General features: G+C 40.7%; 53 protein-coding genes and 1 riboswitch (1 of these 54 running past the window's edge). Of the genes, 44 read left to right on the plus strand and 9 right to left on the minus strand.

Going from position 1 to position 57,671, the window contains the following annotated elements; translation table 11 throughout:
* The first annotated feature begins 363 nt into the window (after nucleotides 1-363).
* The 14 genes from BDR01S_RS11145 (at nucleotide 364) to purD (ending at nucleotide 14,474) form a co-directional block, all read left to right on the plus strand.
* Entirely contained in the window at nucleotides 364-1,224 is an 861-nt protein-coding gene (locus BDR01S_RS11145) for a mechanosensitive ion channel family protein (protein ID WP_066249700.1), read from the plus strand.
* Between the two features lie 27 nt (nucleotides 1,225-1,251).
* Nucleotides 1,252-1,449 carry an NETI motif-containing protein gene (locus BDR01S_RS11150; RefSeq protein ID WP_066249702.1) on the plus strand — a complete coding sequence of 66 codons (198 nt, stop codon included), beginning with the start codon at nucleotides 1,252-1,254 and terminating at the stop codon, nucleotides 1,447-1,449.
* Between the two features lie 88 nt (nucleotides 1,450-1,537).
* Nucleotides 1,538-1,639, plus strand: a riboswitch (purine riboswitch).
* Between the two features lie 129 nt (nucleotides 1,640-1,768).
* A complete protein-coding gene (purE, locus tag BDR01S_RS11155; protein WP_066249705.1) occupies nucleotides 1,769-2,257 on the plus strand; it encodes a 5-(carboxyamino)imidazole ribonucleotide mutase in 489 nt (162 codons plus the stop codon).
* The gene (gene purK, locus BDR01S_RS11160) at nucleotides 2,250-3,398 is read left to right on the plus strand and encodes a 5-(carboxyamino)imidazole ribonucleotide synthase (protein ID WP_066249707.1); all 1,149 of its coding nucleotides are present in this window, start codon (nucleotides 2,250-2,252) and stop codon (nucleotides 3,396-3,398) included. The genes purE and purK overlap by 8 nt, the downstream gene beginning before the upstream one ends.
* Before the next feature lie 3 nt (nucleotides 3,399-3,401).
* Nucleotides 3,402-4,700 (plus strand): adenylosuccinate lyase, encoded by a 1,299-nt coding sequence (gene purB, locus BDR01S_RS11165; RefSeq protein WP_066249710.1) that lies wholly within the window; start codon nucleotides 3,402-3,404, stop codon nucleotides 4,698-4,700.
* An 82-nt stretch (nucleotides 4,701-4,782) separates the two neighbouring features.
* Entirely contained in the window at nucleotides 4,783-5,496 is a 714-nt protein-coding gene (gene purC / locus BDR01S_RS11170) for a phosphoribosylaminoimidazolesuccinocarboxamide synthase (RefSeq protein ID WP_066249713.1), read from the plus strand.
* Nucleotides 5,489-5,743: a phosphoribosylformylglycinamidine synthase subunit PurS gene (purS, locus tag BDR01S_RS11175; protein ID WP_066249716.1), complete on the plus strand. Its 255-nt coding sequence runs from the start codon at nucleotides 5,489-5,491 to the stop codon at nucleotides 5,741-5,743. The genes purC and purS overlap by 8 nt, the downstream gene beginning before the upstream one ends.
* A complete protein-coding gene (gene purQ / locus BDR01S_RS11180; RefSeq protein ID WP_066249722.1) occupies nucleotides 5,740-6,423 on the plus strand; it encodes a phosphoribosylformylglycinamidine synthase subunit PurQ in 684 nt (227 codons plus the stop codon). Before purS ends, purQ begins: the two co-directional genes overlap by 4 nt.
* Nucleotides 6,407-8,632: a phosphoribosylformylglycinamidine synthase subunit PurL gene (gene purL / locus BDR01S_RS11185; protein ID WP_066249724.1), complete on the plus strand. Its 2,226-nt coding sequence runs from the start codon at nucleotides 6,407-6,409 to the stop codon at nucleotides 8,630-8,632. The genes purQ and purL overlap by 17 nt, the downstream gene beginning before the upstream one ends.
* On the plus strand, nucleotides 8,608-10,020 hold the full coding sequence (gene purF, locus BDR01S_RS11190) for an amidophosphoribosyltransferase (protein WP_066249726.1): 1,413 nt from the start codon (nucleotides 8,608-8,610) through the stop codon (nucleotides 10,018-10,020). Before purL ends, purF begins: the two co-directional genes overlap by 25 nt.
* A 15-nt stretch (nucleotides 10,021-10,035) precedes the next feature.
* Complete coding sequence (purM, locus tag BDR01S_RS11195; RefSeq protein WP_066249729.1) at nucleotides 10,036-11,070, plus strand: phosphoribosylformylglycinamidine cyclo-ligase; 1,035 nt, start codon at nucleotides 10,036-10,038, stop codon at nucleotides 11,068-11,070.
* The gene (gene purN / locus BDR01S_RS11200) at nucleotides 11,067-11,669 is read left to right on the plus strand and encodes a phosphoribosylglycinamide formyltransferase (RefSeq protein ID WP_066249732.1); all 603 of its coding nucleotides are present in this window, start codon (nucleotides 11,067-11,069) and stop codon (nucleotides 11,667-11,669) included. The genes purM and purN overlap by 4 nt, the downstream gene beginning before the upstream one ends.
* Nucleotides 11,644-13,182 (plus strand): bifunctional phosphoribosylaminoimidazolecarboxamide formyltransferase/IMP cyclohydrolase, encoded by a 1,539-nt coding sequence (gene purH / locus BDR01S_RS11205; RefSeq protein WP_066249734.1) that lies wholly within the window; start codon nucleotides 11,644-11,646, stop codon nucleotides 13,180-13,182. Before purN ends, purH begins: the two co-directional genes overlap by 26 nt.
* 20 nt (nucleotides 13,183-13,202) lie before the next feature.
* Complete coding sequence (gene purD, locus BDR01S_RS11210) at nucleotides 13,203-14,474, plus strand: phosphoribosylamine--glycine ligase (protein ID WP_066249738.1); 1,272 nt, start codon at nucleotides 13,203-13,205, stop codon at nucleotides 14,472-14,474.
* Between the two features lie 118 nt (nucleotides 14,475-14,592).
* On the opposite strand, the gene BDR01S_RS11215 is transcribed toward purD, so the two are convergent.
* Nucleotides 14,593-14,898, minus strand: coding sequence for a YgaP family membrane protein (locus BDR01S_RS11215; protein ID WP_066249740.1), 306 nt, complete (start codon nucleotides 14,896-14,898; stop codon nucleotides 14,593-14,595).
* A 170-nt stretch (nucleotides 14,899-15,068) separates the two neighbouring features.
* On the opposite strand from BDR01S_RS11215, the gene BDR01S_RS11220 reads away from it, so the two are divergent.
* From BDR01S_RS11220 to pruA, 8 genes are all read left to right on the plus strand, one after another.
* A complete protein-coding gene (locus BDR01S_RS11220; RefSeq protein ID WP_066249743.1) occupies nucleotides 15,069-16,814 on the plus strand; it encodes an adenine deaminase C-terminal domain-containing protein in 1,746 nt (581 codons plus the stop codon).
* A 69-nt stretch (nucleotides 16,815-16,883) separates the two neighbouring features.
* The gene (locus BDR01S_RS11225; protein ID WP_335582563.1) at nucleotides 16,884-17,927 is read left to right on the plus strand and encodes a DUF3048 domain-containing protein; all 1,044 of its coding nucleotides are present in this window, start codon (nucleotides 16,884-16,886) and stop codon (nucleotides 17,925-17,927) included.
* A 22-nt stretch (nucleotides 17,928-17,949) separates the two neighbouring features.
* The gene (locus BDR01S_RS11230) at nucleotides 17,950-18,264 is read left to right on the plus strand and encodes a YerC/YecD family TrpR-related protein (RefSeq protein WP_066249744.1); all 315 of its coding nucleotides are present in this window, start codon (nucleotides 17,950-17,952) and stop codon (nucleotides 18,262-18,264) included.
* A gap of 150 nt (nucleotides 18,265-18,414) precedes the next feature.
* Complete coding sequence (pcrB, locus tag BDR01S_RS11235) at nucleotides 18,415-19,119, plus strand: heptaprenylglyceryl phosphate synthase (protein ID WP_066249746.1); 705 nt, start codon at nucleotides 18,415-18,417, stop codon at nucleotides 19,117-19,119.
* 47 nt (nucleotides 19,120-19,166) lie between these two features.
* Nucleotides 19,167-21,437 carry a DNA helicase PcrA gene (gene pcrA / locus BDR01S_RS11240; RefSeq protein WP_066249748.1) on the plus strand — a complete coding sequence of 757 codons (2,271 nt, stop codon included), beginning with the start codon at nucleotides 19,167-19,169 and terminating at the stop codon, nucleotides 21,435-21,437.
* A gap of 67 nt (nucleotides 21,438-21,504) precedes the next feature.
* Nucleotides 21,505-23,514 carry an NAD-dependent DNA ligase LigA gene (gene ligA, locus BDR01S_RS11245; protein ID WP_066259582.1) on the plus strand — a complete coding sequence of 670 codons (2,010 nt, stop codon included), beginning with the start codon at nucleotides 21,505-21,507 and terminating at the stop codon, nucleotides 23,512-23,514.
* A gap of 12 nt (nucleotides 23,515-23,526) precedes the next feature.
* Entirely contained in the window at nucleotides 23,527-24,699 is a 1,173-nt protein-coding gene (locus BDR01S_RS11250) for a CamS family sex pheromone protein (RefSeq protein WP_066249751.1), read from the plus strand.
* Nucleotides 24,700-25,097: 398 nt separating this feature from the next.
* Complete coding sequence (pruA, locus tag BDR01S_RS11255) at nucleotides 25,098-26,645, plus strand: L-glutamate gamma-semialdehyde dehydrogenase (protein ID WP_066249752.1); 1,548 nt, start codon at nucleotides 25,098-25,100, stop codon at nucleotides 26,643-26,645.
* A 48-nt stretch (nucleotides 26,646-26,693) separates the two neighbouring features.
* On the opposite strand, the gene BDR01S_RS11260 is transcribed toward pruA, so the two are convergent.
* Entirely contained in the window at nucleotides 26,694-27,485 is a 792-nt protein-coding gene (locus BDR01S_RS11260; protein ID WP_235846546.1) for a DUF8832 domain-containing protein, read from the minus strand.
* Nucleotides 27,486-27,667: 182 nt separating this feature from the next.
* On the opposite strand from BDR01S_RS11260, the gene BDR01S_RS11265 reads away from it, so the two are divergent.
* The 7 genes from BDR01S_RS11265 (at nucleotide 27,668) to BDR01S_RS11295 (ending at nucleotide 35,315) form a co-directional block, all read left to right on the plus strand.
* Entirely contained in the window at nucleotides 27,668-27,895 is a 228-nt protein-coding gene (locus tag BDR01S_RS11265) for a hypothetical protein (RefSeq protein WP_066249754.1), read from the plus strand.
* Between the two features lie 24 nt (nucleotides 27,896-27,919).
* Nucleotides 27,920-28,906, plus strand: a complete 987-nt coding sequence (locus BDR01S_RS11270) for a hypothetical protein (RefSeq protein ID WP_066249757.1) — start codon at nucleotides 27,920-27,922, stop codon at nucleotides 28,904-28,906.
* A 233-nt stretch (nucleotides 28,907-29,139) separates the two neighbouring features.
* Nucleotides 29,140-31,563, plus strand: coding sequence for a nitrite reductase large subunit NirB (gene nirB, locus BDR01S_RS11275; RefSeq protein ID WP_066249760.1), 2,424 nt, complete (start codon nucleotides 29,140-29,142; stop codon nucleotides 31,561-31,563).
* Nucleotides 31,564-31,568: 5 nt separating this feature from the next.
* The gene (gene nirD / locus BDR01S_RS11280; protein ID WP_066249762.1) at nucleotides 31,569-31,889 is read left to right on the plus strand and encodes a nitrite reductase small subunit NirD; all 321 of its coding nucleotides are present in this window, start codon (nucleotides 31,569-31,571) and stop codon (nucleotides 31,887-31,889) included.
* A 27-nt stretch (nucleotides 31,890-31,916) separates the two neighbouring features.
* Complete coding sequence (gene cobA, locus BDR01S_RS11285; RefSeq protein WP_066249766.1) at nucleotides 31,917-33,368, plus strand: uroporphyrinogen-III C-methyltransferase; 1,452 nt, start codon at nucleotides 31,917-31,919, stop codon at nucleotides 33,366-33,368.
* A gap of 3 nt (nucleotides 33,369-33,371) precedes the next feature.
* Nucleotides 33,372-34,007 carry a precorrin-2 dehydrogenase/sirohydrochlorin ferrochelatase family protein gene (locus tag BDR01S_RS11290; protein ID WP_066249769.1) on the plus strand — a complete coding sequence of 212 codons (636 nt, stop codon included), beginning with the start codon at nucleotides 33,372-33,374 and terminating at the stop codon, nucleotides 34,005-34,007.
* A gap of 315 nt (nucleotides 34,008-34,322) precedes the next feature.
* Nucleotides 34,323-35,315, plus strand: coding sequence for a LacI family DNA-binding transcriptional regulator (locus BDR01S_RS11295; protein WP_066249772.1), 993 nt, complete (start codon nucleotides 34,323-34,325; stop codon nucleotides 35,313-35,315).
* A 136-nt stretch (nucleotides 35,316-35,451) separates the two neighbouring features.
* On the opposite strand, the gene rbsK is transcribed toward BDR01S_RS11295, so the two are convergent.
* Both rbsK and rpe read right to left on the minus strand, forming a co-directional pair.
* Nucleotides 35,452-36,405 carry a ribokinase gene (gene rbsK / locus BDR01S_RS11300; RefSeq protein WP_066249774.1) on the minus strand — a complete coding sequence of 318 codons (954 nt, stop codon included), beginning with the start codon at nucleotides 36,403-36,405 and terminating at the stop codon, nucleotides 35,452-35,454.
* A 16-nt stretch (nucleotides 36,406-36,421) separates the two neighbouring features.
* Complete coding sequence (rpe, locus tag BDR01S_RS11305) at nucleotides 36,422-37,117, minus strand: ribulose-phosphate 3-epimerase (RefSeq protein ID WP_066363167.1); 696 nt, start codon at nucleotides 37,115-37,117, stop codon at nucleotides 36,422-36,424.
* A gap of 594 nt (nucleotides 37,118-37,711) precedes the next feature.
* Here rpe and BDR01S_RS11310 point away from each other — a divergent pair.
* The 8 genes from BDR01S_RS11310 to BDR01S_RS11345 all read left to right on the plus strand — a co-directional run bounded on the left by BDR01S_RS11310 (nucleotide 37,712) and on the right by BDR01S_RS11345 (nucleotide 47,469).
* The gene (locus BDR01S_RS11310; RefSeq protein WP_066249779.1) at nucleotides 37,712-39,007 is read left to right on the plus strand and encodes an MFS transporter; all 1,296 of its coding nucleotides are present in this window, start codon (nucleotides 37,712-37,714) and stop codon (nucleotides 39,005-39,007) included.
* Nucleotides 39,008-39,098: 91 nt separating this feature from the next.
* Nucleotides 39,099-40,664 (plus strand): sugar ABC transporter ATP-binding protein, encoded by a 1,566-nt coding sequence (locus BDR01S_RS11315; RefSeq protein WP_066249782.1) that lies wholly within the window; start codon nucleotides 39,099-39,101, stop codon nucleotides 40,662-40,664.
* Complete coding sequence (locus tag BDR01S_RS11320) at nucleotides 40,661-41,644, plus strand: ABC transporter permease (protein WP_082797396.1); 984 nt, start codon at nucleotides 40,661-40,663, stop codon at nucleotides 41,642-41,644. Before BDR01S_RS11315 ends, BDR01S_RS11320 begins: the two co-directional genes overlap by 4 nt.
* A 16-nt stretch (nucleotides 41,645-41,660) precedes the next feature.
* Nucleotides 41,661-42,632 carry an ABC transporter permease gene (locus tag BDR01S_RS11325; RefSeq protein ID WP_066363169.1) on the plus strand — a complete coding sequence of 324 codons (972 nt, stop codon included), beginning with the start codon at nucleotides 41,661-41,663 and terminating at the stop codon, nucleotides 42,630-42,632.
* A gap of 64 nt (nucleotides 42,633-42,696) precedes the next feature.
* Nucleotides 42,697-43,734 carry an autoinducer 2 ABC transporter substrate-binding protein gene (locus BDR01S_RS11330; RefSeq protein WP_066249788.1) on the plus strand — a complete coding sequence of 346 codons (1,038 nt, stop codon included), beginning with the start codon at nucleotides 42,697-42,699 and terminating at the stop codon, nucleotides 43,732-43,734.
* Nucleotides 43,735-44,003: 269 nt separating this feature from the next.
* The gene (aceB, locus tag BDR01S_RS11335) at nucleotides 44,004-45,596 is read left to right on the plus strand and encodes a malate synthase A (RefSeq protein ID WP_066249791.1); all 1,593 of its coding nucleotides are present in this window, start codon (nucleotides 44,004-44,006) and stop codon (nucleotides 45,594-45,596) included.
* 48 nt (nucleotides 45,597-45,644) lie between these two features.
* A complete protein-coding gene (aceA, locus tag BDR01S_RS11340; RefSeq protein WP_066249794.1) occupies nucleotides 45,645-46,928 on the plus strand; it encodes an isocitrate lyase in 1,284 nt (427 codons plus the stop codon).
* A gap of 103 nt (nucleotides 46,929-47,031) precedes the next feature.
* A complete protein-coding gene (locus BDR01S_RS11345) occupies nucleotides 47,032-47,469 on the plus strand; it encodes a YueI family protein (protein WP_066249798.1) in 438 nt (145 codons plus the stop codon).
* 145 nt (nucleotides 47,470-47,614) lie between these two features.
* Here BDR01S_RS11345 and BDR01S_RS11350 read toward each other — a convergent pair whose 3' ends face one another.
* On the minus strand, nucleotides 47,615-48,067 hold the full coding sequence (locus BDR01S_RS11350) for an OsmC family protein (protein ID WP_066249801.1): 453 nt from the start codon (nucleotides 48,065-48,067) through the stop codon (nucleotides 47,615-47,617).
* Nucleotides 48,068-48,157: 90 nt separating this feature from the next.
* On the opposite strand from BDR01S_RS11350, the gene BDR01S_RS11355 reads away from it, so the two are divergent.
* Nucleotides 48,158-48,646 carry a VanZ family protein gene (locus tag BDR01S_RS11355; protein ID WP_066249802.1) on the plus strand — a complete coding sequence of 163 codons (489 nt, stop codon included), beginning with the start codon at nucleotides 48,158-48,160 and terminating at the stop codon, nucleotides 48,644-48,646.
* Between the two features lie 17 nt (nucleotides 48,647-48,663).
* A complete protein-coding gene (locus tag BDR01S_RS11360; RefSeq protein WP_066249805.1) occupies nucleotides 48,664-48,921 on the plus strand; it encodes a zinc ribbon domain-containing protein in 258 nt (85 codons plus the stop codon).
* 36 nt (nucleotides 48,922-48,957) lie between these two features.
* On the opposite strand, the gene BDR01S_RS11365 is transcribed toward BDR01S_RS11360, so the two are convergent.
* Nucleotides 48,958-49,614 carry a lysozyme family protein gene (locus tag BDR01S_RS11365; protein ID WP_066249808.1) on the minus strand — a complete coding sequence of 219 codons (657 nt, stop codon included), beginning with the start codon at nucleotides 49,612-49,614 and terminating at the stop codon, nucleotides 48,958-48,960.
* 225 nt (nucleotides 49,615-49,839) lie between these two features.
* Between BDR01S_RS11365 and gatC the strand changes: the two genes are divergently transcribed.
* From gatC to gatB, 3 genes are read left to right on the plus strand one after another with little or no spacing between them, the layout of a single operon-like run.
* Nucleotides 49,840-50,139, plus strand: a complete 300-nt coding sequence (gatC, locus tag BDR01S_RS11370) for an Asp-tRNA(Asn)/Glu-tRNA(Gln) amidotransferase subunit GatC (protein ID WP_066249811.1) — start codon at nucleotides 49,840-49,842, stop codon at nucleotides 50,137-50,139.
* A gap of 2 nt (nucleotides 50,140-50,141) precedes the next feature.
* Nucleotides 50,142-51,599: an Asp-tRNA(Asn)/Glu-tRNA(Gln) amidotransferase subunit GatA gene (gene gatA, locus BDR01S_RS11375; protein WP_066249813.1), complete on the plus strand. Its 1,458-nt coding sequence runs from the start codon at nucleotides 50,142-50,144 to the stop codon at nucleotides 51,597-51,599.
* 12 nt (nucleotides 51,600-51,611) lie between these two features.
* A complete protein-coding gene (gene gatB, locus BDR01S_RS11380; RefSeq protein WP_066249816.1) occupies nucleotides 51,612-53,039 on the plus strand; it encodes an Asp-tRNA(Asn)/Glu-tRNA(Gln) amidotransferase subunit GatB in 1,428 nt (475 codons plus the stop codon).
* A gap of 1,083 nt (nucleotides 53,040-54,122) precedes the next feature.
* On the opposite strand, the gene BDR01S_RS11385 is transcribed toward gatB, so the two are convergent.
* Entirely contained in the window at nucleotides 54,123-54,554 is a 432-nt protein-coding gene (locus BDR01S_RS11385) for a VOC family protein (protein ID WP_066249820.1), read from the minus strand.
* Nucleotides 54,555-54,705: 151 nt separating this feature from the next.
* Here BDR01S_RS11385 and BDR01S_RS11390 point away from each other — a divergent pair, with 151 nt between their 5' ends.
* Nucleotides 54,706-55,248 (plus strand): DUF1697 domain-containing protein, encoded by a 543-nt coding sequence (locus BDR01S_RS11390; protein ID WP_066249823.1) that lies wholly within the window; start codon nucleotides 54,706-54,708, stop codon nucleotides 55,246-55,248.
* 41 nt (nucleotides 55,249-55,289) lie between these two features.
* On the opposite strand, the gene putP is transcribed toward BDR01S_RS11390, so the two are convergent.
* Nucleotides 55,290-56,768: a sodium/proline symporter PutP gene (putP, locus tag BDR01S_RS11395; RefSeq protein WP_066249826.1), complete on the minus strand. Its 1,479-nt coding sequence runs from the start codon at nucleotides 56,766-56,768 to the stop codon at nucleotides 55,290-55,292.
* 225 nt (nucleotides 56,769-56,993) lie between these two features.
* Between putP and BDR01S_RS11400 the strand changes: the two genes are divergently transcribed.
* The gene (locus tag BDR01S_RS11400) at nucleotides 56,994-57,548 is read left to right on the plus strand and encodes a thioredoxin family protein (protein WP_066249830.1); all 555 of its coding nucleotides are present in this window, start codon (nucleotides 56,994-56,996) and stop codon (nucleotides 57,546-57,548) included.
* A gap of 36 nt (nucleotides 57,549-57,584) precedes the next feature.
* Here BDR01S_RS11400 and plsY read toward each other — a convergent pair whose 3' ends face one another.
* A protein-coding gene (gene plsY / locus BDR01S_RS11405) for a glycerol-3-phosphate 1-O-acyltransferase PlsY (RefSeq protein WP_066249832.1) crosses the window boundary here: on the minus strand, nucleotides 57,585-57,671 show its 3' portion. The gene runs 534 nt beyond the window's last position; the window shows 87 of its 621 coding nt (coding positions 535-621); its start codon lies off the right edge, out of view; it ends in the stop codon at nucleotides 57,585-57,587.

Here is a 57,671-nt window from a genome sequence, read left to right on the forward strand (position 1 = left end):
TTGCCAGGCACATTTAAAAAACAACCAGAAATGGTTGTTTTTTTGCGTTTGTGCCCGTGGGGGAGGAAAAAAGCCATGGACGGTAACAAAGAAGGGTCTTAAGTTACCGTAGAGGACTAAAAAGGCCATGGACGGTAACAAAGAAGGGTCTTATGTTACCCGAGAGGACTAAAAAAGCCATCGACGGTAACAAAGAAGGGTCTTATGTTACCTGAGAGGACTAAAAAGTCCTTCAACGGTAACTAAAGAGTGCTCCAAGGTTATCGCAACATAAACTGATACCAATAAAATTACTTTCCCATCGATTGTTTTTAACATCAAATATTGCAAACACTAAGTATGATTGGAAAACAAGTAGGTGATATGATGGATTGGATGGAATTTCTGCATCACTATAAACTGATAAGCATCCTATTAGCAGCTATTATTGCAAGAGTCATTGTTTTTATCATAAATAAAACGGTTCATAACTTTTTTCTAAAAACCCATTTCATTGAGGAACGTAAAGAGCAAACGATCGAAAGCATGCTGCGCTCGTTAACAAAATACACAGTTACCATTAGTTTCATCTTTTTTGCCATATCCGAATATGTAAGTAATTTTGGAAGAATTCTTGCCGGGGCAGGAATTCTCGGGGTAATCCTTGGGTTTGGAGCTCAAAGCTTAATCAAAGATATTCTTTCGGGTATTTTTTTAATTTATGAAAAGCAGCTGCATAAGGGCGATTTTATAACAATTAATAATACATTTAATGGAACGGTTGTGGATATTGGATTAAGGTTCGTAAAAATTCGAGAATGGAGTGGAAAGGTTTTAACGATTAGCAATGGAGAAGTAAAGCAGATTCATAACTTTAATATCGATAAAATGCGGGTGATTGAAAGGGTAGTGGTAAGCTATCGTGAGAATCCTGAACGAGTGTTTGAAATTCTTGAGATTGCTTGTGAAAATATAAATGAAGTACACAAACCGTGTCTAAAATTAGACCACTCCAATTGTCCAATAGAGCCGTTTAAAGTATATGGAATAACCACCATAAATTCGGGCTATCGAGGGATAGAATACACAGTGACTGGTCTGGTTGATGATGCCTATTACTGGGATGCAGCCAAGGGTGCAAGAAGAATTATCGCTCAAACCCTTTTCAATTATCAAATAAAACTGGCGGAAGATACCATGTTAGTAAGACAATTCGAAAATGCCTTAGTAAGAGAGGAAAAATAATAGTGGAATCGGAGGTAAGTATTGTCAATGGGTAAAAAGAAAATGCAATTTGAGGTTCAGGAAAATGAAAGTATTGAGGACTGCTTGAATAGAATGAAAAAGTTGGGATATACTCCTGTACGCCGAACGGAAAAGCCCATTTTTCAAGAAATCAAAAAAGGCAGTGAAACTATTTATGAACCTGTAGCGCGACAAATTATCTTTGAAGGCACATTAATCGAGTAAAACACGAACATTATAGTGTTATTTGAAAATAACGTTCGATTTATCTGTTGACACCTTCATGAGTTGATTGTAAGATATAGGAGTGAATTAAACAATTAATCTTTACCCTCGTATATCCATGGGGATATGGCCCATAAGTTTCTACCCAATAACCGTAAATTATTGGACTATGAGGGAAAGTCAATAAGTCTGGCAAATAAGGGGCAGCCCCTTACTTTATGTTGTCTATCATCATGATGCCCGGACAAATGGCTTTCTCTTTCTAGAGATGCTATTTGTTTCGGGCATTTTATTTTGGTAATAAAAGGGGGATTTTTGGATGACGGTTCTTGTTGGAGTTATCATGGGAAGTAAATCAGACTGGGAAACAATGAAACATGCCTGTGAAGTACTTGACCAATTCGAAATTACTTATGAAAAAAAGGTCGTATCGGCTCATCGGACACCTGATTTGATGTTTACATATGCGAAGGAAGCCAGAGAAAGAGGCTTGAAGGTGATTATTGCCGGAGCTGGAGGTGCGGCCCATCTTCCTGGGATGGTAGCGGCCAAGACCACCCTGCCAGTAATCGGAGTGCCCGTACAAACACAGGCATTAAAGGGGTTAGATTCATTGCTGTCAATCGTCCAAATGCCTGGTGGTGTACCCGTAGCAACCGTTGCAATAGGAAAAGCTGGTGCGGTGAATGCCGGCTTACTGGCCGCACAAATTTTAGCAACTGTTGATGCTGAACTCGCTGACAAATTAGAGGCTAAAAGAGAAGCTACCAAACAAGCGGTACTAGAAAGTAGTGATCAACTTGTCTAATAGAACCATTTTACCAGGTGCGACAATTGGAATAATTGGCGGCGGCCAGCTTGGCAGAATGATGGCGCTAGCGGCAAAGGCTCAAGGCTTTCGAATTGCAGTTTTAGAACCGACGGCGGATTCACCGTGCGGACAAGTTGCTGATATTGAAGTGATTGGGGCTTATGATGACCGCGAAGCCATTGGTAAATTAGCGGAAGTTAGTGATGTAATAACCTATGAATTTGAAAACATTGATGCCGATACATTAATGTGGTTATGTAATCAAGCCTATGTCCCGCAAGGCCCGAGGTTGCTAACCATCACGCAGGACAGGATTAAGGAGAAAGCGGCGATCCAACAATCAGGTGTAGAAGTAGCACCCTATGAAGTAATTTACAGCTTAGAGGATTTATTTTTAAAAATAAATACAATCAGTTACCCGGCCGTCTTAAAAACGGCAAGAGGCGGTTATGACGGAAAGGGTCAACTGGTGATTAGGGAACCGCAGGATTTATCAAAGGGTGAGCCCCTTCTAAAACATGGTGCCTGTGTATTAGAGAAATGGATTCCTTTTGAAAAAGAACTATCGGTAATTGTGACAAGAAAGCTTGATGGGGAAACTTCTTTTCTCCCAGTGGCTGAAAACATACATGTAGAGAATATTTTAGATACGACGATTGTTCCTGCACGAATTTCAGAAGTTTTACAGAGTGAAGCTGTACTACTAGCAAAGAAGCTGGCCGATTCGTTACAATTAGTCGGGACGCTGGCTGTCGAAATGTTTTTGACGAGCGATGGAACGATTTATATAAATGAATTGGCACCACGGCCGCATAATTCCGGCCATTTCTCAATCGAAGCTTGCGAGACGTCACAGTTCGAACAGCATATCCGAGCGATTTGTAATTGGCCGCTAGGGAATACGGGGCTATTAAAACCGGCTGTTATGGTCAACCTATTAGGAGAGCATCTTGAAAATCTATATGAGGAAATTCCGACGATGAACGACTGGAAGATTCATTTATATGGAAAGAAAGAGGCGAAAACAAAACGGAAAATGGGCCATGTGACGATTTTGCGAGATAGTGTCGAAGTCGCGCTTGCAGAAATGAAAGAAAGCAGTATCTGGAAAAGAGCTAAAGAAAAGATCGGGGGATAAAACATGATTGATCGTTATACACGACCGGAAATGGGAGCAATTTGGACAGAGGAAAACCGCTTTAACGCCTGGCTTGAGGTGGAAATACTTGCATGTGAGGCATGGGCGGAACTAGGTGATATACCAAAGGAAGATGTCAAGAAGCTTCGTGAAAATGCCTCTTTTAATATTGACCGTATTAAAGAGATTGAAGAAGAAACTAGGCACGATGTGGTTGCATTTACCCGCGCAGTATCAGAAACACTTGGGGAAGAGAAGAAATGGGTTCATTACGGGTTAACGTCAACGGATGTCGTCGATACGGCCCTTTCTTATATCTTAAAGCAGGCCAATGCGATTTTACAAAAGGACTTAGAAAACTTTATTGAGATCTTAAAAAATAAAGCCATAGAACATAAGTTTACCGTTATGATGGGACGGACGCACGGTGTTCATGCGGAGCCAACTACATTTGGCTTAAAGCTTGCACTTTGGTATGAAGAAATGAAACGGAACCTGGAGCGCTTTAAGCAAGCGTCCGAGGGTATTGAGTTCGGAAAGATATCCGGTGCGGTTGGGACCTATGCAAATATTAATCCATTTGTAGAACAGTATGTGTGCGAAAAATTAGGACTCGGTCGAGCGCCAATTTCTACCCAGACTTTGCAGCGTGACCGTCATGCCCATTATATGTCAACGATTGCGTTGATTGCCACTTCGATTGAGAAGTTTGCTGTGGAGGTTCGAGGATTACAAAAGAGTGAAACACGTGAAGTCGAAGAGTTTTTTGCAAAAGGTCAGAAGGGATCGTCGGCAATGCCGCATAAACGAAATCCGATTGGTTCCGAAAATATGACGGGAATTGCACGTGTGATTCGTGGATATATGCTGACTGCCTATGAAAATGTACCGCTTTGGCATGAACGTGATATTTCTCATTCATCTGCAGAACGAATCATTTTACCAGATGCAACGATTGGTTTGAATTATATGCTGAATCGTTTCGGTAACATTGTGAAAAACTTGACGGTTTATCCGGAGAATATGAAGCGTAACATGGATAGGACGCTTGGCTTAATTTATTCCCAACGCGTGCTGCTTGCTTTAATTGATAAAGGCTTATCTCGTGAAGAATCGTATGATACCGTGCAGCCAAAAGCGATGGAGGCATGGGAGAAACAAGTTCCTTTCCGCGGTTTAATTGAGGCAGAGGAAAAAATTACATCGTTGTTATCGGCTGCTGAAATCGCTAATTGTTTTGATTATAGCTATCATCTGCAACATGTAGATACTATCTTTGATCGCTTAGGATTGAATGAGTAAAAGGAGGGCGTAGAAGGGGTCATTCGTGCCCCTCTCTTAGCTTAAAAATTCTCAATATTGCAAATTAGGAGGCGTTTCCCAAATGAAAAACCCTTTATACGAAGGAAAAGCAAAACGAATTTACGCCACAGACGATGAACAGATTGTTTTGGTTGAATATAAGGATTCAGCAACTGCTTATAACGGACAAAAGAAGGCTGACATTACAGGAAAAGGTCGTTTAAATAACGAGATTACTAGTTTGTTATTTTTAAAACTTAAAGAACAGGGAATTGAGTCCCATTTTATCAAGCGTATATCCGAAACGGAACAACTGGTGAAGAAAGTATCGATTATCCCGCTTGAGGTAGTTGTAAGAAATGTGGCCGCTGGCAGTTTTTCAAAAAGATTGGGAGTCGAAGAAGGACGCGACCTATCGGGGCCGATTGTAGAATATTACCTCAAAAACGATGAGCTCGGAGACCCGCTTGTCACCATCGATCACATTCTTGAACTTCAAGTGGCAACAGCTCAGGAGGCAGCAATTTTACGAGAAAAGGCACTCCAAATTAATACCGTTTTATCAAGCTTTTTCAATGACCTTGGTATACGTCTCATCGACTTCAAACTAGAGTTTGGCACTGACGCAGACGGAAATATTTTACTTGCTGATGAAATTTCCCCCGACACTTGCAGGCTTTGGGATAAAGAAACCAATGAAAAGCTCGATAAGGATGTATTTCGACGTGATTTAGGAAGCTTAACAGATGCCTATGAAAATATTTTAACCAGATTGGGAGGACATCAGCATGTATAAAGTAAAGGTATTTGTCACATTAAGAGAAAGTGTATTAGACCCACAGGGGAAAGCAGTTACCCATTCCTTACATTCATTAAATTACCAACAAGTAGCCGATGTCCGAATCGGTAAATATATGGAATTAACAATTGAAAAGTCAGAGCGGGATATAAATGAAGTCGTTAATGAAATCTGTTCAAACCTGTTAGCCAATCCGGTCATTGAAGATTACCGTTACGAAGTAGAGGAGTGTGTTACTCTGTGAAATTTGCAGTGATCGTCTTCCCTGGATCAAATTGTGACGTTGATATGTTCCATGCCATTCAAGACGAACTCGGAGAGCAAGTTGAATATGTCTGGCATGATTCTGAAAGCTTAGAAGAATTTGATGGAATTCTACTGCCGGGCGGCTTCTCATATGGAGACTATTTACGGACTGGCGCCATCGCTAGATTTAGTAATGTTATGAAGGAAGTTATAAAAGCGGCAGAAGCAGGAAAGCCAATTCTTGGAGTATGTAACGGATTCCAAATTCTCCTCGAAGCAGGGTTACTGCCGGGCGCTATGAGACGAAATGAGAGCCTCTCGTTTATTTGTAAGCCTGTCGAGTTAAAGGTAGAAAACAATCAGACGATGTTTACGAATGAATACAGCAATGGGGAAACGATCATCATCCCTGTCGCACACGGTGAAGGAAACTACTATTGTGACGAGGAAACACTCGCGAGACTGAAAGAAAATAATCAAATTGTCTTTACCTATAACCAGAATCCGAACGGAAGCCTTGCCGATATCGCTGGAATTACCAATGAAAAAGGAAACGTTCTTGGTATGATGCCTCACCCGGAAAGAGCAGTAGATGAACTTTTAGGCGGCGCCGATGGTTTAAAAATGTTCCAATCGATTGTAAAAGCTTGGAGGGAAGCACATGTTGTCAACGCTTGAACCAAATCCGAATCAGATTAAAGCAGAAAAAATTTATCAGCAAATGGGTTTATCCGACGAAGAATTTGCAATGATTGAAAACATTCTTGGACGCACACCGAATTATACCGAAACAGGCCTTTTCTCAGTTATGTGGTCAGAGCACTGCAGCTACAAAAATTCGAAGCCGATTCTAAAGAAATTCCCGATTACAGGCGAACGAGTCCTGCAAGGGCCCGGTGAAGGTGCGGGGATCGTCGACATCGGCGATGAACAGGCGGTTGTTTTTAAAATTGAAAGTCATAACCATCCATCAGCGATTGAGCCTTATCAAGGAGCAGCAACTGGTGTCGGCGGGATTATCCGCGATGTATTCTCAATGGGAGCAAGACCGATTGCAATGTTGAATTCACTTCGTTTTGGTGAACTGGATTCAGCAAGAGTTCGCTACTTATTTAAAGAGGTCGTTGCTGGGATTGCTGGTTATGGAAACTGTATCGGAATTCCGACGGTAGGCGGCGAAATTGGGTTCGATCCATGTTATGAGGGGAATCCGCTTGTTAATGCCATGTGTGTTGGCTTAATTGATCATAAGGACATCAAAAAAGGGCAGGCCCATGGTGAAGGCAATACCGTCATGTATGTTGGAGCAAAAACAGGCCGAGATGGAATCCATGGTGCGACCTTCGCCTCTGAAGAATTAACGGAACAATCGAGTGAGGACCGTCCAGCGGTTCAAGTCGGTGATCCATTCATGGAGAAGCTGTTGTTAGAGGCTTGCTTAGAGCTGATCCATTGTGATGCGCTTGTTGGCATTCAAGATATGGGTGCAGCGGGACTTATTAGTTCATCTGCGGAGATGGCCAGTAAGGCTGGAATGGGCATTGAAATGAATTTAGACATGGTGCCACAACGTGAAACAGGGATGACTGCTTACGAAATGATGTTGTCAGAATCTCAAGAGCGTATGTTGATTGTTGTTAAAAAGGGAAGAGAACAAGAAATCGTTGAGCTTTTTGAAAAATACGGTTTAGAAGCAGTAGCAATTGGAACGGTGACTAGCGATAAACAGATGCGACTTTTCCATAAAGGCGAAATCGTGGCGGATGTTCCAGCTGATGCACTTGCGGAAGAAGCACCGGTTTACCACAAGCCATCAAAAGAACCAGGTTATTTTGCAGAATTCCAAGCGATGGATAATGAAATTCCACAGGTGGATGATCTGAAAGAAACGTTAATCAATATTTTAAGTCAGCCGACTGTAGCAAGTAAGGAATGGGTCTATGAGCAGTACGATTACATGGTTCGAACCAATACTGTCGTATCACCAGGTTCGGACGCTGCAGTTGTAAGGATTCGTGGTACGCGTAAAGCATTAGCGATGACAACTGATTGTAATTCCCGCTATGTCTACTTAGATCCAGAAACAGGCGGAAAAATTGCTGTAGCTGAAGCTGCCCGCAACATCGTTTGCTCTGGTGCGGAACCACTAGCCATCACTGACAATCTAAACTTTGGAAACCCAGAAAAACCAGAAGTGTTCTGGCAGATTGAAAAAGCTGCTGACGGCATGAGTGAAGCCTGCTGCGTTCTAGAAACACCGGTTATCGGCGGCAACGTCTCTTTATATAACGAAACAAGCGGAACAGCAATCTATCCAACCCCAGTCGTTGGGATGGTTGGTTTAGTAACAGATATTGATCATATTACTACGCAAAACTTTAAAAATATCGGGGATCTCATTTATTTAGTCGGAGAAACAAAGGATGAATTTGGCGGCAGTGAGCTCCAAAAGCTTCTGAACGGGCGAGTATTCGGAAAAGCCCCTGAATTAAATGTAACGATTGAAAAGGAAAGACAAAATCAGGTTCTTGCAGCGATTCGTGCAGGATTGGTAGAGTCAGCTCATGATTTATCAGAAGGCGGGTTATCCGTAGCGTTAGCAGAATGTCTTTTCACAAATGAAAAGCTTGGAGCTGAAGTAAACATCGTTGGAAATCCCGTTTCAGCTTTATTTAGTGAAACACAATCCCGCTTCCTTTTATCTATCCAAAAAGAGCATCAACAGGAGTTTGAAAGTTTAGTAGACGCAGTCCAAATTGGAACTGTAAATGATTCTGCAAAACTAAACATCACAATTGGTGAGTCACCTGTACTTGAAGCGACAGTGGAAGAATTAAAAGATGCCTGGAAAGGGGCGATCCCATGTTACCTGAAATCAAGGGATTAAACGAAGAGTGCGGAATTTTTGGGGTTTGGGGACATGTTGATGCAGCGCAACTGACTTATTACGGACTTCACAGCCTGCAGCATCGCGGCCAGGAAGGAACCGGTATCGTGGTCTCTGATGGCAAACAGCTGAAAGGGGTAAAGGGCGAAGGACTAGTTGCTGAGATTTTTACCACTGAAGTGATGAAGGAATTGACAGGTACATCTGCGATTGGTCACGTTCGTTATGCAACGGCAGGAGGCGGCGGTTACGAAAACGTTCAGCCGCTCTTGTTTCATTCTCAAACCAGCAGTCTTGCACTTGCCCATAATGGCAACTTAGTGAATGTGAAATCATTAAAACATCAGCTGGAGGCACAAGGCAGTATCTTTCAAACAAGCTCTGATACTGAGGTGCTTGCTCACTTAATGAAAAGAAGCGGTTACTCTGATTCAAAGGATCGTGCCAAAAATGCACTTTCGATGTTAAAAGGGGCATATGCTTACCTAATCATGACAGAAACCGAATTAATGGTGGCACTAGATCCGCACGGCTTACGACCTTTATCACTTGGTTGTCTTGGGGATGCCTATGTTGTCGCATCGGAAACCTGTGCCTTTGATGTGGTGGGTGCGGAATATATTCGTGATATTCGGCCGGGAGAACTATTGATTATCAACGATCAGGGAATAGTATCTGAACAATTCGCTGTTAGTTCAACCAAAGCGATTTGTACGATGGAATATATTTATTTTTCAAGACCGGATAGTAATATTCAAGGAATCAACGTCCATACAGCCCGTAAGAACCTTGGGAAAAGAATGGCGGTCGAAGCGCCATTTGAAGCGGATGTTGTCACAGGAGTACCGGATTCCAGCATTTCTGCTGCGATTGGTTATGCGGAAGCAACGGGGATTCCCTATGAAATGGGGCTCATTAAAAACCGCTATGTCGGAAGAACGTTCATCCAGCCATCCCAATCGTTACGTGAGCAAGGGGTAAAAATGAAGCTCTCTCCTGTACGAGGTGTCGTTGAAGGCAAGCGGGTCGTAATGGTAGACGATTCAATTGTGCGTGGAACAACAAGCAGACGGATTGTGAAGATGCTAAAAGAGGCTGGCGCAACAGAGGTTCATGTGGTTATTACCTCTCCTCCAATTAAAAATCCTTGCTTCTATGGGATAGATACATCGACGAAAGAAGAATTAATTGCCTATGATAAATCAATTGAGGAAATGAGAGTGCTAATTGGTGCGGATACACTCACGTTTATAAGCGTTGAGGGGATGATCGAAGCGATTGGCAGAAAAGATGGGGACGGCACAAGCGGCTATTGCCTTGGCTGTTTCACAGGAAATTATCCAACCGAAATATACCCGGATACACTCCAATATTATTACCAAAAGTAGAAAGGAGCGAGCAGAGTGGCAAATGCGTATAAGCAAGCAGGCGTTAATATCGAAGCAGGATATGAAGCAGTAGAAAGAATGAAAAAGCATGTTCAAAAAACAGCCCGGGCTGGCGTCCTTGGCAGCTTGGGTGGATTTGGCGGCATGTTCGACCTATCGGCACTCCAGTTAAAAGAACCTGTTTTGGTGTCAGGCACCGATGGGGTGGGCACAAAGCTGATGATTGCTTTTTGGATGGATCAGCATGATACGATTGGTATTGATGCGGTCGCTATGTGTGTTAATGATATTGTCGTTCAAGGGGCAGAGCCTTTGTTCTTTCTAGATTATATTGCCTGCGGAAAAGCTCAGCCTGAAAAAATTGAGGCGATCGTTAAAGGGATTGCCGATGGTTGTGAGCAGGCTGGCTGTGCACTCATTGGCGGAGAAACGGCTGAAATGCCTGGCTTGTACAGTGAAAATGAGTATGATTTAGCCGGATTTACAGTAGGCGCTTGTGAGAAGTCACAGCTTATCACGGGCAAAACGATTCAAGCGGGAGATGTGCTGATTGGTTTAGCGTCGAGCGGTATTCACAGCAATGGTTATTCACTCGTTAGAAAAGTGTTTAATGACTGGCCGTTACTAGATTTTGTCGATGAACTCGGGTGTACATTAGGAGAAGAATTGCTTAAACCTACAAAAATCTATGTGAAACCGATTTTGTCTGCGTTGAAAAAGTTTCCTTTAAAAGGGATGGCTCATATAACGGGCGGTGGATTTATTGAAAATATTCCGCGCATGCTGCCACAGGGTCTTGGTGCTGAGCTGTATGAAAAGAACTGGGAGATCCCAGCTATTTTTAAATTGCTATCTTCGCATGGACAAATTAATTACTCAGAGATGTATAATATTTTTAACATGGGGATTGGAATGGTTATTGCTGTCGATCCGGAAAATGCAGCAGACCTGTTGGAGCATTTTAACCAATCTGGAGAAACCGCGTATGAAATTGGTGTAGTAACTGGGAATGAAGGAATTCACATCAAGGCGCAAGGTGGCCACCTATGAGGAAGATTGCTGTATTTGCATCAGGAAGCGGAAGTAATTTCCAAGCCCTAATTGATGTAATTCAATCGGGCCAACTGGATGCGGAGATTTCTCTACTAGTTTGCGATCAACCGGGGGCCTATGCGATTGAAAGAGCAAGAGCTGCGAAGATTCCAAGTTTTGTCTTTACCGCAAAGGACTATCCTGGTAAGGAACATTACGAAGAAGAAATTTTAGCCCAATTAAAGAAGTATGGGGTTGAGTTCATTGTCCTTGCTGGTTACATGCGTTTGATTGGTTCGAAATTATTAGCTGAATTTAAAGGAAGAATCGTCAATATCCACCCCTCATTGCTTCCAGCCTTTCCCGGCAAAGATGCGGTTGGGCAGGCGTTGGCTGCTAAAGTCAAATGGAGCGGTGTCACCATCCATTTTGTTGATGAGGGTATGGATACGGGTCCGATTATTATTCAGGAGCGGGTCCGACTTGACGAAAGTGAAACAAGAGAAAGCCTGCAGAAGAAAATCCAACAAAGAGAACACAAGCTTTATCCGTCTGTACTTCAAATGCTATTGACACAAGGAGATGTAGTAAATGACACAAAAGCGCGCACTCATTAGTGTTTCTGACAAAAATGGAATTACTGAATTTGCCAAAGAATTAGTCAGCCTCGGATATGAACTGATTTCTACAGGGGGAACAAAAAAAGCTCTTCAAGAGCAGGGAATTCCTGTTCTTGGCGTGAATGATGTCACAGGGTTTCCGGAAATTTTAGAAGGCCGTGTGAAAACATTAAATCCATTGATCCATGGTGGCTTGCTCGCGAAACAGGATGACGCTGCCCATCAACAACAGTTAGATGAGCATGGAATTCAGGCTATTCAATTGGTTTGTGTTAACTTGTATCCTTTCCAGCAAACCATTGCCAAACCAGATGTTACTGTTGCCGATGCGATTGAAAACATAGATATCGGCGGTCCAACCATGCTTCGTGCCTCTGCCAAAAACCACCAATATGTAACCGTGGTTGTTGATCCGGCAGATTATCAGACGGTTATCGACGAGTTAAAGGCTGAGGGTGCAACAAAGTTTGAAACAAGAAGAAAGCTTGCAGCGAAAGTATTCCGTCACACCGCGGCCTATGATGCCTTAATTGCGGAATACATGACCCAATTGGCCGAAGAAGAAAACCCTGAGCAATTAACGGTTACCTACGAATTAAAGCAAACCCTTCGTTACGGGGAGAATCCTCATCAACAGGCAGCTTTTTATAAAAAGCCACTTGGATCAACGTTCTCAATTGCTAATGCAGTGCAGCTTCATGGCAAAGAACTATCTTATAACAATATCAATGATGCGGATGCAGCCCTTCAGATTGTTAAAGAGTTTTCCGAACCTGCGGCTGTAGCCGTAAAACATATGAATCCATGTGGTGTCGGTACAGGTAAAACAGGTTATGAGGCATTCACAAAAGCATTTGCGGCGGATCCTGTTTCGATTTTTGGGGGAATCATTGCATTTAACCGCGAAGTGGATGCCGAAACAGCGGGCAAGCTTCATGAAATTTTCTTAGAAATTATTATTGCACCGTCCTATTCAGAGGAAGCGTTAGCTATATTAACAGGGAAAAAGAATCTGCGCCTGTTAACCATTCCTTTTAATGAGGCAAAAAAACTTGAGCGGAAAATGACAACGATTGAAGGCGGATTGCTTGTTCAGGATCAGGATCGGTACACATTGGAAGATGCCACTGTCACGATTGCAACAAAAAGACAACCAACAACTGGTGAATGGGAAGCCTTGAAGCTAGGCTGGAAGGTTGTTAAACATGTGAAATCCAACGCCATTGTTGTTACGGCAGAGGATATGACGATCGGAATTGGTGCCGGCCAGATGAACCGAGTAGGTGCAGCTGAAATTGCCCTAAAGCAAGCAGGTTCAAAAGCAGAGGGAGCAGCCCTTGCATCTGACGCCTTTTTCCCAATGGACGATACCGTAGAAGCAGCAGCGAAAGCAGGAATTACCGCCATTATTCAACCAGGCGGCTCAATCCGTGATGTAGATTCAATTAAAAAAGCAGATGAGTATGGGATAGCAATGGTATTTACTGGAGTAAGACATTTCAAACATTAATACGGGTGGAGGGCATTCGAATGAACGTACTGATAATTGGCCGCGGCGGTAGAGAACATGCGATTTGCCGAAAAGTAAGTGAAAGTTTGGATGTAGAAAAAGTATTTGTTGCACCGGGCAATCCCGGGATGGCTGATTTCGCAGAGCTTGTGTCGATCGCGGAATCGGAACATGAACAATTGCTTCAGTTTGCTAAAGAAAAGGGTGTAGGCCTGACCATTATTGGTCCAGAGGTTCCCCTGCTGGAAGGTCTTGCGGATAAATTTGAAGCAGCTGGTTTGGCTGTATTCGGTCCGCGTGCAGCAGCAGCGAAGATTGAAGGAAGCAAGTCATTCGCAAAGGAATTAATGAAAAAATACAATATTCCTACCGCTGACTATGCTGTGTTCACGAATTACGAGGATGCCCGGAACTATATAGAAGAAAAAGGTGCGCCGATTGTCATTAAAGCAGACGGATTAGCAGCAGGAAAAGGTGTTACCGTTGCGCTTACGAAAGACGAGGCACTCGCAAGCATAGAAGAAATGCTCATTGATGCGAAATTCGGGGCAGCGTCTTCACGTGTTGTTATTGAAGAGTTTTTAGCAGGTGAGGAATTTTCGTTGATGGCGTTTGTAAACGGTGAGGTTGTCGTGCCGCTTGAAATCGCTCAGGATCACAAACGTGCCTTTGATGGGGATCTTGGTCCAAATACAGGAGGAATGGGTGCCTATTCACCTGTACCACAAATTGGTGACGATACCGTTCAAACGGCTGTAGAAACTGTCCTTATTCCGGCAGCAAAAGCAATGGTCGAGGAAGGAAGAAGCTTCTGCGGTGTGTTATATGCAGGTTTGATCAAAACAACAGAGGGTCCAAAGGTAATTGAATTTAATGCCCGCTTTGGCGATCCTGAAACACAAGTGGTCTTGCCAAGGTTAAAATCAGATTTCGTTCAAGTCGTGATGGAGCTCTTAAATGGAGGGTGTCCCGCTCTTGAATGGGATGAACAGGCTATGATTGGTGCCGTAGTGGCTGCAAAAGGATACCCTGAAGCATATGAAAAGGGTGCAGTGCTAACTGGGTTAACCGATATTAGTGATGAAGTTTTCACTTTTCATGCAGGAACTGCGAAAAATGAAGAGGGCGAGTTTATCACGGCTGGCGGCAGGGTGCTCCTAGTAGGGGCTAAAGCCGGAAGTATCGTGGAAGCACAGGAAAAAGTGTATCGTGAACTCGAAAAGTTAACATGTGATGGTGTATTTTATCGAAAAGATATCGGTGCAAAGGCCATCTTACCCGTTACACGTTAAACGGAACATGAACCATCAATTCTTATTAAGGGCTGACCACTAAGGGTCAGCTCTTTTTTTTAGCTAGTTAAAGAGGGAATTTGATCAAATTTTTAAAAATTCGGATTTCAAATCCACCTTAAGTTGGATTATACGGTACCAGCTCATTACCATCCCCGTTCGTAAGTCCTTCCATTCCATCCATTGAATCCATCGCCCGGTCGTGATCCTCAATCATGCACTGACATTTTTCAAATAAAGCTGTCAGCGGACAGTAGCGGACAATACCCTCAGCCACCTTCATTGCTGCGCACATGGCGACAAACAAATAGGAATCTCTCCAAGGGTGTTTGACCAACTTAGAAGTTGTCCAGGAGAGAAGCGTTAATCCAATCGTAATCCGAATTAATGCATTGATCAAACTAATATTTGGTTTAACATTCATTTTGTGCACTCCTTCACAAATTGTTTACAATAATTATCAATTCTTTAATGCGTTAAACAATAAAATATGATAATATTGTATCTAAAGAATTTTTTGTAAGGGCTTTCTTTATTGCTAAATCAACTTATTATTATATAGATAGTATTTTTGAAAAAGGGGAGGGACGACGTATGCTAGAGCAACGCTACCGCTGGAAAAATAAACACTTACGCACGCATGTATCCGTTTTGGATGGAAAAACGTCTCCAACCATTTTATTGAAAAACGCCTTGTATTTAAATCAGACGTTTAAAAAGTGGTTAAGAGCAAATATTTGGATTTATGAAGATCGGATTGTTTATGTGGGTGAGAACTTACCAACACAGCTCGAAAACTGTGAAGTCATTGATTGTACCAATGAAATAATTGTTCCGGGATACATTGAACCACATGCCCATCCGTTTCAATTATATAATCCCCTAACGCTGGCTGCGTATGCATCTCAGTTTGGGACAACAACCTTAATTAATGACAATATGGCCTTGATTTTACATTTAGAAAAAAGGGAAGCGTTTACATTATTGAAGGATCTTCGATCGATTCCAACAACGATGTATTGGTGGAGCCGTTTTGATTCACAAACAGAAATTTTGAATGAAGAAGAAATTTTTTCACATAGTAATGTTAAATCCTGGCTTGAACATGATGCGGTTCTTCAGGGCGGAGAATTGACAGGGTGGCCAAAACTGCTTGATGGCGATGATATGATGCTCCATTGGATTCAAGAGGCAAAGCGGATGCGCAAGCAAATTGAAGGTCATTTCCCTGGTGCTTCGGAAAAAACCTTGGCAAAAATGATGCTGCTTGGTGCCGATTGTGACCATGAAGCAATGACCGGTGAAGAGGTTTATAACCGCTTAATGCAGGGGTATATGGTATCCTTAAGGCATTCATCAATTCGTCCGGATTTGCCAAATATACTGGATGATATGATGCGATTAGGTATAGATGCTTATGATCGAATAATGTTTAATACAGACGGCGCATCTTCAACCTTTTACGAGCAAGGAGTTACCAATGCGATGATTCGCATTGCGATTGAAAAAGGAGTACCGGCAATTGATGCGTATAATATGGCAACCGTCAATATTGCCCGTTATTACAATATTGACCATCTTCATGGTAATATAGCAACTGGCCGGGTAGCTAATCTTAACTTCTTATCGAGTATTGAAAACCCAACACCTGTGTCTGTCCTTGCAAAAGGGAAATGGGTAAAACGGGATGGACAACAAGTGACCGATGCTTATCCTCCGATTAGTTGGGAAGAATATGGTCTAAAGCCGATGGAGCTGGAGTGGGAATTGACTTTAGATGATATGCAATTTTCTATGCCATTTGGGATCAAGATGGAAAACGCTGTGATTACAAAGCCATATTCCATTGCCATTGATGCATCAGCAGATGACCTGCCAATGAATCACGATGAGTGCTTTTTCACATTAATCGACCGAAATGGGAAATGGAGGATAAATACGCTCTTAAAGGGATTTGCCACTACCTTATCCGCATTGGCTAGTTCTTATTCAAGTACAGGCGATATTATTTTAATAGGTAAAAACAAACAAGACATGCTTCATGCTTTTAATAGAATGCGAGAATTAGGCGGCGGGATTGTAATGGTTGAGGATAACCAGGTTGTTTGCGAACTGCCATTATCCTTACATGGAATCATGTCCAATCTCCCAATTGAGGAATTAATCAGCCAAGAAAAAAGACTGCTTATCGAGTTAAGAGATCGAGGTTATACATTCTCAGATCCTATTTACAGTCTGGCTTTCTTTTCTGCAACACATTTGCCTTACATTCGGATTACTCCAAGGGGAATGTACGATGTGATGAATAAAACAGTACTCTTTCCGTCAATAATGCGTTAAACTGTTAGTGAGTAAAGAGCTAAAGCGTGAAAGTGTTTTTCACTTTTGAAAGTAAATAGGGGTGTGTTCATGAAAATGAAAAAATGGGCTGTTTTTGTGATAGCTTTCCTGTTACTACTTTCTGGTTGTAGTGATAAGGAACAGGTTAAGAAGGTAAAGCCGGTAACCCAAACAGAACCGAAACAACCGGAAGAGCAGCAAGTCGACCTGCATTTTTATCCATTAACAGGGGTGGGCTCTAAGGTAAGCACGGATACAAGAGCAGTAGCCGTGATGATTAATAATCACCCAAAAGCAAGACCGCAATCGGGTCTGACTAAAGCGGACATCGTCTATGAGATTCTAGCAGAAGGTGATATCACACGCTTCTTGGCCGTATTTCAAAGTGAAAAGCCAGCAAATATAGGTCCTGTTAGGAGTGCAAGGGATTACTATATTTACTTGGCTAAAGGACTTAATGCCCTATATATTGCGCATGGTTATAGTCCGGAAGCAAAGGAAATCCTTAATGGTAACTATATTGATAATTTAAATGGAATGGTTTATGACGGGACGCTATTTAAACGTTCTAAGACTCGAAGAGCACCTCATAACTCCTATATTACGTATCAAAATATTTTAAAAGGTGCAAAGCAAAAGAAATATTCGATGGAAAAGGGTCCGGCCCCATTTAAGTTTTTCACAGAAGAAAAAAGTAAGAATATAACGGGGGCCGATGCAAGAACCGTCAAGATTACTTACTCAAAGGGTGGAATTTCTAATTCCATGTTTAAATTCGATGCAGCCACAGGCAAATATAAACGGTTCTCAGGCGATGCGCAAACGGTTGATTTAGATTCAAAAGATCCTGTGCTACTCGATAATATTTTTATTATCGAAGCTAAGCATCAGTTTATCGATTCTTATGGGCGCAGGGATATCGATTTAGAGTCTGGCGGCAAAGCGTATCTGCTGCAAAAAGGTAAGGTTAACCAAGTGGAATGGAAGAATAAGAGCGGTGAAATTGTTCCAGTCAAAGATGGCGAAGAAGTTCCGCTTGTTCAAGGAAAAACATGGGTCAATGTGGTTCCAACAAAACCTGGTCTTGAGAACATTGTCACGTTAACTAAATAGATAAATTAAAGGGGTAAAGCATATGCAGATTAATAAATTACGTGGTAAAGAACTCGATCAATTATTTCAAGCGGTTCTTTCATTAAACGATCTTGAAGAATGCTATCGCTTTTTTGACGATTTGTGCACAATAAATGAAATACAATCATTAGCACAGCGTCTTGATGTAGCAAGAATGCTTCGCGATGGCAATACGTATCATAAAATTGAAACGGAAACCGGAGCGAGTACTGCCACAATTTCACGGGTAAAACGTTGCTTGAACTATGGAAACGATACGTATGAAATGGTACTTGAACGACTTAAGGGCGAAACGACTACAGCTGAACAAGAATAAACAAACCGGAGACAACGCTCTTCGGTTTTTTCTATGACGAATTTAAATACTGGTTATGATTTCTATATTTAGATTTAGTGTTTTCTTTTTTTATCGAAACGGCTAATGCTATAATGGTGTAATGGATTAATGATATGGGAGGATCTTTTGATGTATGATTTTCGCGAGTGGCGGCATGTGTTCAAACTCGACCCTAATAAAGAACTATCGGATGAACGTTTAGAAACAATCTGTGAATCAGGAACCGATGCCATTATCGTTGGCGGTACAGACGGGATCACCTTAGAAAAGGTCCTCGATTTAATGGCAAGAATACGCCGCTTTTCGGTTCCATGTGTCCTTGAAGTATCGTCGATTGACACCGTTACCCCGGGATTTGACCTTTATTTTATTCCAACGATTTTAAATAGCAGTGATACTAAATGGATTACGGGACTTCACCACGAGGCTGTAAAGGAATTTGGTGATGTCATGGATTGGGAAGAAATTGTCATGGAGGGCTATTGCATTTTAAACGAAGACTGCAAAGCGGCAAAACTGACAAATGCAAATACAAGCCTTACGAAGGACGAGGTAATTGCCTACGCGGTAATGGCTGAAAAAATGTTTCAGCTGCCGATATTTTATCTAGAATATAGCGGTAAATATGGTGATGTGGAACTGGTTGCGAATGTTAAAAAGTCGCTTGAAAAGACCGTCCTTTTTTATGGCGGAGGAATATCAACCATTGAGCAGGCCAAAGAAATGACCAAGCATGCAGATGTCATTGTCGTCGGTAATGCTATTTATGAAAATTTTGAGCTTGCCTTGGAAACAGTAAAGATGGACCCGAGAATTGCTAAAATAGAAAAATAGAGTTATGATAAAAATAAGAACATACGTTTGTTATGGTGGTGGATGGTATGCAATATTTAACTGATAAGCTATTAAACGGACTGAATCCGGAGCAGCAAAGTGCTGTAAAAGCAACCGATGGACCGCTATTATTAATGGCTGGTGCCGGAAGTGGTAAGACAAGAGTGCTGACACATCGAATTGGCTATTTAATTGTAGAAAAACGAGTCAATCCTTACAATATTTTAGCAATTACGTTTACTAATAAAGCAGCAAGAGAAATGAGAGATCGGATCGGGAAAATGATGGGTGGGGCGGCCGAAGAAATTTGGATTTCCACCTTTCACTCGATGTGTGTAAGGATTTTACGCAGAGATATCGACCGTATCGGTTTTAATCGTAATTTTACAATTCTTGATTCGACTGATCAGCTATCGGTGGTCAAAGGAATTCTTAAGGATAAAAATATTGATCCCAAGAAATTTGATCCGCGTGCTATTTTAGGAGCGATTAGCTCATGCAAAAATGAGTTGATTGAACCGGAAGAGTACAAGAAAACAGGCGGTGGCTATTTCGAAGATGTCGTAGGGAATGTATACGAAGAATTCCAGAAACGATTACGAAAGAATCAGGCGCTCGACTTTGATGACCTCATTATGTTGACGATTCAATTATTTAATCGGGTTCCTGATGTGCTCGAATATTATCAACGCAAGTTTCAATATATTCATGTCGATGAGTATCAGGATACAAACAAAGCACAGTATCTGTTAGTCAAACTGCTTGCAAGCCGGTTTAGAAATCTGTGCGTGGTAGGGGATTCGGACCAATCGATTTATCGCTGGCGCGGAGCGGATATTGCGAATATCCTCTCTTTCGAAAAAGATTACCCGAACGCTACGGTTATATTATTAGAGCAAAACTACCGTTCAACCAAAAGGATTCTCCTAGCAGCGAATAAGGTCATCCAGAACAATCTTAACCGTAAAGCGAAGAATCTTTGGACTGAAAATCCTGAAGGGAACAAACTTGTTTATTACCGTGCTGACAGCGAGCAGAGTGAAGCGCAATTTGTTGCCGGGAAAATTAAAGAATTAACGCGGAATAGTGAGCAAAAATTAACCGACATCGCCATCCTATATCGCACGAACGCTCAGTCCCGTGTGATGGAGGAAGTGCTCCTTAAATCGAATATCGAATACTCCATCGTCGGCGGAACCAAGTTCTATGACAGGAAAGAAATTAAGGATATGTTAGCTTATTTACGGCTGATCTCCAATCCCGATGATGATATCAGCTTACGCCGTGTCATAAATGTGCCGAAGCGGGGGATCGGGGCAAGCTCCGTCGATAAAATCGCTGATTTTGCTGATATGCATGATATATCCCTTTTCCAAGCACTTGAGTCCGTGGAACTATTAGGATTAAGTCCGAAAATCACCAAAGCTGCACGAGAATTCCGTGATTTAATCGGAAATTATACTAATATGCAGGAGTTTCTGTCGGTTACTGAACTAGTGGAAGAAGTGTTAGAAAAATCCGGGTACCGTGAAATGCTCAAGGCGGAAAAATCACTCGAAGCCCAAAGCCGTCTTGAAAACCTTGAGGAATTATTATCTGTTACGAAAAGTTTTGAGGATTCCAGTGAAGATAAGAGCCTTGTTGCCTTTTTAACTGATTTAGCCCTTGTGGCCGATATAGATGCTCTCGAGGATGATGATGAAAAGAAGGCTGAGGCCATTACGCTCATGACCTTGCACTCAGCTAAAGGGCTGGAATTCCCAGTTGTCTTCTTAATTGGTATGGAAGAAGGCGTCTTCCCTCACAGTCGTTCGTTAATGGAAGAAGTAGAAATGGAAGAAGAGCGTCGTCTCGCCTATGTTGGAATTACAAGAGCGGAGCAAACGCTATTCCTTACAAATGCCCAAATGAGAACATTGTATGGTCGAACCAGTATGAATCCACCTTCTCGTTTTATAAAAGAAATCCCTGAGGACCTGATCGAAGGGGTAGAACCTCCAGAGAAAAAGATGAATTCACCGTTTGGTTCTTCTGGAAAATCGTTTGGTTCCGCACGAAGCGCATCGTTTGGAACGCCGAAAACGTCATTTGGCACACCGGCTGCAGCTAGAAAACCAGTTATGCGACCAGTTTCCGCTCCTTCCGGTGATGAGTCCGGTTGGAAGGTTGGCGATAAAGCCCAGCATGGGAAATGGGGAATCGGTACCGTTGTTAGCGTAAAAGGTCAAGGGGAAGGTACAGAGTTAGATATTGCTTTTCCTAGTCCGGTTGGAATCAAACGCCTGTTAGCCAAATTCGCTCCGATTACTAAAGCCTAAATAGAGAGGAATTTTCATGAGTGGCTTCGGGGCTACTCGTGAAAATTTTAATGAAAGGACTGGTTATATGGACCTTCATAGTGCAGAAAAAAGAATCCTTGAAATAAGCAGCCTATTAAATCACTATGGCTATGAATACTATGTTTTGGACAAACCTACGGTACCCGATGCCGAATATGACAAGTTAATGCAGGAATTGCTCGCGCTTGAAGAAAAATTCCCACAATTAAAAACAGCCGATACCCCGTCACTAAGAGTGGGCGGTGCCGTGCTCGATTTGTTTGAAAAGGTTGAACACCGTACCCCGATGCTGAGTCTCGGCAATGCGTTTAACGAACAAGATTTAAGAGATTTTGACCGTCGCATCCGTCAGGCTGTCGGTGAGGATATTTCTTATGTTTGTGAGTTGAAAATTGACGGACTGGCTGTTTCTTTACGATATGAAGAGGGGCTATTTGCGCAAGGGGCTACCCGGGGTGATGGAACGATTGGGGAAGATATTACCGCTAATGTAAAAACGATTAAATCTGTTCCGCTCCGTCTGCGTGAAACTGTTTCTTTGGAGGTCCGCGGCGAGGCGTACATGCCAAAACGTTCGTTTGAATCCTTGAATCAAGTGAGGAAAGAACGAGGCGAAGAGCTATTTGCTAACCCAAGAAATGCTGCGGCAGGGTCGCTCAGGCAGCTTGATCCGAAAATTGCTGCCTCTAGAAGGCTGGATGTCTTTTTATATGGCATTGGAAATATCAGTGAAAACAGCGGGATTGACTCTCATAGCGAAGGCCTTGATTATTTAGATCGTCTCGGTTTTAAAACGAATCAAGAGCGAAGCAAGTGTGCAACGATTGAAGAAGTAATCGAATATGTAAATAGCTGGGTCGAGAAGCGTCCACATCTTCCTTATGAGATTGACGGTATCGTCATTAAAGTAGATTCCTACGCCTATCAGGCAGCACTTGGAACAACGGCCAAAAGTCCGCGCTGGGCGATTGCCTACAAGTTCCCTGCCGAAGAAGTTGTCACCACTCTTTTAGATATTGAGTTAAGTGTCGGGAGAACAGGTGTGATTACCCCAACAGCGATTCTTGAGCCGGTCAAAGTGGCAGGTACAACTGTACAGCGTGCATCGTTACATAATGAGGATTTAATCCGGGAAAAGGATATCAAGCTTGGCGACAAAGTCGTTGTTAAAAAAGCAGGTGATATTATTCCTGAGGTTGTCAATGTACTCGCTGACCAGCGGACGGGGGAGGAAGTGGAATTCCACATGCCGACTCATTGTCCTGAGTGTGAAAGTGAGCTTGTCCGTTTAGAAGGAGAAGTCGCTTTACGCTGCATTAACCCAAAATGTCCTGCACAGCTCCGCGAAGGTCTGATTCATTTTGTATCAAGAGTCGCGATGAACATTGAGGGTCTGGGGGAAAAAGTCATCAGTCAGCTCTTTGCTGAAAAATTAATTGCGGATGTGGCCGATATTTATAAGCTGACACGTGAACAGCTTTTAGCCCTTGAAAGAATGGGAGAGAAATCCGCAACCAATCTCATCAAAGCAATCGAGATTTCGAAAGATAATTCTTTAGAAAAGCTATTATTTGGACTTGGGATTCGTCATGTAGGTGCCAAAGCTGCAAAAACATTGGCTCAGGCATTTGGTTCAATGGACAAACTTGCACAAGCTTCTAAGGAAGATTTACTGTCAATTAATGAAATTGGTGATAAAATGGCAGAATCCATCGTCGCCTATTTTGAAAAAGAAGAAGCAGTCGAGTTAATCAACGAATTAGTCGCGGCCGGTGTCAATATGGAATATAAGGGCGCCAGACCCGTTAGCCCAGAAGAATCAGATTCTATCTTTGCAGGAAAGACCGTTGTTCTTACTGGAAAGCTAGAACGTTTGTCCAGAAATGAAGCAAAGGATAAAATCGAAGCGCTTGGCGGCAATGTAGCTGGCAGTGTCAGCAAAAAAACACATCTTGTCATTGCCGGTGAAGAGGCAGGTTCAAAATTAACCAAAGCACAAGAACTGGGAATCGAAGTATGGGACGAGGAGAAACTCCTAGTTGAATTAAATAAATAAGAGGTGTATGACGTGAGAAAGTTCTCATTGCTCGCTCTCTCCCTTGTCTTTTTGCTAAGTGCCTGTGCACCCAATTTTCAGAAGCAAAATGAAGTGGTACAAACGAAGGAGAAAGTGAAAGGGAAGGCAATTATTCCAAAGTATAATATTTCCGACAGCTATTATCGGACGATTTTGCCGTTTGAACCAGGGGAAGCACGCGGGTTGGTGGTAAATAATATTAATACACGGTATGACTTAAACGAGTTTGAAATGGGTTTAATGCGAATTGCTCAAAATTCATTTGATACGGAGAAATATTTGTTCCGTGAAGGACAGGAAATCAAAGGAGATATAATCAGACTTTGGTTAAACCGTAAATACACAAAAGAGCAGTTTAACGTTTTACAAAAGGCTAATAAAGAACTAAAAGAATCGGAGAATATCGGACTAAACCCTGTTGATACGGGTAATAAGGGTGAGCCGAGTTCGCCAATCTATTTAGCGCATATTCTGGAACATGACTATTTAATAAAAAATGAGAACGATAAGGTAACGCTCGGCGGCGTTACAATTGGCCTTGCCTTAAATTCTATCTATTATTATAAAAAGACATCTGACGGTGATACCTTTGAGCAAAAAATTCCTCATTCTGAAATGGTACGGGAAGGCAAGAAAATTGCTGCAGAAGTCGTCAAGCGGATGAGGAACATGAACGCCCTAAAGGAGATTCCCATTACGATTGCCTTATTTGAACAGGCAAGTAAATCTTCTGTTGTTCCTGGAAATTTCATTACCTATTCTACTGTCGATAAAGGTAGTGCTACACTAAACAGTTGGGAAAATGTAAATGAAAAGTATTATCTTTTCCCTTCCAAGGACGCACAGGATGAACATCGTGATGATGTCACTGCGTTTTTAAATTTTAAGCAGGATGTGGAAGAGTATTTTCCTAATTATAATGGTGTAATTGGCAGAGCCTTTTATATGGGGGATCAGCTTCAGGATTTGAGTATTACCATTCCGATTCAATTCTACGGAAAAACAGAAGGAATTGGGTTCACACAGTATGTAACAGGACTTGTCATGGAACATTTTCCGAAGTATTTATCTGTTTCGGTCAGTGTTACGTCTGTAGACGGACCTGAGGCACTAATCGTCCGCAAGGCGAATGAAACCGAACCATTTGTTCATATATATCAATAAGATCCGGCATCATGCTGGGTCTTTTTTTCATTTCCAAACAGCTCAGGCCCGATTTTTGTATGAATTTAGGTCTTAATTACGATTCGCTGATAGAACATGGAAATTCGCTGATAGAACCCCATAATTCGCTGATAGAACAAAGGAATTCGCTGATAGAACCTAATAATTCGCCGATAGAATGTTTTCCTATCCGATTAAAGAGCATATAGAAGGATATATACAATGAAAAACAACAAAATTTAACGTATGAATCACTAAAAAAGAGGTATACACTACCTTTCATGGCGTAGAAGCCCTCTTTTTTAGTGGGTATCGACAATGATTGCGGCACTGAAATGAATCGTGTTAGAATGAACAGTGGAGTGAAAACGTTTTTATTACATAGGAGGGTTTAACAAATGGTACAACCTTACAAACACGAACCATTTACAGATTTTACGATTGAAGAAAACCGTCAGGCCTATCTAAAGGCGTTACAAACAGTAGAAGGATATTTAGGTCAGGATTATGACCTCGTAATTGGCGGAGAAAGAATTGCAACCGAAGATAAAATTGTTTCCTATAATCCATCTAATAAGGAAGAGGTCATTGGCCGAGTTTCAAAAGCAAGCCAAGATCTTGCTGAAAAAGCAATGCAAGCGGCTGTCGAAGCCTATAAAACTTGGAAAAAAGTAAAACCAGAAGTTCGCGCGGATGTTTTATTTAAAGCAGCAGCCATTATTCGCCGCCGCAAACACGAGTTTTCTGCACTAATGACAAAAGAAGCAGGGAAGCCATGGAGAGAAGCCGATGCAGATACGGCTGAAGGAATTGACTTCCTTGAATATTATGGACGTCAAATGCTCGCACTTAAAAATGGGGTACCCGTTCAAAGCCGTCCGAATGAATTTAATCGTTATGACTATATACCACTTGGCGTAGGTATCATTATTTCTCCATGGAATTTCCCATTTGCGATCATGGCAGGAACCACAGTTGCAGCGATTGTCTCCGGGAATACAGTGCTTCTAAAGCCAGCATCAACGACACCTGTAGTTGCAGCGAAGTTTGTTGAAGTCATGGAAGAAGCGGGTCTTCCTAAAGGTGTTCTAAATTTCGTACCAGGTAGCGGTTCGGAAGTGGGCGACTATTTAGTTGACCATAAAGATACACGCTTTATCAGTTTCACAGGTTCACGCGATGTCGGACTTCGTATTTTTGATCGTTCTTCTAAAGTAAACAAAGGTCAAATTTGGATGAAACGTTTGATCGCAGAAATGGGCGGTAAAGATACCATTGTCGTTGATAGTGAAGCAGACCTTGAGCTTGCTGCTCAATCGATTGTGGCAGGTGCATTCGGCTTCTCAGGTCAAAAATGTTCTGCTTGTTCACGCGCAATCATCGTCGAAGACGTATACGATCAAGTATTGAATCGTGTTGTTGAATTAACGAACCAATTAACCGTGGGTGATCCATCAGAGCAAGGAACATTCATGGGTCCAGTTAACGACAATAATGCCTTCAAAAAAATTATGGATTATATTGAAATCGGTAAGAACGAAGGCAAGTTATTGGCTGGCGGCGAAGGAGATAACTCGAAAGGTTACTTCATTAAACCAACAGTTATTGGAGATCTGGCTCCTAAAGCACGGATTATGCAGGAAGAAATTTTCGGGCCTGTGGTTGGTTTCACAAAGGCAAAGAACTTTGATGAGGCGATTGAAATTGCAAACAACACAGAGTACGGCTTAACCGGTGCAGTTATCACTAATAACCGTGCTCACATGGAACAAGCCCGTGAAGACTTCCATGTTGGTAACCTATACTTTAACCGTTCATGTACTGGCGCGATCGTTGGCTATCAACCATTTGGCGGCTTCAACATGTCCGGAACTGACTCTAAAGCAGGCGGTCCTGATTACTTGCTGCTTCATATGCAGGCAAAAACTACGTCTGAAATGTATTAATTTATAATGAAAGTAAACCCCCTTCTCAAGCTGAGAAGGGGGTTGTTTTTAATTTTCTACGTTTATTACAAACGGAACGGTAAATACTTGGCCCTCGTGTTGAAACTGACCCCACACCTTATAGATTCCTTTTTTAGGAAACACGGTCATAAAGGTTACCTTTGGACCATTTCCTTCTGTTGCCATCGGATGGATGTGTAAATACTTTTCCGCATCACCGCTCATGGCGACCGCGTGTCCCATGGCCCCTAAATATGGCTGCAGATTTTTTATCGGTTGATTGCTTGCTGCATCACGAATCGTAAAATTCATATGAACGGTCATTCCGGCCATAATATGGTCAAATGAGAGCGTCACTTTTTTTCCATTCACTACTTTGGTTAGTTTCTGGTCGAGGACGAGAGGTATTCCTTCAGCGGTTTCTCCATCAATATGCACCCATTGACTTTCTACACTAGGGTCACCACCGCCCTTGGGTGTAAATTCAGAGATGAGCTTATAATCACCGCCGGCAGGGAAACTCGTGGTAAAATCAAATTCGCCATTTCCCTTATATTTTGGATGGATGTGTGAAAAATAAGATAAATCCTTACTAACAATAAATAAATGCATTTTTTTCTCATGGATTGTTTCAAAGGTTTGGATAGGTTTACCCGATTTATCCTTGATTAGAATGGAGAATGGAATTTCCTCATTTGCATTTGGATGATTTGTGATCGTCCATTCAGATTTTGTTGGTATCACGTCAGTTGGAGTAGCACTCATAGTATGGTCCATGCTCGACTTAGGGACTTTTAGCGAATTACATCCGGATAATAGCAAAGTGTTGATAAGAAACATAGTGATTATCAATTTCTTCAGTGAGGATTCGCTCCTTTTAAAAACAAGATTATATCCTTTAAAATACATTACCTAAATCAACCAATGCAAGAATTTTATGTTAATAAAATAGTAACTATCTTAAATATGATGATAATATAGAGAAAAGGGAATTGAGGAAGTATAAGTATGGAGGAGTAAAGTTGATTCCATTTTATTTAATGCACGTCACAACAGTTGAACATAGTGAAAATTTACTTTGGACATTTTTGATCTGTAACGTCTTTGTTGTCAGCGCCGGTATTGTTTTTACCTATAAATTATTCCGTCAGAAAAACGTTCGGTTAGCGGGAATAACCTTTGCGATTGCTTTAGCCGTCAATTATATCCTTATCGCAATCTTTGGCGATATATTTGATTTACTGGGATAAACCAAAGTGGGGAGATGAGATCGTTTGAAATATTACCGTTTGTGGGTCCTTGCCTTTTTATTAAAATTTATTGGGTCTGCCTGGGATGCTTCTTATCATTTTAAATATTTATTTGAAGAATACTCAATTCCCCATATTGTTAATACGCTCGGTTTTGCCTTAGGGGCGGTTTTGTTAATACAAGAGTGGCGTCGCTCACATCATATGGAGCGATTTTCTAGAAATTTGATAACGATCGGCTACGTCATATTCCTAATTGGAATTCCCCTGGATTTTACCTACCATATTGCCTATGGAATTGATTTAACCACTTGGAGTCCAACTCATTTTATTTATTATATTGGAACCGCTATGATGATTTTTGGGGTTTGGCGCGGTTACTTTCTGTATACGAGAGAGATTCCACCGTCATGGAAGTCACTTCATACCTGGTTTGCGATGTTTCTCCTCGAATGCTTGATGTTTCCAAATATGCAGCAGGAAAACGGAGCGATTTCTTACCATCAGTACATTCAAGGAAAATCAATTGCCTCACAGGAAATTCTAGATTTAATTTCAAACCCTGCCTCGCAGATTTTTGGAGGGATTCCAGAATGGGTATATCCCATTTATTCCATCTTAATGGTTGCACTTTTTACGATTCTAATCATTCGATATTGTCGGGATTATACCATCCCTGTGATGGCAACAGCCCTATATATTCTGTTAAGGTTCGTTGGTAAAGCGACGTTTGCAGCAGTGGGTTATCCAACCTCGTATGTACCAATTACGCTAATATTGATTCCCTTACTATATTTATTATTTAAAAAAATCCACTGGATTGCTGGTTTAACGGGTAGTATAGCCTATTTTCTTACCTTGTTTGTAATCCATCAAACAAATATGCTCGTTACACCGCCTTTGAAATTATGGGAGCTCGGACCGGTTGCCATTATAGGGATTCTAGTCCCAGTGGTAAATTCATATGTAAAATCATTTATCTTCTGTAAAAGAGATAAACAACCTGCATGAGAAAAAGGGTGCCTGACACCCTTTTTTATTTTTGCATAATATTAATAGTGGTTTTCCATAAGACACGTGTTTAGAATTAGTTTATGACTATTTTGTGAAAGGTTTCACAAATATTATTTAGAATGTGATGAACTTCACAATTTTTATCAACACTAGCATTTACAATTTAGCTATAAAGAGAACCTTGTTAACGTACAAAATTCATGATGTAACCTATAAGGAGCGATCCGATAATGAAAAAACTAGTGATGATCGGTAACGGTATGGCAGGCGTAAGAACGATGGAGGAAATTCTTAAAGTAGCAACTGAACCATTTAAAATGACTATTTTTGGCCAAGAACCATATCCAAACTATAACCGGATAAAACTATCAAATATCCTGCAGGGCGATACAAACTTCGAAGATATTATTATCAATCCATTAGATTGGTATAAAGAAAATAATATTCAATTATTTACTGGAGAAACCATTGTTAACATCAATGTTGAGGAACAGCGTGTAGTTAGTAATCTAGGCAGAGAAGTCGAGTATGATGAATTGATTATTGCCACAGGCTCGAAATCCTTCATCCTGCCCATTGCAGGTGCAGACAAAATCGGTGTGACTGGGTTTCGTGATATAAATGATTGTGAAATGATGATCAAGTCAGCGCAGCAATATAAAAAGGCGGTCGTCATCGGTGGCGGACTCCTCGGACTCGAAGCAGCAAGAGGACTATTAAACTTAGGGATGAAAGTCGACGTGGTTCATTTAATGCCACATCTCATGGAGCGTCAGCTGGACCCGGTTGCATCCTCTTTACTTAAAGCAGAGCTAGAAGCGCAAGGTATGAATTTCCTCATGGAAAAAGAAACCGTGGAAATTCTCGGCGACGAACGTGTTACCGGTCTTCGTTTTAAAGATGGCTCCCAGGTGGAAGCCGACTTGGTTGTGATGGCAATAGGGATTAAATCTAATGTAAAAGTTGCAAGAAACAACGGAATCTATGTAAATCGCGGGATCGTGGTCAATGACTTCATGGAAACAAGCGTCCCTCACATTTATGCTGTTGGGGAATGTGCCGAGCATCGCGAGATTGTCTATGGCTTGGTGGCCCCATTGTATGAACAAGGAAAGGTGCTTGCCAACCGTATTTGTGGGAATCTTGGCGAACCATATCAAGGCTCAGTTACGGGAACACAATTAAAGGTAGCAGGTGTTGACCTGTTTTCTGCTGGAGAAATTTTTGAAGATGGCACAACAAAATCGATCATGGTCTATAACGAGTATGATGGTGTTTATAAAAAAATCTTAACAAGAAATAACATGATTGTTGGTGTCGTGCTATATGGTGACACCAAGGATAGCACCAAGTTATTCCGGATGCTGACGAAGAAAGAAGATATCAGCGGAATGACCAGCATTTCAGTGCTGCAATCCGAATGCAGTGCAGAAGGCAGCAATGACGATGTCGCTTCAATGGCGAATGATGAATTAGTCTGCGGCTGTAATGGCGTTACAAAAGGGGCTATCGTCGAAGCCATCAAAACTCAAGGGTTAACAACGTTAGACCAGGTGAGCCATTGCACGAACGCCGGCCGTTCATGTGGACGGTGTAAGCCGATGGTAAGCAGTATTCTCACACATACACTTGGGGATCAATTTGATGAAGCGGCAGCACAAAAGACAAGCCTTTGCGGGTGTACCACACTAAGCCGTGATGAAGTTGTAGCTGAAATTAAACAAAAAGGCTTAACTAGTGTAAAAGAAGTCATGAACGTTCTGGAGTGGAACAATGAGGAAGGCTGTACCAAATGCCGTCCGGCTATCAACTACTACCTAGGCATGATTCATATGGATGAATACAAAGATGACCGTGACTCCCGTCTTGTTAATGAAAAAATGCATGCTAATATCCAGAAGGACGGAACTTACTCAGTTGTCCCAAGAATGTACGGCGGGGTAACGACCGCGGCTGATTTGAAAAAAATTGCCGAGATTGCTGAAAAGTATGAAGTTCCACTTGTAAAATTAACAGGTGGACAACGAATTGGTTTGTTCGGGGTGAAAAAAGAAGACCTGCCAGCGATGTGGGAAGAGTTAGATATGCCGTCCGGTTATGCTTATGGAAAGACACTTCGGACAGTCAAAACTTGTGTCGGCGCACAATTCTGCCGCTACGGAACACAAGATTCGATGGCGCTTGGAATCGAACTGGAAAAGAAATTTGAACGCTTAGATACACCACACAAAGTTAAAATGGGTGTGTCTGCTTGCCCACGAAATTGCTCTGAAGCAGGTATCAAAGACATTGGTTTTGTCGGCATTGATGGCGGCTGGGAAATTTATGTCGCTGGTAACGGCGGTGTCGACCTCCGCGCGGGTGACCTCCTATGTACGGTGAAAACGCAAGCAGAAGTAATGGAAATGACGGGTGCCTACCTGCAATATTATCGTGAAACAGCCAATTACCTGGAGCGTACTTCTAAATGGGTCGAACGTGTCGGCCTGGATCATGTGAGAGAGGTTCTTGCAAACGAGGATACGCGAAAGGGCTTGAACGAGCGCATGGATAAGACATTGAAAAAGTATATCGAGCCTTGGAATGAAGCGATTCAGAGTGAAGAAATTCAAGATAAATATTATGCAAAACATACAATCAAGGTTGGGGAGTGATTAATATGCTACAAACATTAACTCGGATTCCAGTGGCAAACTATTCAAATATAAGAGTTCGGTCAGGCTATTCACTTAAAATTGATGACACAGAAATCGCTCTATTTAAATTAACCAGTGGAGAGGTTTATGCCGTTGAAAACCGCAGCCCCCATCCAAAAGGTGGCGTCCTTTCAGAAGGACTTGTTAGTGGTGAATATGTATATTGCCCCCTCTATGATTGGAAAATATCCTTAAAAGATGGTAAAGTACAAGCACCGGATGAAGGTCAAGTACGGACATTTAAGGTTGAATTAGAGGAAGATATCGTTTTTATAATCAGATAAGAGCGAAATGGGAAGGATGGCTGCAGGATGAAAAAGGGGAAAGTATTTTTAGTAGGAGCAGGGCCGGGGGACATCCGTTTAATCACCGTTAAGGGACTGGAGGCCATTAAGCAAGCCGAAGTCATATTATATGACCGGCTTGCCAATCCCAAGCTATTGGAGTTTGCCCCAGCGGATTGCGAACTGATTTATTGCGGAAAGTTACCGAATCGCCATATTCTACGCCAAGGGAATATCAACGAGCTTTTGGTTGAGAAGGCGCTTGAAGGAAAGCGGGTTGTTCGATTAAAAGGCGGCGATCCGGGCGTTTTTGGCAGAGTTGGCGAAGAAGCGGCCTCCCTGGCCGAGTACCAAATTCCTTTTGAAATTGTTCCTGGCATTTCATCGGGGATTGCAGCCCCCCTATATGCAGGAATTCCTGTTACCCATCGTGAGTATGCCGAGTCATTTGCAGTCGTGACCGCTCATGACAAATCAAAAGAGGGCAAACCGGTACTAGACTGGGAAGGACTTGCCCGTGGTGTCGATACGATTGCTTTTTACATGGGAGTTGGCAATTTACCGTTTATTTGCGAAAATCTCATCACCTATGGAAAACAGGCGTCAACACCTGTTATTTTAATTCAATGGGGGACATTTGGCCGTCAAAAAACATTACAAGGAACGCTTGCTGATATCTCCGAGAAGGTTATCGAGGAAAAGTTTAGCAACCCGTCAATTATCTTAGTAGGTGAAGTCATTGCACTTCGCGAAAAAATCAGCTGGTTCGAGAAAATGCCGTTGCATGGACGGCAAATCCTGCTTGCCAGGACGAGTGATGCTCCAAGTGAATTAGCAAAGGAATTAATTGACCAAGGCGCCGATGTAATTGAATTTCCGAAGTGGAAACGGACTTCATTGCCAGTTGATTTAGCAAAAGTGACAGCCTTTGAGAAAATTCTCTTTACCTCACCAGAAAGTGTAAATGAATTTTTCACAGCGGTAATGGAGAGCGGAATCGATATCCGAACCATTTGTGCTGATTTCTTTGGCGCTTCTGTGAAATCTATAAAAGCATTAAATAATCGAGGCTTTATTGCTGCACATGCGGATGAATTGAGCGAGCCGAGTGCTTTGCTGATTGTCGGAGACGATAGTATCTTGAAAAAAGAGTTTGATTCTGCAGATCTTTTGGTGACCAGCAAGAAAGAGCTTGATTATCAATTCCTGCCTCTTTTTAAAAGAATGTTAGATGAAGCGGACGTGAACACCATGGTATTCCCAAGCAGTTCCTCTGTTGAGCCATTTTTGATAGCGTTAAGTGAAGGTGACATGAATGCAGCTGAACTGTTAAAAGGACTGCAAATCGTCAGCATGGGAAAACAAACAGAAGCTGCCGTTGTAAAGGCAGGCTTTCCGTCAATTGGAACGCCAGCAAACGCAACGAAACAAGCGCTGGTAGAATATTTAGCAGCTCGTCGTCCTGTCGAGGAAGTGTAGAAGATGCATTCAGGCTATCCCGTGACACTAAGGTTAGTAGGTAAAAAGGTTGTCATTGTTGGCGGCGGTAAGGTTGCCGAGCGGAAAGTGAAGGGACTGCTTGATACCGGGGCAGAAGTTGTCGTCATCAGTCCGGAGGCAACAGATGAAATTCAAGGACTTCATCGGGAGGGTGTAATTGTTTGGAAGCAAAAGTCTGCTGCTTTAAGTGACATGGATGATGCATTCATGATTTTTGCTGCCACAAACAATCCACAACTCAATCAGTCGATTAAGAAAATGGCTGGAGCCCACCAGCTTGTAACGATAGCAGATGATCCAGGTGGCTCCATATTTCATGTCCCAGCCCATTTTAGACGTGGACAATTGAGCATTGCTGTCTCGACAGGAGGAGCAAGCCCAACTCTCGCCAGCAAAATTCGGGAGCAGCTCGAGGATCAGTTTGATGATTCGTATGAAAGCTACCTTGAATTTCTTTCGTCCAAACGAAAATGGATCTTGAAGGAAGTAGAAGATGCCTCCTTGAAAAGAAAACTATTAAAAACCATTGTCAGTTCGGATTTCTTAACTAGTGCAAATAGAGAAGATGATTTTATCAGGTTATATGAAGCGCTGCTTAAAGAAACGCGCCAATCATGACCGCAATGTAGGATGTCACTGACGTCCTTTTTTTATGCTATTTTTCCTCGAAAAAACAAGGTGCAGTGGTACCGCCAATATATCCCGTTATCCTAAGTTCATGACCTTACCAAAGGATTCAATCGGATTATTAGTATATTAAATTAGAGTAAACCAAGGATAGAAGATTGTTTTAAACAGACTAAGTAATTCCTACTTGAATTGACAGATTAAATTAAAGAATGATATGATTTTGGAAATCGGTTACGTAAAAGATATACATGTGTTCATATTATTTTTATCGTAACATATGTAACGTTCGCGGAGGTAGTACAATTGACTACAATTAGAGATGTTGCTGCTAAAGCAGGAGTTTCTACAGCAACTGTGTCAAGAATTATTAATAATAAAGGTCAGGCAACTCCTGAAACGGTTGCTAGAGTACATGCCATTATTAAGGAATTAGGTTATAAACCAAATGTGGTTGCACGTAGTTTAACAAGTCGAAAATCTAACACGATTGCTTTACTTGTTCCTACTATAAGTAACCCCTTTTTTCCTGAATTAGCACGAGGGGCCGAAGATGTAGCGAATTCTTACGGTTTAAATATCTTTCTTTGTAATACGGATGATGAACGAGAGAAGGTAAACAATTATCTTGTTTCTCTGCAAGAAAGATATGTAGATGGAGTTATTATAAATTCTCTTAACTTGACTAATGAAGATTTAAAGGAACTTCATTCTAATGGGATTCCTGTTGTTACACTTGACAGAACCTTCTCAACTCATGAATTTTCTTCTATAATAGTTAAACATCGAATAGGAGCCCAGGTGGCTACGAAGCATCTAATTGATATTGGATGTAAACGAATTGGATTGATTCGAGGACCAGAAGATGATTTTACAGCTGTTCAGAGAATGTGGGGATATAGGGATTATGTAAAAGAATTTGATTGGTTTGATCAAAGTTGGATTGCTCTTGGAGATTTTAGTGTAAAAAGTGGTTACCTTTGTATGAAAGAACTGTTCCAGCGTCATCCGGATATAGATGGAGTCTTTGCTTCCAATGATTTGATGGCCATTGGCTTATTAAAAGCTGCTCATGAATGGGGGCGTAAGGTACCAGATGAATTGGCAATTATAGGATTCGATGGAATTGACATGACGCAATATACTAACCCGCCTATCTCTACCATTAAACAACCAATCTATGAAATGGGGAAAATGGCAATGGAAGAACTAATTAGATTAAGTCGAGAACCAGAATCCGATTCCCGTAAGATGGAACTCGATGTAGAACTAATTCTACGTGAATCTTCTATGCGATAAAACGAATGTAGGTAATAAAAAAGACTCCTAACAGATAGGAGTCTTTTTAGTAGTTGAATAACTTTTTAGTGATCATTCTTTCTGAACGGTTTGTGTGAAAGCTGCGCTGTTGTTAGTTTAGTAATAATCGACTAATTTATGCTTGTACTACTTCTAATAAATAATGTGAAAGTCCTCTCTCTGCACAAAATTCATTTACCTTCTCTATAGTTGGAACTCCGTCCTGTGCACCTTGCTTTGTTACTTTTAAAGCGGCTACAATGGTTGCAAATTTCACTGCCGCAACGAGGCCTGCTCCATCAGCAATTGCAGAACCAATTGCTCCGGCAAATGAGTCTCCTGCCCCAACAGTGTCCACTGCTGTCACTTGAATAGCTTGGATATATTCTGTTTTTCCACTTTCATAAACTAAAGATCCTTTGTCGCCCATTTTAATGATGGAGTTTTTCACACCCATTCGATTAAAATATTCGGCTGCTTGATGAGCAGAATCTAAATCTATGACATTAATGCCAGTTAGTTGTTTTGTTTCCTGTTTATTCGGAACGATTAAATCTGCATATTGCAACGCCCGTTTTGTAATACCATCTGCTGGTGCTGGATCTAAAACAACAAACATGCCTTTATTTCTTGCTTGAATCATTGACTCAATTACTGCTTCTTCAGGAATCTCCATCTGTACGAGTAATACTTTACTATTATTGATTTTGGAGAAAGCATCTTGAATATCCTTTGCCGTTAATTCATCATTTGCGCCTTTAACGACAAGCATTGTATTCTCGGCTGTATGATCAATTGTAATAATCGCACATCCAGTAGAATTTTCTTGTACTCGCTTTACACAAGATGTATTGATTCCGTTATCTTTCATAGATTTAATCATAGTATCACCATATAAATCAGTGCCGATCGAACCGATCATATGCACTTTTTTCCCTAAGCGTGCACTTGCAACAGCCTGATTTGCCCCTTTTCCTCCTGGAAGTGTCACCATCTTCTTTCCAAAAATAGTTTCCCCTTGGTTCGGATAATGGTTCGTAAAGGCAACGATGTCAACATTTATACTTCCAACTACGGTTATCTCTTCCATTACTACCACTCCACATTCACTTAAGATTTGCTTCGAATTGATTTTCTTTTTGACTTGTGATAAATTCCTTTAATTTTGTAACAGCTTCCTCAAACGTGATCTCTGGTTTGAATAAAGATGACGTACCACAAACGAGCATGTTCGCTCCGTTTTCTAAAACTCCAGGAATCGTTTCATACCCAATATTTCCGTCAACTTGAATATCAATGTTATAGCCTTCACTATCAATCATACGTTTTAAATCTTTTACCTTTTTATACATTAAAGGAATGAATTTTTGACCAGCAAATCCAGGGTTAACAGTCATAACAGTAACGTAATCTACTACATCTAAAACATATTTAAGTTCTTCAATTGGTGAAGACGGATTTAAAGCAACTCCTGCTTTTAACCCGTTATTACGAATTGTTTGTAATGTTCTTTGTAAATGCTCTGTTGCTTCGGCATGAACAGAAATCATATCAGCACCCACGTCGATAAAAGTATCTAAGTGGATTTCAGGGTTTTTAACCATTAAATGGACATCAAATGGTTTGTTTGTGTAAGGTTTTATACTCTTAATCAAATCAGGCCCCATTGTAAAATTTGGAACAAAGCTTCCATCCATTACATCTAGATGAAAAAAATCAACTCCTGCCTGATCAAGTCTTATTACAGTTTCTTTTAAAACTCCCATATCTGCACACATTAAAGACGGACCAATTAAAGTCATAATATTATAGCCTCCTGATTATATTGGTGAAAATTTTTAAGTATAGGTTTTGAATAGTTTGAGTTCTACGATAACCTTCACCTTTGTTGCATTTGTTACATTTATTTCAGAGATAGTGGTTAAAAATCATATTAATCATGAACGTAACCGATTACATGAATGTTATCATTCTTTAATTTGTTTTGTCAAACAGGAAATTTAATTGAATTCGCACCCAATAAACCTCCTGTTTATATGAATAAATACCATTTTTTATAATTAGAAAAAAATATTCGTAACCGGTTGCGTTGGAAAATAGGATATGCTAGTATATTGATTAAGATTTATCTTGTAATAACCGTATAAATTAAGAGGTTATGGATATTTATATTTTTTTGACCCTTTACGTAATCGGTTACATCGTTATTATTGAAGATATGATTTTTCATATTTATTAAGGTCTTTTTAGGGGGGGGGAAATGAGTGAAAAAAGAATAGTGCTCATTACAGGTGGAATGATTATGTACTAAAATTATTTATTTTTACTTGAGAAGAATTTCAATTATAAAAAATAGATTTAAAATTTAGTAATTAGCTTCTGAGGAGGAATTCATTATGAAAAATGTAAGCGCACTACCTAATCCAGAACAAAAAACGATTTTAGGAATGCCTGTAGCACTTTTTTGGGGATTTATTGCAATTATGATCTTTATGACAGGAGACGGTATTGAGCAAGCATTTCTATCAAAACAAATTGTAGAAATGGGATTTACTGCCGGACAATCAGCTATGGTCTTTACTATATACGGTGTCACTGTAGCGATTGGATCATGGTTAGCAGCTTTATTTGCTGATATTTGGGGACCAAGACGTACCATGTTAGTTGGACTAATTATATGGGTCTTGTTTCACGTTGGTTTTATCACACTTGGCACAGTTCCAGAAAATCTAAATATGATGATGGTTATGTATGGATTACGTGGATTTGGTTTCCCGTTATTCGCTTATTCATTTGTTGTTTGGATAGCTTATGCTACACCACATAAAAAACTTCCTACAGCAATGGGGTGGTTCTGGTTTGCCCATTCATTAGGTATTGGCGTATTCGGTTCTTACATGCCGAGCTTCACCATCCCTGCTATAGGCTATAACGGATCACTTTGGTTAGGATTAATTTTTGTCATAATTGGTGGATTAGTTGGAGTTCTTATGACAAAAGGAAACTATGAAAAACCAAAAGATGAGAATCCATCAGAAACGATTAAGAATGGCTTTACGATACTATTTACTAATAAAAAGATTGCGATTGCATCTGCAGTAAGGATTATTAATCAATTGGCTGTTTATGGTTTTGTTGTGGCGATGCCATTGTTTTTAACAAGCGAGGAAGTTGGTTTTACTACATCTCAATGGCTACAAATATGGGGTGCTATGTACTTAGTTAATATTTTCTTTAATTTATTCTGGGGTTTTGTTGCTAGCAAAATGGCATGGCACAAAGTTGTTCAATATTTTGGTTGTATCGGAGTAGCGATTTCTTGTTTACTATTCTATTACGTACCAATCACTTTTGGTCCTAATTTTTGGTTAATGGTATGTGTCTCAGGTTTCTTTGGAGCAGTTCTTGGTGCATTTGCTCAAATGTCCGCGATCTTTGCAGCAATTGATCCAGAAAACAGAGGGGCAGCAATGTCGATTCATAACCTTTCTGCCGGATTAAGTCAATTTATTGCACCAGCTTTAGCTGGTATTCTATATACAATGCTCGGAACAGAAGGATTAGTTTGGTCCTTAGCAGGATTTTATTTATTAGGATTTGTTCTTGCAAATTTCCTAAAAATAGAACAAGAAGGACCTGCAGTTAAGAGAGAGAACAGTGATCCTGTAGGAAATAAGGCATTAAATGCTTAAGTCATAAATTAAAAGGCTTATCCAGGGAGGAACTAGTTTGAAGTAAAGTGATGGAAGAAAGAAATTAAAATGGATTTAGAGGAGGGGTTTGATGTCTAAGTATATACTGCAAATGAACCATATTAGCAAAACATTCCCAGGTGTAAAAGCCCTTGATAATGTAAAGCTTGAGATAGAACCAGGAGAAGTTCATGCCTTAATAGGTGAAAATGGAGCGGGTAAATCAACGCTTATCAAAATTCTAGCAGGAATCTATGATGCTGACCCAGGTGCAGAGTTTTATTTTGAAGGCAGAGAAGCTGATATTAAAAAACCAATTGATGCTACTTTAAAAGGTATTTCAATAATCTATCAAGATTTAAGTTTATTCCCTAACCTCTCTGTAGCAGAAAATATTTTTATAGGTAGAGATAGTAATAGTAACAGCCTAAAAAAGGTTAATTGGAAACATATCGAAGAGATTGCTGAAAGCGCATTAAAAGAATTAGACGTTCAAATTGATTTGAATTTACCAGTCGAAAAGCTAAGCATTGCCCAACAACAATTAATCGAAATCGCTAGGGCCTTGGCGTTTGAAGCGAAATTAATTGTAATGGATGAACCTACATCATCACTTTCTGCTGGAGAGGTAGAAAAGCTATATAAAGTAATAAATAATCTTAAACAAAAGGGTATCTCAATTATATTTGTAAGTCATAAGCTAAAAGAGCTCTTTACCGTTTCCGATCGGTTTACTGTCCTACGTGATGGAAAGTATGTGGGAACATATGAAAGTAAAGAACTCAATGAAGATAAATTAATTAATTTAATGGTAGGCAGACAAGTATTATATGAAAAAAATAAAGGCGGAATCCAAATTGGTCAAACAGTATTTGAGGTTAAATGTTTGTCCAAGGAGGGTAATTTTAAGGATATTTCTTTTGAATTAAAGCAGGGAGAGGTTATAGGTATTACTGGTCTCATGGGATCAGGACGTACTGAACTCGCTCAAGCTATATTTGGAATCAATACTCCAGTTACAGGTGAAATAAAAATTAATGGTGAGAGTGTCACAATCAAGTCTTCTGAAGATGCTGTAAAAAAGGGAATTGCCTATATTCCTGAAAGCAGGAAGACTCAGGGGTTAATTCTAGAACAATCTATCATCAATAACATCTCACTTCCAGTTTTAAAAACTTTACGAAACGCATTCGGATTAATTAGTCGTAAAAAAGAGGTTGACTTGGCTAATCACTATATTAAAACTTTAGATGTCCGGCCGGCATTGCCTAATTTGAAAACTGGTAAAATGTCAGGCGGAAACCAACAAAAAGTAGTTATTGGAAAATGGTTATCAACAAAACCAAAGCTTTTAATTATTGATGAGCCTACCAATGGTATTGATATCGGTGCAAAAACTGAAATCCATAAACTTTTAAGGAAGCTTGCTTCAGAAGGTATGGGAGTAATTGTAATTTCATCAGAACTTCCTGAAGTATTAGCAGTTAGTGATCGTATTATAGTAATGAGGCATGGAAGAATAGCTGGTGAACTAGCTATTGAAGAAGCAACACAAGAAAATATCATGAATTACGCTTTGCTTGGATCCAAAGTATCAAAAGAGAACAAAAACCAAGGCAAAGGAAAAGTGATAGTTGAAAGCGGGGTGTCGATGTGAAATCAATCCTTAAATCAAAAGAAATGAGTATTGCTTTGATTATAGTCATGCTTTCGATCGTACTGTCTTTTATAAGCCCTGTATTCTTTACCTTTGAGAATATTACGGACATCTTAAAAGGAAACGCTGTCCTTGGTATATTAGCGATTGGTATGACGCTCGTCATTATTACAGGTGGAATTGACGTATCAGTTGCAGCTGTCACTACGGCAGTCATTGTTATTCTTGGTAAAATCCTGGTTTTCTTACCAGATAGTCCTATATCAATCGTTTTAATGTTTATTATCGCACCGTTAATAGGGGTTATTTTGGGAGCATTGAATGGAATGCTAGTTTCTAAGATTCAAATTCCAGCTATTGTGGTGACTCTAGGTACAATGAGTATGATCAATGGGATTATTTTATACATTACAAATGGGCAATATCTAAACAGTACTAGTTTTCCAAAAATATTTGTAAAATTTGCAAATTTCGAGATCTTTGGTATCTCTATATTAATCATTCTTTTCGCTCTTATTTCAATCGGAGCATGGTATTTATTGAAGTATACGGTAATCGGACGTGAAGTATTAGCTATAGGTGGTAATAAAGAGTCTTCCATCCGTGCGGGAATTAACTTTGATAAAGTTCAAATTTTTGTATACGGTTTTATGGGACTTTTGGCTGGCGTAGCAGCTATTGCCCAGTTGTCCTATACAAAAGCTGTAGATCCTAATGGACTTCTTGGCTTTGAAATGCAAGTTATTGCTGCAGTTGTTCTAGGTGGTGCCAATATCATGGGTGGCCGTGGAACAATTATTGGAACTTTTTTAGGTGTTCTATTATTAGGAATCATGCAAAATGGCCTAATCTTAGCGCATATTGATGTTTTCTGGCAAAAAGTAGTTGTTGGGGCAATTATATTGTTAGCTGTTACATTCGATCAGATTCAATATAAACGGTCAAAGGATAAGCTGGCAAAAATTGAAGTAGAAGCATGAGGAAGGGGTGAATATTTTGAAAGGGTTATCAAAGGAAAGTGTTTTAGGTTTAATTGCTTTGGTGTTGACTATTGGAATGTGCATTATTGCACCAGGTTTCTTAAGCCAACAAAATATTAGTAATATGCTGTTTCAAATTCCTGAATTTGGTTTGATCGCATTAGGGATGATGGTGGTTATCGTAACAGGTGGGATCAATCTTTCGATAACATATTCAGCAGCCCTATCAGGTGTAGCTATTGCAATTATGCAAAGTCATGGATACTCGATTTTAATTTCCATTCTTGTTGGATTAGTTGTTGGTTTATTGTGTGGATTTATTAATGGATTCATAGTATCCAAGATTGGTGTTTCTGCCATTCTCGTTACATTAGGAACAATGACTTTATTTGAAGGTGTAATCCTAACGATAACAAAAGGTAATTCTATTTCTGGTTTTAGCGAAGCTTATAGCTTAATTGGGAATGGTTATTACATGGGCTTAGTTCCTTTATCACTACTAATCTTCGTGATTTTCGCTGTCTTGACCGCTATTCTAATGAATAAATCAAAATGGGGCCGTAATGTATACATGTTGGGAAGTAACCCAATTGCTACTTTGTTTTCAGGTGTAAATACTAACAAAGTTCTAATGGGAGTTTATTTATATTCTGCCCTACTTGCAGCTGTGGCATCCATTATCATGACATCCAGATATAATATGGCAAAGGTTGACCTTGGATCTTCTTACCTATTACAAAGTGTTTCAGCAGCTGTTTTAGGAGGGACTGACATTCAGGGTGGCTATGGAAAGGTAATGGGAACTATTTACGCTGTTATAATTTTCCAAGTACTTTCAAGTGGATTAAATTTATTAGAGGTTCCTCGTTCTATTGTAGGGATCATTATGGGAGCCATCCTAATACTAGTATTAATTCTTAATTTTGTTAAAGCAAAAGTAGATGAGAAATCTCAGAAAAAAGCACAACAAGAAACGTTAGTAGCTTAAGGGAGAATTCTGAAAATTATTTCAGATGAACCATAAATTATCTTAGTAAAGAGGGGGAATTATAATGAAGAAGTTATTAGGAGCTATATTATCAGTAGTATTAATGGTTGGCCTGCTTGCAGGTTGTGTTTCTTCAAACTCTGGAACAACAAGCAAAGCTAATGGAAGTGAAAATGCTGATAAATCTGGGAAACTCAAAATTGCAGTAGTACCAAAACTAATAGGAATTCCTTATTTCAATGCATCTGAAAAAGGTGCTGTTCAAGCTGGGAAAGATTTGGGTGTTGATGTTATTTATACTGGGCCAACTGAAGCTGACGCAGCTCAACAGGTTAAAGTTATCGAGGATTTAATTAGTCAAAAAGTTGATGTAATCGCAGTTGCACCGAATGACCAAGCAGCTTTAACTCCTGTATTAAAGAAAGCTAAAGATGCTGGAATTAAAGTAATGGACTGGGATACTCCAGCAGATCAATCAGTAGTTGATTTATCCGTGCACCAAATCGATGATGAGGCTTACGGCCGTCATATTACAAAGTCTTTAGTTGAACAAATGGGTACTGAAAAAGGCGAAATCGCTATTTTAACAGGTGGTCTTTCAGCGGCTAACTTAAATTCATGGATTGATGGGGCTAAGAAAGAGCTTGAAGAAAATTATCCTGGTCTTAAATTAGTATCTGACAAAATTGCTACAGATGAAAAACAACCAGTGGCATATCAAAAAACACTTGATTTAATCAAATCATACCCTGATTTAAAAGGTATTATGGCATTTTCAACTATTGCTCCACTTGGTGCTGCTCAAGCGATTCAAGAAAAGGGACTTCAAGATAAAATTGCGATAATTGGTGCTAATTTACCAAAAGATTCAATCCCATTCCTTGAAGACGGTGCTTTAGATTTAGCGATTCTCTGGGAGCCTGATAAGTTGGGTTATTTAACAGTTGCTCTTGCAAAAGATTTAGCTGAAGGTAAAATGCCACAAGATGGACAAGAAGTAAAAAATGTTGGAAAAATTGAAGTGTGGGAAGATGGTAAAACTGTCATTATGGGACCACCAACTGACTTCACGAAAGAAAATGCAGGAAATTATGATTTCTAAAAAGCAATCTTTAAAGGATGTTCATAGCGATTCCGCTGGGACATCCTTTTTGCATATTAATAAAAATTCACCCTGTCTTTATGATTTTATCCCTTGAAAACATCTTTTAACTTTATTTTATGGATATTTTTCCTCGAAAAAACAAGCTACAGGGAGTATTTACCTATTTTTATAAAATTTTCAGAAAGGTGGTTCCATTTTTAAAAATCGTGTTATATAATACAAAGCGTAGATAGTTGCTGTATTATAACAAAGAGGTGATGTAGTTCATGTCGACGCAAACGACAGGCATTGAAGTGGTTGGGCCAGTGAAAGCCCGGTACGATGAGATACTAACACCAGAGGCATTAAACTTTATTGAAGAGTTAGAGCGAAAGTTTGGCGAAAGAAGAGTTGAACTGTTACAGTACAGGCAAAAACGCCAAGTGGAAATTAACGATGGAAAATTGCCAGATTTCCTCCCAGAAACGAAACATATCCGGCATGGTGACTGGACCATTGCTCCACTGCCGGATGACCTGCAAGATCGTCGGGTCGAAATTACCGGTCCAACCGATAGGAAAATGGTCATCAACGCTTTGAACTCAGGTGCAAAGGTGTTTATGGCTGACTGTGAAGACGCCACTTCACCGACATGGGAAAACATCGTCGAAGGACAAATCAACTTACGAGATGCGGTAAATCGAACAATATCCTTTGAAAATCCGAATGGGAAAAAATATGAGCTAAATAAAAAGACAGCTGTTCTGTTTGTACGACCACGCGGACTGCATCTGGTAGAAAAGCATACTTTATTAGATAGCAAACCTATTTCCGGAAGTTTTTTCGATTTTGGAATGTATTTTTTCCATAATGTGAACCAGTTACTTGCGAGGGATTCCGGGCCATATTTTTACCTGCCAAAGCTTGAAAGTCATTTGGAAGCACGGTTGTGGAATGATGTATTTGTATTTGCGCAAGAGAAGCTTGGGATTCCCAATGGAACCATTAAAGCGACTGTCTTACTAGAAACCATCATGGGCGCATTTGAAATGAACGAGATTTTATTTGAGCTAAAAGATCACTCTGCAGGATTGAATTGTGGAAGATGGGATTATATCTTCAGTTACTTGAAAAAGCTGCGTAAGCACAAGGATGTCATTTTACCCGATCGCTCGCAGGTAACGATGACGGTTCCGTTTATGCGTTCGTATTCGCTCTTAACGATTCAAACCTGTCACCGCCGCAAGGCACCGGCAATCGGTGGAATGGCTGCCCAAATTCCAATCCGTAACAATCCTGCTGCAAATGAGGAAGCCTTTGCCAAGGTTCGTGCGGATAAGGAACGTGAAGCCCGTGATGGACATGATGGAACATGGGTAGCACACCCCGGTCTTGTCCCGGTAGCTCTAGAGGTTTTCAATCGTGAAATGCCGATGGCAAACCAAATCCACACGAGTAAACAACAGAAAATCACGGTGAAGGCTCAAGATTTGCTCGAATCACCAGGTGGGGCGATTACAGAAGAGGGCGTTCGTATGAATATAAATGTCGGCATCCAATATATTGCTTCGTGGCTAAGCGGCAATGGCGCAGCCCCGATTCATAACTTGATGGAGGATGCGGCAACCGCTGAAATCTCACGGGCCCAGCTATGGCAATGGATTCGCCATCCAAAGGGGATTCTGAACGACGGACGGAAAGTAAGCGTGGAAATGTATCAGCAATACAAAGTGGAGGAATTAGAAAAAGTTAAACAGGAAATAGGTGCTGAAGCTTTTGAAGGCGGCCGATTTGATGAAGCCGTTGAACTGTTTGACAGGTTGATCTTAAATGATGAGTTTGCTGAATTTTTAACCTTACCGGGGTATGAACTTATTTAGTTTTTTTAATAAAAAAAAACTTAATAGATTACTAGGAGGAATATAAAGATGACAAATTCAAGAGTAGCAAAATTACAAGAAAACTGGGAAATGGATAGCCGTTGGAATGGGATTACGAGACCATATACTGCCGAGGATGTTATTAAGTTACGCGGTTCCATTGATATTGAGCATACATTGGCTCGGAAAGGGTCAGAAAAGCTATGGAAACTATTAAATGAAGAAGACTATGTAAATGCCCTTGGTGCCCTAACGGGGAATCAAGCCGTCCAGCAGGTAAAAGCGGGGTTAAAAGCGATTTACCTAAGCGGCTGGCAGGTAGCGGCCGACGCGAACCTATCCGGACATATGTACCCGGACCAAAGCTTATACCCGGCGAACAGTGTACCAAATGTTGTTAAAAAAATTAATCAGGCCTTGCAGCGTGCTGACCAGATTACGCATTCAGAGGGAGACAACTCGATTGATTGGTTTGCTCCAATTATCGCCGATGCAGAAGCAGGCTTCGGCGGCCAATTGAATTGTTTCGAATTAATGAAGGGGATGATTGAAGCCGGTGCATCAGGTGTGCACTTTGAAGATCAGCTTTCTTCTGAGAAAAAATGTGGTCACTTAGGCGGGAAGGTGTTACTGCCAACGCAAACGGCGGTTCGTAATTTAATTGCCGCTCGTTTAGCTGCAGACGTTATGGGCGTTCCAACTATTTTAGTTGCCCGGACAGATGCTAACGCGGCTGATTTAATTACTAGTGATATTGATTTGAATGATGCTCCGTTTATTACAGGCGAACGCACGGGAGAAGGGTTCTACCGAGTAAAGGCAGGGATTGACCAGGCGATTGCTCGCGGCTTAGCGTATGCCCCTTATGCAGATCTTGTATGGTGCGAAACTTCGGAGCCGAATATCGAGGAGGCCAGACAATTTGCGGAAGCCATCCATGCGGAGTTCCCAGGAAAGATGCTCGCTTACAACTGTTCCCCATCTTTCAACTGGAAGAAGAAACTGGATCAAGAAACAATTGCGAAATTCCAAGTCGAGCTTGGCAAAATGGGCTACAAGTTCCAATTTGTAACTCTTGCAGGCTTCCACGCTCTAAACCACGGCATGTTCGAACTTGCACGCGGATATAAAGAGCGCGGAATGGCAGCTTACTCCGAATTGCAGCAAGCTGAATTCGACAGCGAGCAATACGGCTACACGGCCACACGTCACCAACGTGAGGTAGGTACAGGTTACTTTGACCAAGTATCTATGGTCATCACAGGTGGAACCTCATCAACAACCGCATTGAAAGGTTCGACGGAGACAGAACAATTTACAAGGAAAAACTAAAAGGTGATCCTTCTCTCCGGGTGGAGGGAGGGATTTTTTGGTGAGGAACGTTTTTTAAGGTATCATCATAGATAATAATAGCCTTTATATGGAGTTGATTTAGTTGAAGAAGACAACCGTTGACGAGGTCTTACAGCAAGGGATCTATGGACCGTTAGAAACAAAACCAGATGAGCGGCGGAAATTCTTAGGGACTTTGAGAGAACGAATTGTGGTGGCTCTTACGAAAAGCCAAGTGGCAGAAACCAGCGTATATCCCCAAGTTGAGAAGCAGATGAAAGAAAGGCCACAGTCCCACCTATTCTTAAATGGAAACATGAGTTATGAAAACCTTTCAAAATATGTAAAGCTGGCCACAAAATATAAAATTGAACATACTCTTGTAACCAATAAAGAGCACGACTCGGATATCGGCTTGGTGTTAGCCATGGATCATGCGATTGATAAAGAAGATATCTATATTACCAATAAGGAACCTGCGCCACTGCAGCAAGAAGTCAAAAAAAGCAAAGGTTTTTTTGCGAAAATCTTTAAAAAATAAAGTATGTAATATCAAAGAACTTACTCGTTAACATCGGAATTGATCAAGAGGGAGTCTATTCTGTCCTTATGAGAGGTTCATAAGGACAAAAAGCTCCAAGCGAGACCGCCAACTATCCTTATGAAAAGCTAAACTCCTCTATTTCTCATCCTGCAGCCACTTCTACCTTAGCCTGAAGCTCGATTTCAACATTCCCTTGAATCGCGCGGCTAATCATGCAGGATGCCTCCGCTTTTTTGGCCAGTCTCATAGCCATTTTAACTTCTCGGTCAGCAGCATCCGGTTTCAAGACAACATGAGGTCGATGAATGATCTTTTTATACGTGAACACCCCATTGGTGACATCAACAATTCCTTCAGACTCCATCGTTAAGTTTTCCTTCACAAACCCACTTCGCTCCATCATTGCTGCAAGCGTGATAATATAGCAGGTTGCAGCGGCCCCCAGCAGCATCTCATCTGGATTGGTGCCGATACCCGGCCCATCCATTTCTGATGGGATGGAGATCTTTGTTATTAAATTCCCAGCTTCAATCTCGCCAACATCATTCCGTAATCCTGGCCAGCTCGCTTTTAAGTGAAAAGTATGTTCAGCCATTCTAATTTCCTCCAATTTTAGTTTTGCTCCCACGTGATTTGGAAAATATGATATGGTTAATTTGATATGTAAATAATGGAGCAGTGACGAATGAAACTTATTTTTAAAATTACCCTTATCTTAATACTTTGTTTATATTTAGCGATTCTTTCAAAATTAATTTTGTTTAAATATATCCCGTTATCTGAAATTATTAATCATTTTAATTTTACATATGATGAATACCACTGGCGGTCGAATAATTTCGTCCCTTTTAAAACGATTAACTTTTATTTGTTTTTAGCTGATATTAATTTAAATATACGGATTGAGAACTTAGCAGGGAATATCATCGGGTTTATGCCGTTCGGATTTATCTTACCATTGCTGGCTAAAAAGTTTCAAAAACTTAGTGCCGTCATCATCTCCACCTTTTGCTTAAGCCTGACCTTTGAACTGCTGCAGCTAATATTTGAATTCGGCAGCTTTGATGTAGATGATTTAATTTTAAATACGGTTGGTGGGATCTTAGGTTACCTGCCTATTAAACTTGTATTTCTCTTCACCCAAATGAAAACGAAAAACATGAACGTAGCATAATTTTAGGGGGCAGTTGGATGGCAAAAGGATTTTTTTCACTCTTTGCGAAAAATATTAAGAAGTCAATGGGACCGGGGCAATATCAAGCTAATGGAATACAAGTTACTTGTGTTCATTGCCAACACGACCGGTTTGAATCTGGTCACGCACAGTTAAATACGGCCTTAGCCACTTTTTTTAAATTAGACTTTGCCAATCGCTCTGCTATCACATTGACCTGCCACCGCTGTGGGTATATCCATTGGTTTAACAAAAGAGTTAATCGAATCGATTAACATGATGATTTCAAACAAAAAACCACCGTCGAATCTTTAAAAAGATCCACTGGTGGTTTTTTCAGTCCCAGTTACCGGAACCGTGTCAGCTAACAATTGAATATTTTTTGTTACTTTTGTGCTATAAGTAAAATCACCATAGCAATAAGGATAGCGAAAATTATCTTTATTGCCGCCACAAGTATAAATGGCTGGCTTTTCTTTTACCCGCTGGAGAGAAAAGTCCTTCGCCAGTGCCTCACTGTGTTTACCGCCATGCTGTGCAACGTAGTTAATGTACCCAATTCCCATGTTGTAGGACTGGATGATCGTCTGGAAATCTACCTTTTTCTGATTCCCATAAGTGAGAACGCGCTGAAAATGCTTTACTCCAACTTGAATACTTTTCTTTGGATCTGTTATTGCATTTCTTGCCAAGCCCGCTGATTCCGAAGCCTGCATCGGATCCCCGCCCCGGCCGCGGCTTTCTTGCTGCATTAAAGCGACTAGTACGGTCGTATGACTTTCGAGATTATATTTTGCTAATTCATCATGTATTAAGGGACGATATTTTTTTACATCAGCAAAGGGATCAGTTTTCACTAGATCAAGAGAAGGCTGGTGTTGGAAATAATTTTGGAACATAGCTAAAGCGCAAAAAAGGACAAACAGCATGAAAAAAAGTTTGAATTTCTTCCTTTTTCGTTTTTTCAAATAGAATCCCTCCCTCCATGACCATTATAAGGGAAGCTGTAAAAAATGTCTGCGATAAGCTAAATGGAAAAATTTTAAGAGAGATATAGATTTAATTTTCAAAAATTTGAAGAAAAATCGTTCCACTTGCCAATACTGATGAGGGAATCATTGCGGTAAAGCGGAAAAGTTTGGTATCATCATTAGTATTGATATGACAAGACAAATGGGATTGGGGGTTATGATATGTCACGAATTTCAAATCAGCAGGTTAAGCATGTAGCCAACCTGGCAAGATTGGCAATAACCGAAGAAGAAACAGAAATGTTTACAAAGCAGCTGGACGCGATTATTACTTTTGCTGAACAGTTAAATGAATTGGACACGGAAAATGTGGAGCCTACATACCATGTGCTGGATATGAAAAATGTTTTACGTGAAGATAAATCTAAACAAGGATTATCGCTAGAAGAGGTACTAAAAAATGCGCCCGAGCATCAGGATGGCCAGATTAAAGTACCATCGATTATGGGAAAGGAGGATTAACAGTGAGTTTATTTGATTATAAAGTTTCAGACCTACATGAATTGCTACATAAAAAGGAACTAAAAGTATCTGACCTTGTTGAAGAATCATACAAGCGAATCGGACAAGTCGAGGACAAAGTTCAGGCTTTTTTAACATTAGATGAAGAGCGCGCCCGTCAATCAGCGAAAGCATTAGATGAGAAACTCAATACTGATGCGGCAAAAGGTTTGTTATTTGGGATGCCGATTGGACTGAAAGATAATTTAGTGACAAAAGGGCTGCGGACAACATGTGCAAGTAAAATTCTCGAAAACTTTGATCCCATTTATGATGCTACCGTCGTTCAGAAGCTGCAGCAAGCCGAAACCGTAACGATTGGCAAGTTAAATATGGATGAATTTGCGATGGGGTCATCAAATGAAAATTCCCATTTCCAAACGACGCGGAATCCATGGAATCTTGAGACGGTTCCAGGTGGTTCTTCGGGCGGGTCAGCCGCCTCTGTTGCCGCAGGTGAAGTCCTATTTTCGCTAGGTTCTGATACGGGCGGTTCGATCCGTCAGCCGGCTTCTTTCTGTGGCGTTGTTGGCTTAAAGCCGACCTATGGCCGTGTTTCTCGCTTTGGTCTCGTCGCCTTTGCGTCATCACTTGATCAAATTGGACCTATTACAAGAACGGTCGAGGACAATGCCTATCTGCTTCAAGCCATTTCCGGCTTGGACCCGATGGATTCAACTTCAGCAAATGTGGATGTTCCAAACTTTGCGAGTGCCTTAACAGGCGATGTGAAGGGCCTCAAAATTGCTGTTCCAAAAGAGTATCTTGGTGAAGGTGTCAGCGAATCCGTCCGCCAGTCTGTTTTAGATGCCTTAAAGGTACTCGAAGGTCTCGGTGCCGTTTGGGAAGAAGTTTCCTTGCCGCACTCGAAGTATGCGCTCGCTGCATATTATTTGCTTTCTTCATCAGAAGCTTCAGCAAACCTAGCTCGTTTCGATGGAGTCCGTTATGGATATCGTTCAAAGGATGCGGAAACATTAATTGATTTATATAAGAATTCACGATCAGAAGGCTTCGGGGATGAAGTTAAGCGCCGAATTATGCTAGGGACCTTTGCGTTAAGTTCAGGTTACTATGATGCCTATTACAAAAAAGCACAGCAGGTTCGAACATTAATCAAGCAAGACTTTGAAAATATCTTTGCGAAATATGATGTGATTGTCGGGCCGACTACACCAACGCCTGCATTTAAAATTGGTGAAAATATTGAGGATCCATTAACGATGTATGCCAATGATATTTTAACGATTCCTCTTAATCTTGCCGGCTTACCAGGAATTTCAGTTCCTTGCGGTTTTGATGGCGGGTTGCCACTGGGCTTACAAATCATCGGCAAGTATTTTGATGAGGCAACCATTTATCGGACTGCACATGCGTTTGAGCAAGCAACAGACTATCATAAACAGAAACCTGGATTATAGGGGGTGAAGACCGTGGAATTTGAAACAGTGATTGGACTTGAGGTCCATGTTGAGTTAAAAACAGAATCAAAAATTTTCTCGGCCAGCCCCAATCATTTTGGTGCGGAACCGAATACGAATACAAGTGTCATCGACCTGGGCTACCCAGGAGTTTTACCTGTCCTAAATAAAAAAGCAGTTGAATTCGGGATAAAGGCTGCCATGGCAATCAATTGTGAGGTTGCCACCCATACCAAGTTTGACCGGAAGAACTACTTTTACCCAGACAATCCCAAGGCCTATCAAATTTCTCAGTTTGATAAACCAATTGGGGAACATGGCTATATTGATATTGAAGTAAATGGCTATACAAAGCGAATTGGGATTACGAGAATTCATTTGGAAGAAGATGCCGGAAAGCTGAACCATGGCAAGGGGTATTCACTATGTGATTACAACCGTCAGGGCACTCCGCTTGTTGAAATTGTATCCGAACCAGATATTCGCACACCTGATGAGGCCTATGCTTATCTTGAAAAATTAAAATCTATTATCCAATACACAGGTGTATCCGATTGTAAAATGGAAGAGGGCTCACTCCGTTGTGACGCCAATATTTCAATTCGTCCCGTTGGGCAAGAAGAATTTGGTACGAAAACGGAATTGAAAAACCTCAATTCCTTCAATTTTGTCCGTAAAGGTCTTGAATATGAAGAGAAGCGTCAACGTGAGGTAGTGGCTGCAGGCGGAACGATTGATCAAGAAACACGCCGTTTTGATGAAGCGACTGGGGCAACACTATTGATGCGGGTTAAAGAAGGTTCCGATGATTATCGTTACTTCCCAGAGCCGGATTTACTGGATTTGTACATTGATGAGGACTGGAAAGCCCGTATTCGTGCCGAAATTCCTGAGCTGCCTGATCAACGTCAAAAGCGTTATATTGAAGAGCTTGGACTACCTGTTTACGATGCAAAAGTATTGACTGTTACGAAGGAAATGGCTGATTTCTTTGAAGCGACAGTTAATGGCGGAGCCGATGCAAAGCTTGCGTCGAACTGGATCATGGGGGATGTTTCCGCCTACTTGAATGCGGAGCAAAAGGAACTTCATCAAGTTGCCTTAACACCAGAAGGTCTAGCAAGCATGATTAAGCTAATTGAAAATGGAACAATTTCTTCAAAAATCGCTAAAACTGTTTTTAAAGAATTGATTGAAAACGGCGGCGATGCTGAGCAAATTGTCAAAGACAAAGGGCTTGTCCAGATTTCCGATGAAGGAACACTTCTTAAAATTATTTCAGAGGTGTTGGATGCGAATCCGCAGTCGATTGATGATTTTAAGAATGGGAAAAATAAAGCAGTTGGTTTCTTAGTGGGGCAGTTAATGAAAGCAACTAAGGGTCAAGCCAATCCGCAAATGGTTAATCAGTTGTTACAGCAAGAACTACAAAAACGTTAAATGGAAGCTGGCAGGATGCAGTCTAAAGGGTTTCGTTTTCCGGTGCTTTCTTATAAAAAGACACAAGAATTGACGTATGAATTGGCATACGTCTTTTTCTGTGCAATTTTTATTGATCTTTATAGCTGGTCGCTGATACCCGCATCTAGGGTATCAGAGGATCCGCACTTATCGGTGGGGGATCAGGTTAAGTACCCGTGCTGATAAATAGACGGAAGAATTCCGCTTAATTCGTAATTATTATTAAAAAGGGCTTAAATAGACGGAGAGATTCCGCCTATTGACTCGAAACACTCGGAAATGGGAGATTTTTCTTTGCATAAGCGGAAAAACTCCCCTTATTTACCCCAAAACGAGCTCCATTCTGAATTTAACCGGAAAATCTCCGCTTATTTTACTTTTTATGATTACTCGATTAAGGATAAGACATTTTATTTAAAAAGGAGTGAGTTTTATCTCAAAAATCCAAGGGATCCCTTTAAATGAAGTCTGAGGCTTTATTTTTTGTCGAGCGGATTTCGACAATATTTTCTCGATTTCCCGGGAAAAATTCCTTTTGTTAAAAGGTTTTTTTCTATATCTAATCAAACGTTTGGTTAGTAAGGAATGATCGGGAATGGTGTCGAAGCTTGAGAATTTCCCTATGGAAATCCTAGTATCGGCAGTTTTTTTATTTATTACGTGAAAAATGATAACTGGGTCGACAAAGAGTTTTCACAATAAAGGGCTGAAACCCTTTAGTTATATGGCTTCATGGCAAACTAATCAAACGTTTGGTTAGTTTTATTAAAGAGTGTTAATTCAACAACATTTTTAGTGCTTTTTGCATTAAAAGCTTGATACAGTAGGGTATTTAGCCATTTTAATTAAACGTTTAATTAGTTTGCAGTTGGTAGAAAAATGCAAAAGTAGGAAGAAAAAAGGCGTTTTGGTAGTTATGTTAACCCATTTACAGACAAACTTTTTACCTAGAAACATAGAAAAACCCTTTATTTAAAAGGGCTGAAACTAGAACTAATCAAACGTTTGGTTAGTTTTATTTTTAGTGGAAATAGTCGAGTCGTGTAAGACTTTGGCTTTGTCCTAAAAAGCTATCATCGCACCGCGCTCGTCAAAAATGGCAGTAGGGTTCCAAGCAACTTCCCAGAGGTTATTTTCGGGGTCAGCAAAATAGGCTATGCGTCCGCCCCAGAAGACATCACTTGGCTCACGCAGTATTTTTGCCCCTGCGCTGCGAATCATTTCTATCGTTGTATCAACTTGTTCCTGCTGCTCAACGTTAATGGAATAGGTCACACCATGAAAGCTCTCAGGAGAGTGTGTAAATTCAATGCCGGTATCCTTTGCTAACTCGGCAATCGGGTATAACGAAAGCAGGACGCCCACTGTTTTAAAGACGGCAAATTGATCCGAGCTTATATCCGTTTCCTCCCATCCCAATGTTTGATAAAACTTTCTAAGAACAGGCAAATCGTATGCACCGATCGTAAGCAAGCTAACTCTTTGAGGTACCATAAGTAAATCCCTCCATAAATATGATTCTATATCTAATTTTCTCCAAATGATTAATAGTATCCTTCAAAACCCGCGATAGTAGATAGTTTAAACCAACGAATAAATGGTAAGATTTTAGAAAGATGTATATTAATAAAAGCGAGGTTCGTATATGACTATTTACATTGCGCTGCTAAGAGGGATTAACGTTGGCAAGAACAACCGAATCAAAATGGCTGATTTAAAAGATCTATTTGAAACAATAGGTTTAACTAAAGTGAAAACATATATTCAAAGTGGCAATGTTTTGTTTGAAGCAAAAGAAGAGGCGAAACAACTCAGTCAACGATTGGAGGGTGAAATAAGCAAGACCTTTGGTTTTCCGGTCCCAGTTATTTTAAGAACAGCCGAGGAATATGAGCAGATGATCCGTGATTGCCCTTACTCTATGAAATCGTTGAAGGAAGGCGAGAGTATCCAATTAGCCTTTTTAGCTGACGAACCCTCCCAGGAGAATGTGAACCTTTTACGTAACTACGAAAGCGACCCGGACGAATGCTTTATTAAGGGGAAGGAAGTTTATCTTTTTTTACGGCAAAGTATCCTCGATTCAAAACTTGCTGCGCAGCTGCCAAAGCTAGGTGTTCAGGCGACAGTGCGTAATTGGAAAACGGTCATTAAGCTTTCGACCATGGTAAAAGAGATGATAAACTGAAAAAATGCTCGGATCCATTTGGACCCGAGCATTTTTTCAGTTTATTCGTTTTTTAATAAGCGAACACTTTCATTAAATTCTTTTTCAATCTGATCATTTTTTTGATAAGTGAGCATGCTGACAACGACGGCTACGATTAAATTGAAGACAAAGCCTGGAACAATTTCGTAAAGCGTGTCGCCAAGTCCAACATTTTTCCAAACGATAACAGTAACAGCACCAACGATCATCCCAAAAAGGGCGCCCCAATTCGTAATCTTTTTCCAGAATAAACTGAGCAAGATAATTGGTCCGAAAGAAGCCCCGAAACCTGCCCATGCATAAGCAACCAGGTCTAAGATAGTGCTATTTTGCTTGAAAGCTAGAGCGGCGGCAATAACAGCAACGAGAAGAACGGCCATTCTTCCTAAGAAAACCAATTGTTTATCCTTAGCATTTTTGTTCATCACCATTTTGTATAAATCCTCAACTAGTGCACTGGAAGTCACGATTAATTGGGAAGAAATCGTACTCATAATCGCTGCAAGAATGGCAGCTAAAGCAAATCCAGCGAAGAGAGGATGGAATAAAATCTGGCTTAATTCAATAAATACTGCTTCCTTATTTTCTAGTACATATTGAGGATTATTATGGAAAAAGGCAATACCAATTAATCCGGTAAAGATCGTACCAATAAGCGTGATAATCATCCAGCTCATACCAATTCGGCGGGCACTTTTTGTTTCTTTAATCGATTTGATTGCCATGAATCTTACAATGATATGCGGCTGGCCGAAATAACCTAAGCCCCATGCCATGGCCGAAACGATTCCTAAAAAGGTTGTCCCTTTTAATAAGTCCATTTTAGTAGGATCAATTGCTCGAATCGTTTCAAACGTTTCCGCGGGACCACCCGTATGAAAGATTCCAATGGCGGGAACAAGTGCTAGGGCAATCAGCATCATTAACCCTTGAATAAAGTCTGTATAACTTACCGCCAGGAATCCACCAAATAATGTGTAGGCAACGACGACACCGCCAACAATTAACAGCCCCGTATGGTAGCTTGTGCCAAACGAGCTCTCAAAAAAGACGGCGCCAGAAACCATTCCTGAAGAAACATAGAAAGTAAAGAAGATAAGAATAACAATACCTGAAACAATCCGGAGTAGTTTTGTGTTGTCTTTAAAACGGTTCTCAAGATAGCTTGGAATCGTGATGGAATCATTGGCAACTTGCGTGTAAGAACGTAAGCGCGGTGCCACTAATAACCAGTTGAGATAAGCGCCAATCGTTAAACCGACGGCGATCCACGCATCGGCTAAACCAGTTACATAAATCCCCCCAGGTAAGCCCATTAACAGCCAGCCGCTCATATCAGCAGCTCCAGCACTTAAAGCAGTTACAGCAGGTCCTAATGACCTTCCCCCAAGCATGTAATCCGTAAGATTGCTAGTCTTTCGATAGGAATACCAACCGATAAAAAGCATTGCGGCAATATAGATCCCAATCGAAAGTAGTTGAAGTGATTCGTTAGACATATATTTCCTCCCCTTGAAGATATTCTAGAAAATAATTTCAATAATATTTCCTATATATAAAATATTCTATCAACTTTAAAGCTCTATTTCTAGTGGATAAATCTACTTTATTAAAATAGGAAAAAATACTTGTGAAATAACAATGGTGATTCGCCACAAGCAGTTCTATTGTAACGGGTTCTTAAAACAACTATTATTGAAGGAAATGGAAGGGGTGCTGTGAAAGTGGATTTAAACCAATGGTTTCAAAAAGGTTTGACAGTGGATGAGTACATAAAAGCAATGACCACTAATAAAGAGGAAATGCTTACAATCTATAAGCAATTTACCTTAACAGATGAAGACAAGAATAAACTTGAGGCGTTACGGCCGCAAAAATTACGAGCGATTGTCCTATCAGAGGATTGGTGTGGGGATGCGATGCTCAATAATCCTATTTTGCTGAAAATAGCCGAAGCTGCCGGAATGGAAGTCCGGTTCGTGCTCCGCGATTCAAATCTGGAGTTAATGGACCAATATTTAACCAATGGCACATCGAGAGCGATTCCGATTTTTATTTTTATCAATGAAGAAGGAAATGAAGTCGGTGTTTGGGGACCAAGAGCCCCAGAAATGCAGGCGTTTGTAATGGAAAAGCGCGCAGACTTGCCTGATAAGGATGCCGAGGATTTCCAAGCGAAACAAACGGAATTGTTTAAGAGTCTAAGATCAACCTATCAAACAGATGCCTCCATTTGGCAAACCGTTGCCACTAGTATCTTGGCAACACTTTTAAAATAAAGAAGAGGATCCCCAGGTTGCTGCCTAGGGATCCTTTTAAAAACTGCTGTTTTTTGGAGGGATTCGGTCGTTAATCAATTTTTTATCGTTGATTTTTGGTTCAATCCCGAGAATGAAATTACG

It is taken from the genome of Neobacillus drentensis NBRC 102427, from assembly GCF_001591445.1.
Classification (GTDB): Bacteria; Bacillota; Bacilli; order Bacillales; family Cytobacillaceae; genus Neobacillus; species Neobacillus drentensis.

Coding starts and splice junctions, on each gene's coding strand:
- BDR01S_RS11145 (WP_066249700.1), top strand. CDS start 364: ATGATGGATTGGATGGAATTTCTGCATCACTATAAACTGATAAGCATC.
- BDR01S_RS11150 (WP_066249702.1), top strand. CDS start 1,252: ATGGGTAAAAAGAAAATGCAATTTGAGGTTCAGGAAAATGAAAGTATT.
- purE (WP_066249705.1), top strand. CDS start 1,769: ATGACGGTTCTTGTTGGAGTTATCATGGGAAGTAAATCAGACTGGGAA.
- purB (WP_066249710.1), top strand. CDS start 3,402: ATGATTGATCGTTATACACGACCGGAAATGGGAGCAATTTGGACAGAG.
- purC (WP_066249713.1), top strand. CDS start 4,783: ATGAAAAACCCTTTATACGAAGGAAAAGCAAAACGAATTTACGCCACA.
- purS (WP_066249716.1), top strand. CDS start 5,489: ATGTATAAAGTAAAGGTATTTGTCACATTAAGAGAAAGTGTATTAGAC.
- purL (WP_066249724.1), top strand. CDS start 6,407: ATGTTGTCAACGCTTGAACCAAATCCGAATCAGATTAAAGCAGAAAAA.
- purF (WP_066249726.1), top strand. CDS start 8,608: ATGTTACCTGAAATCAAGGGATTAAACGAAGAGTGCGGAATTTTTGGG.
- purN (WP_066249732.1), top strand. CDS start 11,067: ATGAGGAAGATTGCTGTATTTGCATCAGGAAGCGGAAGTAATTTCCAA.
- purH (WP_066249734.1), top strand. CDS start 11,644: ATGACACAAAAGCGCGCACTCATTAGTGTTTCTGACAAAAATGGAATT.
- purD (WP_066249738.1), top strand. CDS start 13,203: ATGAACGTACTGATAATTGGCCGCGGCGGTAGAGAACATGCGATTTGC.
- BDR01S_RS11215 (WP_066249740.1), bottom strand. CDS start 14,898: ATGAATGTTAAACCAAATATTAGTTTGATCAATGCATTAATTCGGATT.
- BDR01S_RS11220 (WP_066249743.1), top strand. CDS start 15,069: ATGCTAGAGCAACGCTACCGCTGGAAAAATAAACACTTACGCACGCAT.
- BDR01S_RS11225 (WP_335582563.1), top strand. CDS start 16,884: ATGAAAATGAAAAAATGGGCTGTTTTTGTGATAGCTTTCCTGTTACTA.
- BDR01S_RS11230 (WP_066249744.1), top strand. CDS start 17,950: ATGCAGATTAATAAATTACGTGGTAAAGAACTCGATCAATTATTTCAA.
- pcrB (WP_066249746.1), top strand. CDS start 18,415: ATGTATGATTTTCGCGAGTGGCGGCATGTGTTCAAACTCGACCCTAAT.
- pcrA (WP_066249748.1), top strand. CDS start 19,167: ATGCAATATTTAACTGATAAGCTATTAAACGGACTGAATCCGGAGCAG.
- ligA (WP_066259582.1), top strand. CDS start 21,505: ATGGACCTTCATAGTGCAGAAAAAAGAATCCTTGAAATAAGCAGCCTA.
- pruA (WP_066249752.1), top strand. CDS start 25,098: ATGGTACAACCTTACAAACACGAACCATTTACAGATTTTACGATTGAA.
- BDR01S_RS11260 (WP_235846546.1), bottom strand. CDS start 27,485: ATGTTTCTTATCAACACTTTGCTATTATCCGGATGTAATTCGCTAAAA.
- nirB (WP_066249760.1), top strand. CDS start 29,140: ATGAAAAAACTAGTGATGATCGGTAACGGTATGGCAGGCGTAAGAACG.
- nirD (WP_066249762.1), top strand. CDS start 31,569: ATGCTACAAACATTAACTCGGATTCCAGTGGCAAACTATTCAAATATA.
- cobA (WP_066249766.1), top strand. CDS start 31,917: ATGAAAAAGGGGAAAGTATTTTTAGTAGGAGCAGGGCCGGGGGACATC.
- BDR01S_RS11290 (WP_066249769.1), top strand. CDS start 33,372: ATGCATTCAGGCTATCCCGTGACACTAAGGTTAGTAGGTAAAAAGGTT.
- rbsK (WP_066249774.1), bottom strand. CDS start 36,405: ATGGAAGAGATAACCGTAGTTGGAAGTATAAATGTTGACATCGTTGCC.
- rpe (WP_066363167.1), bottom strand. CDS start 37,117: ATGACTTTAATTGGTCCGTCTTTAATGTGTGCAGATATGGGAGTTTTA.
- BDR01S_RS11310 (WP_066249779.1), top strand. CDS start 37,712: ATGAAAAATGTAAGCGCACTACCTAATCCAGAACAAAAAACGATTTTA.
- BDR01S_RS11315 (WP_066249782.1), top strand. CDS start 39,099: ATGTCTAAGTATATACTGCAAATGAACCATATTAGCAAAACATTCCCA.
- BDR01S_RS11330 (WP_066249788.1), top strand. CDS start 42,697: ATGAAGAAGTTATTAGGAGCTATATTATCAGTAGTATTAATGGTTGGC.
- aceB (WP_066249791.1), top strand. CDS start 44,004: ATGTCGACGCAAACGACAGGCATTGAAGTGGTTGGGCCAGTGAAAGCC.
- aceA (WP_066249794.1), top strand. CDS start 45,645: ATGACAAATTCAAGAGTAGCAAAATTACAAGAAAACTGGGAAATGGAT.
- BDR01S_RS11350 (WP_066249801.1), bottom strand. CDS start 48,067: ATGGCTGAACATACTTTTCACTTAAAAGCGAGCTGGCCAGGATTACGG.
- BDR01S_RS11355 (WP_066249802.1), top strand. CDS start 48,158: ATGAAACTTATTTTTAAAATTACCCTTATCTTAATACTTTGTTTATAT.
- BDR01S_RS11360 (WP_066249805.1), top strand. CDS start 48,664: ATGGCAAAAGGATTTTTTTCACTCTTTGCGAAAAATATTAAGAAGTCA.
- gatC (WP_066249811.1), top strand. CDS start 49,840: ATGTCACGAATTTCAAATCAGCAGGTTAAGCATGTAGCCAACCTGGCA.
- BDR01S_RS11385 (WP_066249820.1), bottom strand. CDS start 54,554: ATGGTACCTCAAAGAGTTAGCTTGCTTACGATCGGTGCATACGATTTG.
- BDR01S_RS11390 (WP_066249823.1), top strand. CDS start 54,706: ATGACTATTTACATTGCGCTGCTAAGAGGGATTAACGTTGGCAAGAAC.
- putP (WP_066249826.1), bottom strand. CDS start 56,768: ATGTCTAACGAATCACTTCAACTACTTTCGATTGGGATCTATATTGCC.